Origin of the sequence: Nocardia sp. NPDC051030, assembly GCF_040683015.1 — a bacterium.
In the GTDB taxonomy this organism is placed as follows: domain Bacteria; phylum Actinomycetota; class Actinomycetes; order Mycobacteriales; family Mycobacteriaceae; genus Nocardia.
This window is the reverse complement of the sequence record NZ_JBFBCD010000009.1, coordinates 400028-457577: the sequence shown is the minus strand read 5'-3', so window position 1 is coordinate 457577 and position 57550 is coordinate 400028. Positions and strand designations below refer to the sequence as shown.

Here is a 57550-nt window from a genome sequence, read left to right as displayed (position 1 = left end):
CATGCGATTCGTGGAAATCACCTTCATCGACCGCGCCGACAGCAAGGCCGCCAAGGCTGCCCTGGAACCGGTCGTGGAGACGCTGCGGGGCGGACTGTCGGTCGTCATCGCCCCGGAGGGCACGCGGTCGCTGACGCCGCGCCTGGGGCCATTCAAGAAGGGCGCCTTCCACATCGCCATCCAGGCGGGGGTGCCGATCATTCCGGTGGTCATCCGCAATGCGGGTGAAATCTCCTGGCGCAATTCGGCAATCGTGCGCAAAGGAGTCGTGGACGTGGCCGTCCTGCCGCCCATCGACGTCAGCGGCTGGGATCCGGCCCATATGGACGCGGACGTGGAGCGGGTGCGGGAGCTGTTCGCGGACACCCTGCTGCACTGGCCCGAACAGGAATGACCCCGCACCACCCGTGTGGCGCAGGGTCATCGCGAAATTCTAGACCTGCTTGCCGAACAACAGCTTCCACGGCATGAGCGCGGACTCGAGCTGCACCTTGATGCTCATCTTGGAGTCGCCCAGGGTGCGCTCCTCGAAACGGATCGGGACCTCGGCGATCGCGATGCCCTTCTTGACCGTCCGGTAGTTCATCTCGACCTGGAACGAGTAGCCATTGCTCTTGATCGAGGCAACGTCGATGGCGCGCAGCGTATCCGCCTTCCACGCCTTGAAACCCGCGGTGGCGTCCTTGACGCCCAGGCGCAGGATCAGGTTCACGTAGAAGTTGGCCCAGGCCGAGAGCGCCTTGCGGTACCACTTCCACTCCTCGGCGGTGGAACCGCCGGGGACATACCGGGATCCGAGCACGACGCCCGCGTCGGTGGTCTCCAGCTTCTCCAGCATGGCCGGAATGACCTCGGCCGGATGCGAGAGGTCCGCGTCCATCTGGATCACCACATCGGCGCCCTCGTCGAGCGCCTTGGTGATACCGGCGATGTAGGCGCGGCCCAGGCCGTCCTTCTCGGTGCGGTGCAGCACGCTCACCTGATTCGGCAGGTCCGCGGCCAGCTTGTCGGCCACCTCGCCCGTGCCGTCGGGGGAATTGTCGTCCACCACCAGCACATGCAGGTCGGCCACCGGTAGCGCGGTCAGTCGCTCCACCGCCACGGGCAGGTTCTCCCGCTCGTTGTAGGTCGGCACCACCACGGTCACCTTCAAGACACGCCCTCCCGGCTTATTTCCCCGATACGTCAATTCTGCTCACGAAACCGTACCTGGTCCGCCTGAGTACTCCGTGAGTGCATCGACCAGCAACGCGATCGGGTGACCCAAACCTCAGTCGTCGTCCTCGTCGGCTTGCTTGTTCCGCGCCCGCGCGATCTCCAAAGCCCGCTCAGCAGTGGCTTTATCGGGGTAAGGCCCCATCCGACTCCCCACCCAGCACTCTTTCCCCTGCTCCGCCTTGTGATGGTCCAGGCAGTAGTACCAGCCGTTTTCGTCAGCATCAGCCATGAATCCAGGATGGCATCAAGATCAGGAGGAAGGGGGTGAACACGCAAAGAAGGCCGCACCCTCAGGGTGCGGCCTTCTCCATTACGTGGCCAGAGCCGGGATTGAACCGGCGACCTTCCGCTTTTCAGGCGGACGCTCGTACCAACTGAGCTACCTGGCCGAAAGGCACCCGATTCGAATGCCAAGCTTTGTTACTGCGACCCTGACGGGACTCGAACCCGCGACCTCCGCCGTGACAGGGCGGCGCGCTAACCAACTGCGCCACAGGGCCTTGCTCTGCTCCTACAACAGTGTTTCCACCGTTGTACCCCCTACGGGATTCGAACCCGCGCTACCGCCTTGAAAGGGCGGCGTCCTAGGCCGCTAGACGAAGGGGGCCCGCCGGATTTCTCCGGACCGTTATGCTCAACGGCTTCCGTTGGGAGCGGAGATAGCTTATGACAGCATCCGCGTGATTCCCAAATCTGCTGGTCAGACCGTCAAATTGAGATCTTCCAGCTTTGCGGACACCCGCCAGCCGACCCGACGGAACTCCTCGGTCCACTCCGGTGTCGCGGTGGCATCCACGATCACTTCGAGCGCCTCGGTGAACCGGGACCGCAGATCCGACGGACCGCCCAGCACATCGGCGATATATCGCTGACCTGCCAGTGAGGCTGCCAAGGTCCGGGTGAAGCGATCCGGATCGGCATCCGAGCGGAGCTGTTTGTGCTCGGCGGCGCGTACCGCCAATGAGCGGATGGCGCGCCCGAGTATGCGCCCACCGCCGGCCTGAATGTCGCGGTAGAACTCCGGTTCGATGATGAGCCGGAACTCTGCCTGGATGATTATGTCGTTCTCCAAGCGCAGCGCGATCTCGTCGATCATGCCGTGCAGAACATCCAGCGGACCGAGATCGCTTCGGGCAAGCCATCTTTCGGTCGATGCGCGGTAACGGTCGACTGCCGCCTCCAGCACCGCGCGTGCCAGATCCTCCTTGGAGTCGAAGTGGAAGTACATGGCGCCCTTGGTGGCGCGCGAACCTTCCAATATGCGGTTGAGCGATGCAGCGGCATAGCCGCTCTTCCCGAACTCAACGGCGGCGGACCTTATGATCGCCGCGCGTGTCCGGCGGGCCCGCTCTTGCTGCCGTGCCATGCTCGAAACGCCTCCGAAGCTAGCTACCGCCGCGAACTGCCCCCTGATTAGGGAACAATCCCCGACGCAAAGTTACGTGTCTTTCAAATACTTTTGAACGGGCTTTTGCCCGAATTACCAAACTTTTGGTACGAAAAAGCGCGAAAAACTTGAAACACACCAACTGGTATAGTTTTTCCCGCCCGGGTGCACCGCAGGGGTGCGCATCCGGGCGTTCACGTCGTCTCGATCGCCTCCCGCAGCCTCACTGTGTTGGAGCCGCGATCGGCCAGACCGGTCGCGACACGTTCGGGCACATCAACGATAGGCCGAATCCCGTGTCGCCGGGGCAATCCCGGTTCTAAGGGAATTCACCAGTCGGTCACCGTACCCGGAAAGCGCACCCCGCGTGAGGTGTACCGGAAAGTCAGTTAGCCAGCACGCCTCCTATCCAAAGCCGCAATTTCCCAGTTACCGAATGGGCGATTGGTCCGAATGGACGAATTCGCCCGTATCCCACGGATGTTCGGCACCTTGATAGCACCCGTGCGAAAGCCACCCCCTGGCATGGCATCGCCACCGGGCCGACGCCGCAACCCCCGCGCCGACTCCACCCGGCCCCCACCCCCTACACCAAATTGCTTGCCACACATAAGCATTGAAATATTTTCGCATCCCGTGGCCACGAAACAAATTGAGTGGCAACGCGATTGCCGGACACGCAGGCAGCGGCGGCGCAGCGCGCGCTCACCCGATCCCGCGGCGCGACGAAGCGCCGCACCACCCCCACCCGATTCGCACCCGATATCGATACGCGCCACAGACCCTCGGGTCTGCTCTCTACTACTGCACGGCGTCACAGCCCCCACCGACCGGTCCGCACCCTCACAGGGTCATGGTGCACCGGAAGCGTCGCCGCACCGCCAACCGACCGGCCGATCGGCACGACCCGTCAGCCATACGGCACGACGCGTCTGTCCGGAACCCCCGCGCGGGATCGGACCGAGCCGATCCGCCACACCCACTCGGCGACGCCACGCCCGCGCGCGGCGACGACCCGGCGGCAGGCCCTTGCCCATCGGCCTGCCAACCGGGATGACCTGCGCAAATACCCGGCAGCGGAACACAATCGGATACTCATTTAACAGTTGCGGGACTTGCACCGTAAACTCACATCCCGCGCCCCTATAGCTCAGTTGGTAGAGCTACGGACTTTTAATCCGCAGGTCCCAGGTTCGAGCCCTGGTGGGGGCACTCTCGTGCGAGGGGCCCGGATACTACATCCGGGCCCCTCGCCACATCTGCGAATCTGTGGCAATCTGTCCGGTTTTGCCCTAGCGTGAGCTGAGCAGAGCTATTCCCGGGACCCATCACCTCAGGCGGAGTTCATGACTTCCTTCGATGACCTGCTCTCCCACGTACCGGTCGCCCAGATTGCCGAGAAGCTCGGCGTCGACCAGGCGACAGCGACCACCGCGATCGGGGCGGCCATTCCGGTCCTCCTCGGCGGACTCCAGGCAAAAGCCAGCAACCCTGATGCGGCGAGCGAGCTGGAAGGGGAAATCGCCAAGCAACCCGACGATCTCCTCGAAGGCGGCGTCAATATCGATCAAGTCGACGTCTCCAATGGCAATCAGATCGTCGATCAGACCTTCGGCGCCGAGAAGAACACGGTCATGAGCGCGCTCGGCAATGTCGGCGGCAATGCCATCAGTTCCGACCTGATGGGCAAGCTACTGCCCATGCTGGCCCCCATCGTTCTGGCCTACCTTGGTAAGAAGGCCATGGGCGGCGGAGGCGGCGGCGCGGCCGCCGAATCGACCGGCGGCGGTGGCGGCATCGGGGATATCCTCGGCGGTCTGCTGGGCGGCGCCACCGGCGGTAAGGGCGGCGGCGGCCTGGGCGACATCCTGGGCAATGCCCTGGGCAAGAACGCCGGCAGTGTGCTGGGCAATGTCCTGGGCGGCATGCTCGGCGGCAAGAAGTGAGATTTCACCGGATTCCGGTGTACGGCTAACACATTGCGGCCCATGGCGATAGACACGACGCCGTGGGCCGCAGGTCATATGACATCTCTCACGGGTCTCGCAATGGCGCTCGCATGAGTTTCACATCACCATACGGTCACGTAAGGTATGGGCCGCGGCGGCAGGCCAGCGAGGGATGACAGCTAGAACGCGATACGAAGGGCACTTATATGGCAAGGGATCTGACTCAACTCGAACTACTGTCGGAGTTGGAGCCGGTTGCCGAGGAGAACGTCAATCGCCACCTCTCCCTGGCCAAGGAATGGCATCCGCACGACTACGTCCCGTGGGACGAAGGCCGTAACTTCGCCGCCATGGGCGGCGTCGACTACGACGATTCGCAGTCCAAGCTGAACGAGGTCGCCAAGGCGGCCATGATCACCAACCTGCTCACCGAGGACAATCTGCCGTCCTACCACCGTGAGATCGCCGAGAACTTCTCCATGGACGGCGCCTGGGGTACCTGGGTCGGCCGCTGGACCGCCGAGGAGAACCGCCACGGCATCGTCATGCGGGACTACCTGGTGGTCACCCGCGGCGTCGACCCGGTCGCCCTCGAGCAGGCCCGCATGATCCACATGACCAACGGATTCGCCTCTCCCACAGAGGCGGACGCCGGCTTCCTGCACTCGGTCTCCTATGTGACCTTCCAGGAACTGGCCACCCGCGTCTCGCACCGCAATACCGGCCGCGTGTGCGACGACCCCATCGCCGACCGCATGCTCCAGCGCATCGCCGCCGACGAGAACCTGCACATGATCTTCTACCGGAACATGTGCGGCGCGGCCCTGGACCTGGCTCCCGACCAGGCCCTCGATGCCATCACGCTGATCCTGGAGAACTTCCAGATGCCCGGCGCGGGCATGCCGAACTTCCGGCGCAATGGCGTACTGATGGCCAAGCACGGCATCTACGACCTCCGCCAGCACCTGGAAGAGGTCATCAACCCGGTGCTCAAGAAGTGGAAGATCTTCGAGCGCACCGACTTCACCGCCCGCGGCGAGGAAACCCGCGAGCGCCTGGGCAACTTCCTCGAGAAGCTGTCCAAGGACGTGGTGAAGTTCGAGGAGCAGCGCGACCGCATGCTGGCGCGCGAAGCCGCCAAGCGCGAAAAGCAACTCGCCAGCGCCTGACGGCCGAAAACCTCGCAAGGCCCCCGTGACGAAAAGTCGCGGGGGCCTTGCTCATTCTCGGGGTAGTTCAGTCCCGGGGCCGCTCACTCCCGGGGGCGGAGCGCCAGGTAGCAGCACGCGACGGTGAGCAGCAGCTCCCCCACCGCGCAGGCCACGGCCTGCGCGAATGCCGCCATGCTGACCGAGGTGGTGATGTCGAACCAGGCGTCCAGCAGCGCGACCGCCCCGGTCGCGGCCGCGGCGACCCGGACGCGCTCGTCGCCGCGTTGGGCCAGCAGCGCCGTCACGAGACAACCCGCGGCCAGCAGGACATCCAGTCCGACCCAGGCCCTGTTCCAGTTCTGGACCTGCGTTTCGTCGGGCAGTGTGCGGCTCAGCAGCACCATCCAGGGGATCAACCCCACGGCGGCCACCGCGAGGCTCCTCGAAACCCATTCGATCGCTGTCCATTTCGTTCGCATGCTGCCACGGTACGACTGCAAACAGATCTCTGCAAACATAATTCTGCAAAGATTTATTTGCTACCCTGGGCGCATGCCGAAACGTGTTGTCGAACCCGCGAGCAGTGCCGAACGCACCGCGCTGTACCGCACGCTGGCCCACCCGCTGCGCGGGCGGATCCTCCAGCACCTCGGCGCGCACGGCGACGCCAATTCGACGACGCTGGCCGAGCTGCTCGGCGAGAGCACCGGCACCACCAGCTACCACCTGCGCAAACTCGCCGAATCCAAGCTCATCGAGGAGATCCCGGAGAAGTCCGGAGGCCGCGAAAGATGGTGGCGGGCACTGCCGTTCAGCCACACCATGCCGGACCCGGCGACCATGCCACCGGAGGAGCTCGACGCCGCCACCCGGCTCGCGCACCTCAAGATCAGCGCGGATATCGACCGCTATATCCGCGCCAACAAGGAGTGGACCGGCCCGGACGGCTGGGCGCAGGTACAGCGACACGGCACGTACATGACCCACGAAGAGCTGCACGCCTTCATGGATGAGTACATGGCGCTGCTCACCAAGTACGGCCACCCCCTGCGCGCCGACGCCCCCGCCGATGCCCGGCCCGTGGCCATTCGCCTCTTCACCGTCCCCGACGAGGAGTGAGCCGGGCTCCGCCGGCTTGCTGTGATCGAGTGCACAACGGCCGGTAGGTGGCCCCGGCCACAGGGTTGCGGATGAGACACTGGGTCGGTGACATCGTCGCTCGAAGCCCCCAAGACCGCGCTGCGGATCGGCCCCTACCCGGTCGATCCCCCGGTCGTGCTCGCTCCGATGGCAGGCATCACCAATGTCGCCTTCCGGACGCTGTGCCGGGAGTTCGGCAGCGAAACGTCCATCTACGTGTGCGAGATGATCACCGCCCGCGCGGTGGTGGAGCGCAATGAGAAGACGCTGCACATGATGTCGTTCGGGCCGGACGAGAGCCCGCGGTCGATGCAGCTGTATGCCGTCGATCCGAAGACCGTCGGCGAGGCCGTGCGGATCATCGTGGGCGAGGGCTGGGCCGATCACATCGACCTGAATCTGGGGTGCCCGGTTCCCAAGGTCACCAAGCTCGGTGGCGGTGCGGCCCTGCCCTATAAGCGGGAGCTGTTCCGGGACATCGTCAAGGCCATGGTGTCGGCCGCCGAACCGGCCGGGGTGCCGATCACGGTGAAGTTCCGCATCGGCATCGACGACGATCACGTCACCTACCTGAACACCGGCCGGATCGCCGAGGCCGAGGGCGCGGCGGCCATCGCGCTGCATGCCCGCACCGCCGCCCAGCGGTACTCCGGCGAGGCCGACTGGACGCACATCGCCCGGTTGAAGGAAGCCGTCACCACGATTCCGGTGCTCGGCAACGGCGATATCTTCAGCGCCGCCGACGGCGTCCGCATGATGGCCGAAACCGGCTGCGACGGCGTCGTCGTCGGTCGCGGATGCCTCGGCCGCCCTTGGCTTTTCGGGGAACTACAGGCCGCCCTGCGCGGCCAGCCGCTGCCCGCCGCGCCGAATCTCGGCAAGGTCGGCGAGATCCTCTACCGGCACGCCTCGCTCCTCGCCGATCACGACGGCGAGGACAAGGGCATGCGCGATCTGCGCAAGCACATGGCCTGGTACCTGATGGGCTTCCCGGTCGGCGCGGAACTGCGCCGCGCCTTCGCCACCGTCGGCAGCCTGAACGAATTGCAGGACCTGATCGGCAAACTCGACCCCACCGCGCCCTTCCCCAAGGACGCCGAGGGCCCGCGCGGCCGACAGGGTTCCCCCGGCAAGGTCGCCCTCCCGCACGGCTGGCTCGACGATCCCGACGACCCCACGCCGCCGTGCGGGGCCGACGTCATGCACAGCGGCGGCTGATCCTCCGAAACGGCATTCGCACCGTCCCGACGCAGCTCCCGAATCAAGAGCCGCTGCCCTGGCACACTTCCCGGAGACGCTTTCCCGAAGATGTCCGTCCGAGGGGCCGCAGCGGCGCATCCCGCCGCGGCCGACCGGTCCGGACCTCGGCGGATACAGGTTCGAGTGGTCCATCGTGGCGAAATCGTTATCATGGCGGTCGGAATCGAAAAGCAAAGTGAGGTTCGTTGGTGGGTGACGATCGGTACGGGCGTACGCCTCGGCCCGGAGGTCGCGCCCCGTGGGAGCGCTACCCCGCGGACGATGACGCCCAACCTCGCACCGGCCGCCGGAACCGGCACGCCGACACCACCACCGGCTCCGTGCCGCTCTCGGTGCAGGATCTCGTCGAGAAGGTCGACAGCGAGCGCAATTCGCGCCGCCGCCGTCGCGCCGAACCCGAGCCGCCCGCCGACAGCACCGGCACGCGCCGTCCCGCGCCCCCGGAACCCGCCGCCCCCAACGGTTCTCACCGCACTCCCGACGCCGGATCCACCGGCGCGCGCCGCGCGGTACCGCCGGACCCCCTGAACACCACCGGATCCCGGCATGCGGTGACCCCGGATCCCACCGTCACCGGTGCGCGCCGCGCGGTAAACCCCGACTCGCCCAACGCGACTGACGCCCGGCCCGCCACCGGTTCCCGGCGCGCGGTGCCCGCCAAGCCGAGCAACCCCGCGGCCGATCCGGTCACCGAGGAGCTACCCGCGGTCACCGATCCCCCGCGCGCCGATATCAAGACGCTGCGCGCCCAGGCCGCCGCCGCGCCCGTCGCGGCCTCGCCCGCCGACTATCCGACCACCGCGCTTCCGTCCAATGTCGGCGCGAAACCGCTGTCCCGCCTCGCGACCGCTCGCAAGCGCCGCAATCGCAAGCTGCGGGCCGCCGGGCGCGCCTCCCTCGCCATCTTCGCCGTGATCGCCATGCTGGTCACCGGCGGCGGCTGGAGTTACCTGCGCGCCAAGGACAATGCGTTCAATCAGGTCACCGCGCTCGAACCGGACTCCCCCGATGTCGTCGACGCGGGCGCGCAATACGGTGACGAGAACTTCCTGATCGTCGGCACCGACACCCGCGCGGGCGCGAACTCGCAACTGGGTGCGGGCAGTACCGCGGATGCCGAAGGCTCCCGCGCCGACACGGTCATGCTGGTCAATATCCCCGCCGACCGGCAGCGCGTGGTGGCCGTGTCCTTCCCCCGCGACCTCGACGTCACCCGCCCGGTCTGCGAGGGCTGGGACAATGACAAGGGCGCCTACACCGGCGAGAACTTCCCCTCCGCCATCGGCGACAAGCTCAATGCCGTCTACGCCCTCGGCGGGCCGAAGTGCCTGACCAAGGTGATCCAGAAAATGTCCGGCCTCAAGATCAATCACTTTGTCGGCATCGACTTCTCCGGCTTCGAATCCATGGTCGACACCATCGGCGGCGTCGAGGTCTGCACCACCAAGCCACTCGTCGACGAGGTGCTCGGCACCGTGCTCACCACACCCGGCAAGCAGGTCGTGAACGGCAGCACCGCACTCGATTACGTGCGCGCCCGGCACGTCTACGGCGAGGAACGCAGCGACTACGACCGGATCAACCGGCAGCAGCGCTTCCTGTCCTCCCTGCTGCGCACCGCACTGTCCGGCAAGGTGCTCTTCGATATGGGCAAGCTCAATGGCTTCATCGACGCGTTCGCACAGCACTCCTTCATGGACAATGTGTCCACCAAGGACCTGCTCACGCTGGGCCGGTCCATGCAGAAGATGCAGGCCGGGTCGATCACCTTCCTGACCGTGCCGACCGCGGGAACCACGTCCTACGGCAATGAGATTCCGCGCGAATCCGATATCAAGGCCATCTTCCGCGCCGTCATCGACGATCAGCCGCTGCCCGGCGAAAAGCCCAGCGCGCCCGTCACCAGCGAAGCGCCGCCGGTCGCCGCCAAGCCGAAACAGCTCGCCGTCGACCCGAGCACGGTGTCGCTGCAGGTCTCCAATGGCTCCGGCACCCCGGGCCTGGCCAATACCACCGCCACCAAGCTGTCCAATCAAGGCTTCCAGATCTACAGCACCGGCAACTACGCCGACGGCACCTCACCCAAGACCATCGTCCGCTACTCCAGCGGGCATGAGGCCGCCGCCGCCACCGTCGCGAGCGCCATCCCCGGCGCCACCCTGGAATCGACGACCGGTCTCGGCAGCATTGTCGAGGTCGTGCTCGGTTCCGATTACACCGGAACCGTCCGCACACCCACCGCCTTCGGCCAGACCCTGCCCGACACGCCCACCGACAGTGGCGGTCTCACTGCGGCTCCGGTCACACTGCCGTCCGATCTGGAACACGTGAACGCCGCCGACGACACCTGTAAGTAGGCGGGTCGCGGCACCGGCGCGGAACTGCGGTGACGGCACCGAAACAGACCAGCACCGATGATTCACCCACCGTTGGTGACTTGGTCAGCGGCTACTACTAATGTCTTGACTCATGCGTGTCATCTACAACGAACAAATGGCCGAACTCGCCGACCTGCTCGGCGGTATGGCCGGGCTCGCCGGATCTGCGATGGAGCGGGCGACCCAGTCGCTGCTCACCGCCGACCTCGAGCTCGCGGAGCAGGTGATCTCCGAATATGACCGCATCGCCGAGATGATCACGCTGGCCGAGGAGAAGGCCTTCGCCCTCCTCGCACTCCAGGCTCCGGTCGCCGGCGACCTGCGCCAGGTGGTCAGCGCCATCCAGATCGTCGCCGACGTGAACCGCATGGGCGTGCTCGCCCTGCACGTCGCCAAGATGACCCGCCGGCGCTTCCCCAGCCACGCCGTGCCCGAGGCCGTCAACAGCTACTTCGCCGAAATGGGCCGCATCGCGGTCAAGATGGGCGCGAAGGCGAAAGAGGTCCTCGAGACCCGCGATCCGGATCGCGCCGCCAAGCTCAATGACGACGACGAGGCGATGGACGACCTGCGCAAGCACCTGTTCACGCTGATCATGGACCGCGACTGGGAGTTCGGCGTCGCGTCGGCCGTGGACGTGGCGCTGCTGGGCCGCTACTACGAGCGCTTCGCCGACCACGCCGTCGAGATCGGCCGCCGCGTGGTCTTCCTCGTCACGGGCGTGCTGCCTCCGGACCCGGACTCCGAAAAGGAAAGCATCTAACTTCGAGAACAGTTCGACGCCCGCACACGACACGGTGCGGGCGTCGAAACGTATTCGGAGCTCCTACAGGAGGATTCAGCCTTCTTGTGCTGAATCGGCTGTGGTGGGCTCTTTTTCGCGCCAGCCCAGCAGGATGGACTGATCCTGCTCGCGCCGCCATGGCAGGAGCACGGCCACCAGGATGGCCGACACCAGCAGCGCGCCCACCGCCACGTGCGATGCCGCCGATGCGCCCTGCATGGCCGCCACCTTCATGGCATTGACCAGGTCCAGCTTCGCTTGCGCCAGAATCGGATTCACCGGCGCTTTGACGATCTCCAGGACGCTGATCGGCGTATTGCTCGCCAGCTCCTTCTGTTGCGGATTCATGATCTGGTTCGGAATCCCGGCGATCCGGTCCGCGATCTCCCGGGTGTACACCGAGGTCATGATCGAGCCCAGCAGCGCGACGCCCAGCGCACCGCCCACCTCACGGGTGGTGTCATTGACGGCCGATCCCGCGCCCGCCTCCTCCAAAGACACCGAGCCCATGATGGATTCGGTGGCCGGACCCTGCACCACCGCGAAGCCGATGCCCAGCAGGATCATGGACACCACGACCGGGCCGACATACTCGGTCTCGGGAGTGACGGTGCCCGCGATGTACATGCCCACCGCGAGGATGAGCATGCCGCTCACGATCACCGCGGTCGAACCGACCTTCTGCGCCAGCATGATCGCCACCGGCGCACCGATGCCCACCGCCGCCGCGAAAGGCAGTGAGTGGATACCGAATTCGAGCGGGGTGAGCTCCTTCACGCCCTGGAAGTACTGAGTGATCAGGAACAGGAAGCCGAAGGCACAGAAGTAGGACACGGTGATCGCCATGGACGGGACCGCGAAGCGCCGGATCCGGAACAACCTCATATTCAGTACCGGTGCGTCGACCCGCAGCTCCCACGCCACGAACACGGCCAGTGCGAGCACCGAAAGCCCGTATCCCGCAAGGCTCTGCGTCGACAGCCAGCCGTGCTTGGGGGCCTCGATGATCGACCACACCAGCGCGGTCACACCCACCAGCGACAGGATGATGCCGACGCGGTCCAGCCGATGTACATGCGCCGCACGCGATTCCGGCGTGGTCGCCAGCACCGCCACAATGGCCACCAGCGCGACCGGCACATTGATCCAGAACACCGAGTGCCAGGAGAAGTGCTCGAGCAGCCAGCCACCCACCACCGGCCCGATGGCAATGGCGATACCGGCCATGGCCGTCCACAGTGCGATGGCGGCGGCCCGCTCCCGCGCCTGGGTGAAGATATTGGTGATCAGCGCCAGCGTCGCCGGGAAGACGACCGCCGCGAATACACCCATCCCGGCCCGTGCCGCGATGACCTGCCCGAGCCCCGAGGACAGCGCGCCCGCCGCCGACATGACCGCCACACCGGCCAGGCCGATGATCATGAACTTGCGCCGCCCGTACCGGTCGCCGAGATGACCCGTGGCGAGCAGCAGCCCGGAGAACGCCAGCGTGAACGCGTCCACGATCCACTGCAAGCCGCTCATATCGGCCTGCAGCTGCACCGCCATGGACGGCAGCGCCACGTTCACCAGCGTGTTGTCCAGCACGACAAGCAGTTCCGCCAGACAGATGGCGACCAGCGCCGCCACCCGTCCCCGTGCGGATAATCCCGCCACGCCGAGCCCGGATCCCCGGCTCGCCATTGAGACCGTCATCCCGCCACCTCCCAAACTAAACCGATCGGTTTACCTACGGGAATAGGCTAGCTGTGACCGACAGTTGCACACAATTACCCGCGGTGACTATCAGAGGCGACGCACTGCCCGCCCTTCGACGTGCTGCCCGTCACTCTCACGCCCTCAGCCGCAGGGATGCCGACGAGACGAGACGCCTGAAGACGCCTGAAAATGCCAGTGGCCTCTGTTCATGGAACAGAGGCCACTGATTTCCCGGCGGAGCTTTCTAGCCGAAGCGACCGGAGATGTAGTCCTCGGTGGCCTTCTGGGAAGGGTTGGAGAAGATCTTCTCGGTCTCGTCGATCTCGACGAGCTTGCCCGGCTTGCCCTGGGCCTCGAGGTTGAAGAACGCCGTCTGATCACTCACACGCGCGGCCTGCTGCATATTGTGCGTGACGATGACGATGGTGAACTCCTTCTTCAGCTCGGAGATCAGATCCTCGATCGCGAGCGTGGAGATGGGGTCCAGTGCGGAACACGGCTCGTCCATGAGCAGCACGTCCGGCGAGACCGCGATGGCGCGGGCAATGCACAGGCGCTGCTGCTGACCACCGGACAGGCCGCCACCCGGCTTGTCCAGACGGTCCTTGACCTCGTTCCAGAGGTTCGCGCCGCGCAGCGAGCGCTCGGCGGTCTCCTCGAGTTCCTTCTTGTTGCGCACGCCCTGCAAGCGCAGACCGGCCACCACATTGTCGCGAATGGACATGGTGGGGAACGGGTTCGGCCGCTGGAACACCATACCGATGGTGCGGCGCACGCCGACCGGGTCGATGTTCGCGCCGTAGATGTCCTCGCCGTCGAGCAGCACCGCGCCCTCGACGCGGGCCTCCGGGGTGACCTCGTGCATGCGGTTGAGCGAGCGCAGCACCGTGGACTTACCGCAGCCGGACGGACCGATGAAGGCCGTCACGCTACGCGGCAGCACGGTCAGCGACACATCGGCGACCGCGTGGAACTTCGCGTAGTAGATATTCAGGTCTTTGATGTCGATCCGCTTGGCCATCAGTCTTTTCCGTTCCTATCGGTTCCGCGTCAGCAGCTTGTTGACCGCGGCGGCGGCGAGATACAGCAGCGCGATGATCAGAATCAACGTCAGCGCGGCACCCCACACCCGCGCCCGGCCGGCCGGTTCCGGGTTGGCCAGTTCCTGGTAGATCATCAGCGGGAGCGAGGCCATATTGCCGTTGGAGATGTCGAAGTTGATCGACTTCGAGTAGCCGACCAGCACCAGCACCGGAGCGGTCTCACCCATGACGCGGGCCAGCGACAGCAGAATGCCGGAGATCATGCCGGGGGCCGCGGTCGGAACCACGATCCGCACAATGGTTTTCCACTTCGGGATGCCGAGTGCGTAAGAGGCCTCACGCAATTCGTCCGGCACCAGCTTCAGCATCTCCTCGGTGGAACGCACCACCACGGGGAGCATGAGCAGCACCAGCGCCAGCGACACCGCGAAAGCGCTCTGCGGGAAGCCGAAAGTCGAGATCCAGAGCGCGAAAATGAACAGCGCGGCCACGATCGAGGGCACACCGGCCAGGATGTCCACCATGAAGGTGGTGGTCTTGGCCAGCCAGCCGCGCCCGTATTCGACCAGGTAGACGGCGGCCATGATGCCCAGCGGCACCGCGATGATCGCGGCAATGCCGGCCTGCACGATGGTGCCGTAGATGGCGTGGTAGACACCGCCCGCCATCTGGTCGGGCAGCACGCCCTTCTGCGACTTGGTCCACCAGTCCAGCGACGCGACCGCGCGCCAGCCCCGGTCGACCACGGTGTAGAGCACCCACAGCAGCGGCACCAGCGCGATGCCGAAACAGGTCCACACCACGCCGGTAGCGAGATTGTTCTTGAAGCGGCGAGCCGGGCTGACGTGCCGGAAGGTCGGGGCCTTGATCGGCTTGTCGAGTGTGGTGGTCATCCGTTCACCTTCCCGCCCGCGATGAGCCGGGCCAATCCGTTGACGACGAAGGTCAGCGCGAACAAGACGAAACCAGCGGCGATGTACGCACCGGTCGGCAGCTTCGAACTGAATTCCGAAGCCGAAGCGGCGATTCGGGAGGCGAAGGTGTAGCCGCCGTCGAACAGCGACCAGCCGCCCGGCTTGGGTGAGGTGTGCAGCAACATGAGCACCGCGATGGTCTCACCGAGCGCGCGACCCAGGCCCAGCATGGAGCCCGCGATCACACCGGAGCGGCCGTAGGGCAGCACCGTCATGCGCACGACCTCCCACTTGGTGGCACCCAGCGCCTGCGCGGCCTCGATGTGCGCCCGCGGCGTCAGGCCGAAGACCTCACGGCTCACCGACGTGATGATCGGCAGAATCATCACCGCCAGCACCACACCGGCCGTGAAGATGGTGCCGCCACCGGCGATGCTGATGTTTCCGTCGGAGAACAGGAACAGCCAGCCGAGGTGCGAATTCAGGAAGGTCTGCACCGGTTCGGTTTTCGGAGCCAGAACCAGGACGCCCCACAGACCGAACACAACCGAGGGCACCGCCGCCAGCAGGTCCACGACCATGGAAAACGGTTTCGCCAAAGCCTTCGGCGAATAGTGCGTCAGGAACAGCGCGATACCGACACCGATCGGCACCGCGATCACCAGCGCGAACACCGAACTCAGCACCGTGACCATGAACAGGTCCTTGATGCCGAAGCGCAGGTTGTCCGCGTTCGAGGTGCTGAACTCGGTGCTGGTGAAGAAGTTCGCCTTGTTCGCCAGCACCGACGGCACGGCCCGAACCAACAGGAACAGGGCGATCAACGCGATGGCGGCGACGATGAGTCCGCCGGCGGTGGTGGCCGCCGAACGGAACACGAACTCCGCACCGTATTTCGAAGGGGCTTTGCGGTCGGCCGGCTTGGCACTGGGTTCGGTCGGCATGAGCGCAGTATCCCCCGACGGCAGGTCACGGTTCCCCCGCGGGCCGGTCGCAGTCGGCAGGCCCGCGGAGGAAATTTCGTCGTGCACGGTCATGGTGTTGTTTCGATCAGGCGATCAGGAAATGGCGTTGATCGCGGTGGCGAGCTTGGTCTTGAACGCGTCCGGGATCGGGACGTAGCCCGCATCGGCCAGACCGGTCTGACCATTGCCGACCGCCGAGGTCAGGAACGCCTTGACCGCCTTGGCGGTGTCCGCGTCGCTGTACTTCGAGCAGACGATCTCGTAGGTCGGCAGGATGATCGGGTACGCGCCGCCCACGGTCGGCTTGTAGAACGACGAGGTGTCCAGCACCAGGTCGTTGCCTTCGCCGGAGATCTTCACGCTCTCGATGGCCTTGGCCGCGGTGGCCGAGGTCAGCTCGACCGGCTTCGGGTCGTTCGAGGTGGAGGCGGTGAGAATGCGCGCCACCGACAGGTTCTGCGACTTGGCGAAGGACCACTCGTTGTAGGTGATCGAGTACTTGGTGTTCTTGATGGCGGCCGAGGTGCCCTCGTTGCCCTTGGCACCCTCACCGACGCCGCCGGTGAACGCCTTGCCCGCGCCCTTGGTCCACGCGCCCTCGGAGGCGGCGGTCAGGTACTTCTGGAAGTTGTCGGTGGTGCCCGACTCGTCCGAGCGGTAGATCACCGCGATCTTCTCGGCCGGCAGCTTGTCGGCCTTGCCCGAGTTCAGCGCCTTGATGTGCTGGTCATCCCAGCTGGTGATCTCACCATCGAAGATCTTCGCCATGGTCGGGCCGTCCAGCACCAGATCGGTGAGGTCGCCCAGGTTGTAGGTCACGGCGATCGGGCCGAACACGGTCGGCAGGTTCCAGGCCGGGCTGCCACAACGGGCGGCGGCCTTGGCGATCTCGTCCTTCTTGGCGTCCAGCGGCGAGTCGGAACCCGCGAAATCGGTCTGGCCGCCGAGGAACTCGTTCACGCCGGCGCCGGAGCCCGAGGAGGTGTAGTCCAGCTTGGCGCTGGTGCAGTTGCCTTCGTAGGCCGCGATGAAGCGGTCCATGGCGTTCTTCTGAGCGGACGAGCCACTGGCCTTGAGCGCGCTCTTACCGCCGCAGGCGACGTCGATCTTCGCGACGTTGCCCGTCTGGGCGGAGTTGTCGTCGCTGCCACAGGCGGTCAGCGTCATGGCGCCGGCCGCGGCCAGGACACCGATCAGGGCGCTGCTGCGCTTGAGATTCACTTGATTCCTCCGCGAATCACGGTCTGCACGCCCGACCCCTCAACGGTCGGACGGGCGTATGTGGCGGCCGTTCGCTGCGAACTAGCGCACCGGGCAGCGTGTGCCGCCCACAAGCAACGTAGGGGCGCACGGTTGACAGTTGGACCTGGGCAGGTGAACGGCGGATGAACAACCCACCCCGATTGCGACGCCAGCGGTGTGATGTTAGCCGCAGTGTTGCAGAATGCCGATCACGACACGACGGAGTAAGCCACGTCCACGTGCGAGCGGGTGAATCCGAGCCGGGTGTAGGTGTGCACGGCGGCCGTATTGTCGCCCTCGGTATAGAGCAGAACCTGCCCCAGCCCGCGCTCATGCAGATAGTGCAGACCGGCCAGCGTCAGCAGGCGGCCGAGACCGCGGCCCTGCGCGGCGGGATCGATGCCGACCACGTAAACCTCACCGAGCGGCGGGTTTTCGTCGTGATGCACCTTTGTCCAGTGGAAACCGAGGATTCGGGCCGGGTCGGCCGGGTCGACGGCGATGAACAGACCCTTCGGGTCGAACCAGGATTCCTGGCGGCGCGCGTCGATATCGCGCTCGGTCCAGCCGCCCTGTTCCGGATGCCAGGAGAAGGCGGCACCGTTCACGCGGAGCAGTTCGGCGTCATCGGAAGGCCCTGCGTACGTACGCAATTCGAGGCCCTCGGGCACCGCCAGTTCCGGTAGCTCAGAATTAGCGAGATCGCGGCGCATTTGCCACAATTCGCGCGAAACGGACAGCTTCAAACGCGCCGCCACCGCCTGCGCGGGCGGCAGATCACCATGCGCCCAGACCCGCGCCCCGGGACCACCGGCGGCCAGTGCGGCATCCACCAGACCCGTCCCGATGCCCTGTCCACGATGCTCCGGAGCGACGGCGACCTCGGCCATGGCCGGGTGCTCACTGTGTGCGGGAACGAGATTCGCGTATCCGACGACCTCGCCGGATCCCGCGACGGACGCCACCAGATGCCGGGCCGGGGATCGCGTGCCCAGCGAAAGTACCGCCTGCTCCGAGACGGGTGCGACCCGATCCGAGGCGGTCGCCCGCTCCAGCAGCTCCCGGACGGCCCGCGCGGTCTCCGCCGCGAGCTCGTCTTCCCAGTTCGCGGTGGTCGCCCGATCAGTCATTTACGCAGCGCCTATCTAGCTAGAGAGTGCCGTTCGCCGAGGTCAATTCGGAATCGTCGGTGCCGTCGGAGTCCGGAAAGCTGACCGCCGGTTCACCCTTCGCGCCCTGGGCGCGGGCCGGGCGGACCGCCTTGTAACCGACATTGCGCACGGTGCCGATCAGCGATTCGTATTCGGTGCCGAGCTTGGCGCGCAGTCGTCGCACGTGCACGTCGACGGTGCGGGTGCCGCCGAAGAAGTCATAGCCCCACACCTCTTGCAGCAGCTGCGCGCGGGTGAAGACCCGGCCGGCGTGCTGGGCGAGGTACTTCAGCAGCTCGAATTCCTTGTAGGTCAGGTCGAGCGGGCGGCCGCGCAGGCGCGCCGTATAGGTGCCCTCGTCGATGACGAGTTCACCCAGGGTGATCTTGCCGGTGTTCTCAGGGCTGGCGGCACCGCCATTGCGGGCCACCAATAGTCGAAGCCGGGCGTCCAGTTCGGCGGGGCCGGTGCCGGGCAACAGAATGTCGTCCAGCCCCCAGTCCGCGTTCACCGCGACGAGTCCGCCCTCGGTCAGCACCGCCACCACGGGCACCGAGGAACCGGTGCTGCCCAGCAAACGACACAGGCCGCGCGCGGCGGCCAGATCGATCCGGGCATCGACCAGCGCAACATCAGCGGATCCGGCCTCGAGCAACGACGCCACCTCGGTCGGCGCGGGCCGCACGTGATGCGGCAGCAACGCGAGCGACGGCAGAACCGCCTCGGGGTTAGGGTCGGAGGTCAGCAGGAGCAGCTCCATGGGGGCCCTCCATCCCATCTGGCATGTGCGTGGCAACTGCTCTGTACGCCACGACCGCATGCTGGTCATCACAGGTAATCGGTGCCTACATTAGCGTGTCCGCTCCGACAGCCTGGCATTCCGGGTTGCCGTCGCAACCCTGGTTACCGCGAAGATCACACTCGATGGCGACCTCCGACATCGCGGACAGCGCCATCGGACACGGTGGGCCGTCCCTACTAGGGTGCACGTATGGCTTTCCGTCGGGTGATCATTGGGCTGCTGTGCCTGGCCGGGCTGGCCGTCGTGCTCGATTTCGGCGCGGCGGCCTATTCGGAGTACCGGGTCTCGCGCATGCTGCGCGACGGCTCCAACCTCAGCGCGGATCCCGAAGTCACCTTCCACGGCTTCCCGTTCGTCGCGCAGGCCTTGAACGATGACTACAAGAAGATCGAGATCCGGGCCCGGGCCATGCGCCCCGACATCCCCGGCGAGATCATGGTCGAGGCCACCCTGAAGGACGTGCACCTGCCGCTGCGCGATCTCATCGACGGCCATGTCCGCACCGTCCCGGTGGACGAGGTGGAGGCCCGCATGCGGATCGAGCCCACCGAGCTGGGCCGCTTGTTCACGATCCCGGACCTGCAGGTGTTCGGCCCGCCCGCCGACAAGTCCGACGGCTCCGGCGGTTCCGGCGGCACCGGCATGACCACGGCGGGGGCGATCATCCTGACCGGCACCATCCCGCTCGAACCCGACACCCCGCTCACCGTCACCCCCAATGGGAAGAGCGGCGAAACCGTGAGCGTCCTGGCGGATCTGCGACTCGACGGCGATCAGGTGCGCATCACCGCCACCGATATCTACCGTGGCAATGAGGCCTCCCCCGCCGCCGTGGTGCCCGAGGCGGATCGCGCCGCCGTACTGGCCCGCTTCACCCGCACCATCGATACCAAGGACCTGCCCTTCGGCATTCGCCCCACCAAGGTGGAGGCCAGCGGCGGGCAGATCGTGGTCGAGGGCAAGGGCAGGAATGTCACCATCGATCTGGATCGGTTACAGCAGCCATGATCGAGATCGCGGTGCTCGTGGTGGCGCTCCTCGCGGCAATCGGCGCGGGAATCCTGGTGCGCCGCAATGAGGGCCGCGTCCGCACGATCACCCCGAGGCCGGACGTCCCGAAAACGCCCGGGGCCGAGGATGATTCGACGGGTACCGCCGCGGTGTCATCCCGCACCGCCCTGCTGACCGCCGCCGGTGTGGTCGCGGGCCGTCCCGCGGTCCTGCATTTCTCCGCCGACTGGTGCGGCCCGTGCGCCGCGGTGCGCCGGGTGGTGTCCGCGGTCGTCGCCGATCTGTCCGGCACCCCCGCGCCGCCCCTCGATATCGAGGTGGATATAGACGCGAATCCGGACCTGGCGCGCGAGCTGAACGTGCTCTCGCTGCCCACAACCTTTGTCTTCGATGCGGCCCAACGAGATTTATTCCGCATAGCCGGAGTCCCGAAGGCGGCGGATCTGCGCACGTCACTGGCACCATTAACCGTCTCGACGGCCGCAGAGTGACCAGCATTACGGACCCCGGGTCCAATTTCCCCCGGAAACCGGGTAAACTCCCCTTCGTGGAATCCAACCGCGAGCTGATGCTCACCCGACGCCGCACAGTAGACCTGTGCCGCCTCGGCGGTTGTTGCTGCCTGTGCCGCTAGCCGGTCGGCCTTTCGAATTCTTCTGACGCCGACCGGGTTTGACCCGCCGTACGAGAGATCATGTCGATCCTCCGGCGATCTGGCCATATAGACCTTCAGCGCAGGAGCACACTCATGTCGAATCAGAATCCCCTGAAACCGCCTGTGGGACAGGTGGATGTCCGCGGCCCGCGTTTCGCCGCCTGGATCACTACCGCTGTCCTGGCGCTCGTCCTGATCGTTTCCGTCTTCTCCGTCCCCGCCGCCGCCGTGCTGCTGGCCGTGCAAGCGGTGGTGTTCGCGCTCGGCGCCGCCAATGGCCCGCGCCGCAGCCCCTACGGACGGATCTACGCCACCCTGGTCGCGCCGCGCATCGGCCCCGCGCCCGAAGTGGAACCGATTGCGCCGCTGCGATTCGCGCAGCTGGTCGGCCTGATCTTCGCCGTGCTCGGCGTGATCGGGTTCGCGGCCGGCAGCACTCTCGCCGGTGCCATCTTCACCGGGTTCGCCTTGTTCGCGGCCTTCCTCAACGCGGCCTTCGGTATCTGCCTGGGCTGCAAGATCTATCCCCTCGCCGCGCGTTTTCTCCCGAAGGCCGCGACGAGCTCCCCGACCGCCTGACCCCTCAACCAACCGCCTGACTCCGGCAACACATCGAAAGGAACAACATGGCTCGCTCCGATGCCCTGGTCTCCGCTGACTGGGTCGAAGAGAACCTGAACACCCCGGGCGTCGTCCTCGTCGAGGTCGACGAAGACACCTCCGCCTACGACCTGGGGCACATCGAGGGCGCCGTGCGTCTCGACTGGAAGAAGGATCTGCAGGACCAGGTCCGGCGTGACTTCGTCAACCGCGAGCAGTTCTCCGATCTGCTGTCGGCCCGCGGTATCGGCAACGACGACACCGTCGTGCTGTACGGCGGCAACAACAACTGGTTCGCGGCCTACGCGTACTGGTACTTCAAGCTCTACGGCCACCAGGACGTGAAGCTGCTCGACGGTGGCCGCAAGAAGTGGGAGCTCGACGGCCGCCCGCTGGTCAAGGATGTCGTGTCGCGTCCGGCCACCGCCTACAAGGCCAGCGAGCAGGACCTGACCATCCGCGCGTTCCGTGACGAGGCCATCGCGGCCATCGGCACCAAGAACCTGGTCGACGTGCGCTCCCCCGACGAGTTCTCGGGCAAGATCCTGGCCCCGGCTCACCTGCCGCAGGAGCAGTCGCAGCGTCCGGGCCACATCCCGACCGCCATCAACGTGCCGTGGTCCAAGGCCGCGAACGAGGACGGCACCTTCAAGTCCGACGAAGAGCTGGCCACCCTCTACAAGGAGGCCGGTCTGGACGGCGAGAAGGAGACCATCGCCTACTGCCGCATCGGCGAGCGTTCCTCGCACACCTGGTTCGTGCTGCAGGAGCTGCTGGGCCACAAGAACGTCAAGAACTACGACGGGTCCTGGACCGAGTACGGGTCCCTCGTCGGTGCACCGATCGAGTTGGGAGCGTAATCAATATGTGTGCAGCACCTACCCAGGGTCAGGCCATCCCGGCCAATGTCGACGTCGAGAAGGAGACGGTCATCACCGGCCGCGTCCTGACCGCTGACGGCCAGACCGTCGGTGGCGCGTTCGTGCGCCTGCTCGACGGCAATGGCGACTTCACGGCCGAGGTCGTGGCCTCGGGCACCGGCGACTTCCGCTTCTTCGCGGCGCCGGGCTCGTGGACCATCCGCGCGCTGTCCGCCTCCGGCAACGGCACCGCCGAGGTCGCGCCCGAGGGCGCCGGCATCCACACTGTGGACGTCACCGTCGCCAAGTAAGGCGATACCTCGAAATACCTGAAACGGCCCCGGGATTCATTTCCCGGGGCCGTTTTCGTGCGCTTTCGCCCACACACCCCCGGACCCGCTTCGCTTCGCCGGGGCCGTGCGATTAGAATCCGAGACGTGGTGCTTACCTTCGAGATACTGCTGGTTCTCGTCTCCGTACTGATCGCCTGGTTCGGTCTGTACGTCCTCTACCGGCTGTTCACCGAGTCGTGACCGACCCGGCACAGGAGAACGTCGACAACGAAGTGGCCAATGGGTCGGCGTCGACGACGCCGACCAAACGCCATGACGACGGTTCACGGCGCAGTGGTGACCAGGCGGTCGCCGAGGCGGTCGAACGGGCCAAATCGAGCGGGGCGCTGAACATTCCGTCGCTCCCCGGACTTCCGCTGCCCGAGGACACCGCCAACCTGCGGCTGGGTCCCGACCTGAGTTCCTCCATGCTCGCGCTGCTGCCGCTGGTCGGCGTGTGGCGCGGTGAGGGCGAGGGCAACAATGTGGAGACCGGCGACTACCGCTTCGGCCAGCAGATCATCGTCGCCCACGACGGCGGCGACTATCTCACCTGGGAATCGCGTTCCTGGATCGTCGACACCGACGGCAATTACGGCGGACCTGATCTGCGCGAGAGCGGGTTCTGGCGGGTCGGCATCGACGGCGACGACGAGGTCCTCGAACTGCTGCTCACCCACTCGACCGGCATTGTCGAACTCTTCTACGGCCAGGCGCTGACCCAGTCCTCCTGGGAGCTCGCCACCGATGTGGTGATCCGCAGCCAGTCCGGCATCGTGGTCGGCGGTGCGAAGCGGCTCTACGGCATTGTCGAGGGCGGCGACCTCGGCTACGTCGAGGAGCGCATCGGACCGGACGGGGCTCTCGAACCGCGCCTGTCCGCCCGCCTGCAACGCCACGTGGGCTAGCCCGAAACATAGATCAGCCGGTTGTCTCTAGACAGACAACCGGCTGATTTTTTTGCCCCTGAAACGGGGAACGACCCCCTAGCTGTTACCGCGGATGCAACATTCGCGGTTCCCGATCGGACAAGACCGGGAGGCTAGGGGGCCGGGTGACTGCCTGGAATTCGCTAAGCGCTCGCGCTACGGGATTCCGTTGCAGCGGTGGCCCTTAGCGGACAGCCACCTCACGAGTCCTCGAATTACCAACCATTATTCGAACCACCTCCTTTCCGTGTACAGATGAAAGTAGTCGGCCGCGGCGAACCCGGCAACGCATTTTCTCCGACTGCGAAATCGCAGGTCAGTTGTGGTTTGCGGGAATAAGCCGGTCGATTGTGATGGTGCCGTCCGCGGCGACGCGGACGATGGTGTCCGCGCGATGCTCCGGCGGCAGCTGATGCGTGACCACCACGACCGTCCGATCCGCGTCGACCAGGCCATGCGATTCATCCAGCAGTCCACGCAGCAGCTCCGCGCCCGACTCGGCCTCCAGATGTTCGGTCGGCTCATCCAGCAACAGCACTCGTACCGGGGCGAGCAGCGCCCGAGCCAACAGGATGCGGCGACGCTGACCACCCGAAACGGCCGCCGCGCCACCGACCAGATCGGTGTGCACGCCCTCGGGCAGGGAGTCCAGCCACGCACCCGCTCCCACCGCACGCAGCGCCTGCTCGGCCTCCCGCGCGGTGATGTCACCGCGAGCCACCCGCAGGTTCTCGAGCACCGTGGTGCCGAACAGGTGGGCATCCTCGGCAAAGAAGGTGACGCCCGCGCGAGGAGTGTCGAACAGGCCTGCCCAATGCATCAGCAGGGTGGTCTTCCCGGCACCGCTCGGACCGACCACGGCGATCCGCCGCCCCGCCGGTAGCTCGGGCAGATCCATTGCCGGACCCTCGGATTCGGTGCGCTCGAGATCATCCAGCCGATGCAGGGCAGCCCGCCCCGTCGTGAGCGCCTGCGCCGCGGCGGGTAACACCCCGACCGCCTCGAACGCGGACAGCGGCACCAGCACCAGCACCGCGAGGGCCATGGGCGTGATCCCGCCACCCGCCACGGTCTGAAATCCGCCTATGTCCACCGCCGGACCGGTCCCGTACAACACGATCCCGATCAGCAGCGCGCCGAGCACACTCACCCCGATGGACAACGGCAATACCGCCGCAGACCAAGCGCTGCGCGCGGCAGCCCGATCCTCGGCCGCCACCGCACGCTTCCCGGCCAGCTCGGCCGCCCCGATCGCCCCGGAAAGCCTTCCGGCCACCCGCAATTCGGCCGCATGATCGAGCACCGTCAACGCCTCGGCCGTGAACTCCGTCCGATCGGCCCGCACAGCCAACTCGGCCTCCCGCGCCGCCCGAGCCGAAAGCCACGGCGCAATAATCCCCGAAACCGCCAGCGCCCCAGCCAATATCAGCGCGGCGTACACAGAAATAGCCGCCATCAGGCCGACCGCGGCCACCGACAGCACGAGCGCCACCGCGATCGGAACGAACGCCCGAACCACCACGGCGCCAAGATCATCGATATCCGAACCGACCCGGCTCAGCAGCTCTCCCCGCCGCAACTGCGTCGGATCCCCTTGCCGCGGTGGCTCTTCGGTGCCGAATGGCCGATCGGCCGCCACGCTTCCCGATCCGGTCCGCCGAGGCCGCCAGATATCGGCCGCCGCGAGCGTCCGGTAGGTGCTGGTCCGTGCCAAGCTCATCGACCGCAACGCCACATCGTGGGTGGCCAGCCGCTCGAGATACCTGCACAGCCCTCGCGCGATGCCCAACGCCCGTACCGTCACCACCGCGATCGACAGATCCAGCACCGGCGGCATCTCCCACGCCCGCGCAATCAGCCACGCAGCCAAGGCCGCCAGCCCCAGCCCACTCCCGAGCGCCGCCACTCCCCAAGCAACGGAAACCGCCATCCGCCACGGCGAAAGCTCCAGCAATTCGCGAATCCGCCGAAAGTCCTCCAGCACAGCCCTCATCGCACCCTCACCTCACCACTACCCGCAGCTCCGACCCCATCCGGAACCGCAACCGTGCTTTCTGTCGCAGCGCCCCGCCGCGCGGTGATCGCCGACGCGAGGTCCTCACCTCCGGAACTCTGGAACGCCGAGTCCGTGCTCCGGCGTGGATCGTGCACGGCGGTATTCGATTCCGCGTCCGCTGCACCCAGGTCATCGATCCGGGCATCGCGGGTGTCCGACCCGGATTCCACCGCGATGCTCGGAGATTCGCTCGGGACGGCGAAGGCTGACTCCGCCGCTGGAACGATGGGCCCGCGCACACCTGCGTGGGTGGCCGCTCCGACTGGGTTCGCATCGGAGGAGGGGGTGGCGGGGTGTGGAACGGCGTGGACTTCGACGATGTGGTCAGCCACGGCGAGGACGGCGGGGCGGTGGCCGACGATTACGACGGTGGCTCCGGCTCGGGCGCGGGCCACCAAGGCGGCGAGAACCGTTTGTTCGCAGGCCTCGTCGAGGTGGGCGGTGGGTTCGTCCAGCAGGAGGATGTGGCGGTCGGCGGCCAAGGTTCTAGTGAGAGCGAGGCGTTGGCGCTGGCCCAGGGAGAGGCCGGTGCCGCCCGTGCCGACGATCGTGTTCCAGCGGGCCGGGAGTTCGTCGAGTATGGCATCGAATCCGGTAGCGGTGCAGGCGTTCTCCAGCTCGGCGGCACTGGCGGGCGGGCCGAGTAGTTCCAGGTTTTCGCGGAGGGTGCCGGGGACCAGGACGGGGCGCTGCGGGAGCCAGGCCAAGCGGGACCACCACTGGTCGCGGTCGAGGGCGGCAACCGGGGTGCCGTCCACCGTCACCTCGCCCGAATCGGGGGTGAGCAGTCCCAGGATCGCCTGGAGGGCAGTGGATTTGCCGCTGCCGTTCGGACCGGCCAGGACGGTGACGGTGCCGGGGCGGAGGACGGCTGTCAGCCCACCGGGGGCCGCTCCGTCGCGGGCCGCGACGGACAGATCTCGAATGTCTATGCGGCCGAGGCAGTCTCGAATTTCGACGGTGGTCGACCGTCCGACGCTATCGGCGGCCGGATTCGGCTCGGCGGGGGTGGCGGGGTCGAGGACCGCGAAAGCCTTTTCGGCGGCGGCCATTCCGTCCTGGGCGGCGTGGAAGCGCTCACCCACCGCACGGAGGGGTAGATACACCTCGGGGGCGAGGATTAGCGCGACCAGACCCGCGTGCAGGCCCATTTCACCGAAGACCAAGCGCATGCCGATGGAGACGGCGACCAGGGCTACACAGAGGGTCGCGAGCATTTCCAGGACCATGGAGGAGAGAAAGGCCAAGCGGAGGGCCGACATGGTGCGGCGGTGCAGGGTGTCGCCGAGGTCGCGGACGCGAGTCGCCATGCTGCGGGGCGACTCCGGTTGTGCGGCAGCGTCACCCGACACCAGGGCAGCCTCATCCGATCCCGCCGCAGCGTCACCCGATCCCGCGGCAGCATGGTCGGGTCCTGTGGCGGCATTCGACAGCCGCGCGCGGCCGGACTCGCGGCCCAAGGCGCGCAGGGTGGGCATGCCCGCAAAGAGGTCCAGCAGCTGATCGGAGAGCTGGGTGGTGGCGGCGAGGGTGCCCTTGGCCCGGCCCTGGGTGAGTAGGCCGATGAGGATCATGAAGATCGGGATCAAGGGGAGGGTCACCGCGATGATCGCCCCGGAGACCCAGTCGTGGAGGGCGATTACGGCCAGCACGATGGGTGGGACGAGGGTGGAGAGCAGGAGGGCGGGGAGGTAGCCCGCGAGGTAGGAGCGGAGGCCGGTGAGGCCGGAGCTGACGACTACCGCTAATTCGGTTCGGCGGGTTTCCAGTTCGCGGGGCTGCAGGTGGGCTCCGGCGGTGAGGACGGCCGTCTCGAGTTCGGCCACTACCTGGGCTCCGGCGCGGTGGGCGAGGCGGGACTGCCACCAGGTGGCGGCGGCCCGGCAGGTGATGGCGGTGGCGAGGATCGCCAATTCGAGGGTCCAGGAGCCTATTTCGCGGAGGGACGGGTCGGTGATGACTCCGGCCAGGATGCGCGCCAGGGCGAGGGCCGCGATCACGATGCAGAGGGTGGTGATCAGTGAGAGTGTCACGCTCAGGGCGAGATACGTGCGCGCCGAGCGGGCGTACCGCCACAGCCGCGGATCGATCGGCCGTGCCATGTCGACCTCCTCGGGGTGCGCGCCCCCGGCACTGTGCCGGGGGCGCGGTCCCGTCCAACTAGATACTGCGAGCGGTTACGGCTTCGACTCCGCCAGGGGCAGGCCGATCGGGGCCGGGATCTGCTCCATGGTGAGCCGCTTGCGGAAGACCCAGTACGTCCAGCCCTGGTAGATCAGGACGATCGGGGTCATGACCACCGCCACCCAGCTCATGACGACCAGCGTGTAGTGCGTCGAGGACGCGCTCACGGTGCCGTCGCGGCCGTCGACGCTGAGGCTGTAGGCCGCGTCGATGGTGGAGGGCAGCACATTCGGGAACAGCGATCCGAACAGCAGTACCGTGGCCGCCGCGATGGTGAGCGCGGTGCCGGTGAAGGCCCAGCCGTCGCGCCCCTGGGTGGCGGCGAAGCCCGCGACCAGCAGGCCGACCACGGCCAGTGCCAGCGGAATCCAGGTCCAGTCGTGCCCGTAGGCGAGCTGGGTCCAGATGCCGAAGGCGGCGACCACGACGGCGGTGGGCACGAACAGGATTCGGATCAGGCGCTGGGCGTCGTCGCGCACCTCATTGCCGGTCTTGAGCGCGATGAACACCGCCCCGTGCAGCGCGAACAGCAGCGTCGTGGTGAGCGCCGCGAGCAGCGAGTACGGGTTGAGCAGATCGAACAGATTGCCTTCGATCATCTTGTGCTCGTTGAGCTTCACGCCGTGAATGATGTTGCCGAACGCGAGACCCCAGGCGATGGCCGGAATCCAGGACCCCAGCCCGATACCGACATCGGCCCAGAACCGCCACTTCGGATCGTCGATCTTGCTGCGGTATTCGATGGCCACCGCGCGCACGATCAATCCGACCAGAATCAGCAGCAAGGCCAGATAGAACCCGGAGAACAGGCTGGCGTACCACTCGGGGAACGCCGCGAACAGCGCGCCGCCGCCGGTGAGCAGCCACACCTCATTGCCGTCCCACACCGGTCCGATGGTGTTGAGCACCACCCGCTTCTTGACCTCGGAGCCCTTGCCGATGATCGGCATGAGCATGCCGACGCCGAAGTCGAAGCCCTCCAGCACGAAGTAGCCGGTGAAGAGCACGCCGATCAGTAGGAACCAAAATACTTGCAGACTCATGCCCGACTCCTAGTAGGCGAAGGAAAGCTTCTCGACGGCTTCGGAGTCCCCGGTCATCTTCGGGGTGTCATCGTCGCCGCCGCTCACTGCGCCGATGGCTGGGTGATCCGGGCCCGCGATCACGTAGCGCCGCATCAGGTAGAACCACACCACCGCGAGCATCCCGTAGAGCAGGGTGAAGACGATCAGCGAGGTCAGGACGGTGCCCGCCGAGACCCCGGAGACGCCCTGCTGGACTGTCATTCGAATGTTGTGGTCACCGGTCGGATTGGGTGCGACCACCCAGGGCTGGCGGCCCATCTCAGTGAACACCCAGCCCGCGCTATTGCCCACGAATGGCGTGACGATGGCGAGCAGCGACAGCCAGCCGAACCATTTCATATCGGGCACCCGGCCGCGCCGCGTCACCCAGAATCCGGCCAGCGCCAACAGGATCGAGCCGGCCATCAGGCCGATCATGGCGCGGAAGGACCAGTAGGTGACGAACAGGTTGGGCCGGTAGTCGCCGATGCCGTACTTCTCGTTGTAGGTCACCTGCAAGTCCTTGACACCCTGCAACGTGACGTCGTTGAACTTGCCTTCGGCCAGGTACGGCAGCACGAACGGCACCTCGATGAGGTGGTCCACACTGTCGCAGTTGTTGTGCGTGCCGACCGTGAGGACCGAGAAGTCCGGATCGGTTTCGGTGTGGCACAACGATTCCGCCGACGCCATCTTCATGGGCTGCTGTTTGAACATCAGCTTGCCCTGGATGTCACCGGTGAACACCATGGCGATACAGGCGACCACGATCACCCACAGCCCGAACCGGGCGGCGGGCCGCCAGGTGGTGCGGGCGTATTCGAGGGGCGCTTCGGTTCCGTCGGCCTTGGCCTGCCGCGCCTGTTTCACCATCCACCAACCGGCGATACCGGCGACGAAGGTGCCCGCGGTGAGGAAGGCTCCGGCCACCACGTGCGGGAAGGCCGCGAGAGTGGTGTTGTTGGTGAGCAATTCGAAGATGCTCGTGAGTTCGGCGCGCTTGGTCTCCGGATTGTATTTCGCGCCCACCGGATGCTGCATGAACGAGTTGGCCGCGACAATGAAGTACGCGGAGGCGTTCACGCCGATGGCGACTATCCAGATCGTCGCCAGGTGCACCTTTTTGGGCAGCCGGTCCCAGCCGAAGATCCAGAGTCCGAGGAAGGTGGACTCCAGGAAGAAGGCGACCAGGGCCTCCATGGCGAGCGGTGCGCCGAATACGTCACCGACGAATCGGGAGTACTCGCTCCAGCTCATGCCGAACTGGAATTCCTGCACGATGCCGGTGGCGACACCGAGGGCGAAGTTGATCAGGAACAGCTTCCCGAAGAACTTGGTGAGGCGGTACCAATGCTCCTTGCCCGTGACCACCCACGCGGTCTGCATACCCGCGACGAGCGGGGCGAGGCCGATGGTGAGCGGCACGAAGATGAAGTGATAAACGGTGGTGATTCCGAACTGCCAGCGTGCGACGTCTACGACGCTCATCCGACCTCCTGCCGATCTACGACATGACGTAGTACCAGACAGTACGCCTCGGAATCAGCGAATCAACATGCGCCACGCCACAGTGTCCAGAAATTAGCTGGACCGTTAAGTTCGCGCGAACGACTCACCAGTCCGCGATGCTCCCCTGCTGCGCGATCCCGCGATCCACCAGCTCGGTGATCTCGGCAGCGGTGTCCGGGGCCGACATTCGCAGCCCGTCCAAGGACTTCACCCGCGCCGCCAAGGTGACACTGGACAGCATCCAGATGCTGTCGGCGGTGATGAGATCGGCCGTGAACAGCGGCTCGTACAGGCACTCATAGCCCGCCTTCTCCGCCACGGTGTACAGCGCGCGCTGAGTCGTCCCAGGTAGCACCCCATTTCGTGCAGGCGGGGTGATCAACTGTTTACCCCGGGAGATGACCACCGTGGAACGCGGTCCCTCCAGCACCCGATGCTCGGTGCTGGTGAAGATGACGTCGTCGGCCCCCATCCGCTGGGCGAATCGCAGCGCGGCCATATTCGTTGCGTACGAAAGGGTTTTGGCCCCCAGCAACTGCCACGGCGCGGCCTGCGCCAGATCGATGGAGATACCGCGCGACAATGTGATGACCGAAACACCCTCGGTGCGAGCGGTTTTGACGCGATCGGGTACGGAAAGCACCAAAACGTAACCGGTGGTGGCCGGTTCGGCCTCGGACAGCTCCCCACCATTGATAGCCGTTGCTTTGCTGGAGGAACCGTGATGGCTGTCACGCCCGCGGGTGAGCACCATCCGCAGCAGCCCCTCGCGCTCACTCCCCCATTCCTTGGCCGCCGTCTGCACGGCAGACCGCCAGGCGTCCAGATTCGGCGCGGGCAATTCGAGCGCCTCCGCCGACCGGCGTAGTCGGCCCAGGTGCAGTTCCAGCGCGCACGCCGTCCCCTCCCGCACCAGCACCGTCTCGAACACGCCGTCGCCCCGCAGCGTCCCGATATCGTCCGCATACAACAACGGCGCATCCGGATCCCGGATCGCGCCGTCAAGAGTCACCAAAACCCGTTCCACCATGCGACCGAGCCTAGGACAGCAACCGTTTTCCCGAGCCCTAACCGAGCGGCAGAACCCGCCAACCCGCCTGTACAGCGGTGAGGGAGTTCCGGCGGCGGGATTACCGCGTGTCGAGCCGCACAGCCGCTCCCTCGGGGGTGTCCGAATACGCAGGCTAGGGTGGAACCGTGTCCTCCTCGGTTGCGCCCAGTCCGATCCTTCAGGTTCCAGGGGCTGTCGCGGGGCCGCCGGGATCTCCGGATGCCGCGGTGGCGTGGCATTACGGTGATCCGCTCGGCGAGCAGCGCGCGGCGGTGCAGCGGGTCGCGATCGTGGATCGGTCGCATCGATTCGTCCTCGCGATCACCGGTAAAGAGCGGCTGACCTGGCTGCACACCATCTCCAGTCAGAGCATCGCGACGCTGGGCGACGGGCAGTCGGCGGAGGATCTGGATCTGGATCTGAACGGCCGCGTGCTCAATCACTTCGTGCTGACCGATCTCGACGGCACGCTCTGGATCGATACCGAGGCCGAGCGCGGACCGGATCTGCTGAGCTTCCTGCAGAAGATGGTGTTCTGGGCCGATGCCAAGCCGGTCGAGGCCGCCGATCACGCGGTGCTGAGCCTGCTCGGCCCGGACGCGCGGAGCCTGCTCGAAACCCTCGGCGTCGCAGCCCTTCCCGACACCTATCAGGCCCTCGCCCTGCCCGGCGGCGGCTTCATCCGCCGCATGCCGTGGCCGACCGCGGACTCCTTCGACCTGCTCGTTCCCCGCGCCCAACTGGCCGACTGGTGGTCCCGGCTGCGCGCCGCGGGCGCGGAGGCGGCGGGCATGTGGACCTTCGAGGCGCTGCGGGTCGCGGCCCTGCGCCCGCGCATCGGCATCGACACCGATGACCGCACCATCCCGCACGAGGCGAACTGGATCGGCGGCATCGAGGAATTCGGTGCGGTGCACCTGAACAAGGGTTGCTACCGGGGTCAGGAGACGGTCTCCCGAGTCCACAATCTCGGTAAGCCCCCTCGACATCTGGTGCTGCTGCACCTGGACGGCTCCGCCGACTCCCGCCCGGAACCCGGTGAGCCGGTGACGGCGGGCGGCCGCGCGGTGGGCGTGCTGGGCACCGTGATCGACCACTACGAACTCGGCCCGATCGCCCTCGCCTTGATCAAACGCACTATCCCCGCCGACACCCAGCTGACGGCGGGCCCGTGCGCCGCCGCCATCGACGCGGATTCCGTTCCCGCCCATGACGAGCCGCAGGCCGGCCGGCTCGCCGTCGAGAAGCTCCGCGGCCGGTGAGCACCCATTCCGGCCGAGTCCTGGCCGTGTGTGTGGTGCATGCCGAGATCGAGGTGAAGACGCGGGTCGGCCGCACCGCCATCGACAAGCGTCCGGTCCCGCGGCGAGTTCCGGTGCGCGCCCTGGGTTTCGAGGGCGATCACGTCTGCGACCCCGAGAATCACGGTGGCATCCACCAGGCCGTCTACGCCTATGCGGAAGAGGACGCGAACCGCTGGGCCGGTGCACTGCACCGCGAACTCCCCGCGGGCTGGTTCGGCGAGAACCTGCGCATCGAGGGTCTTCCGGTGAGCGACGCCGTGATCGGCGAGCGCTGGGCCGTCGGCGACGCCCTCCTGGAGGTGTCCGCCCCGCGCGTCCCATGCGCCACCTTCCAGCAGTGGTCCGGCGAGGCGCAATGGGTCAAGCGCTTCACCCTGCAATCCGATACCGGCGCCTATCTACGGGTCTTGACCGAAGGCACGATCGGCGCGGGCGACGAGGTCCGCGTCGTGCATGTCCCCGCGCACGGCATCACCGTGCGAGACCAGTTCACCGGCACCGATATCGAGCGCCTGGACACACTGCTCGAAGCCGAGCCGACCATCTCCGACGATGTGCGCATGCAGGTCGAGCGGCACCGCCGCCGTCACGAGAACGCCGCTCGCGCGGCCGCGAACCTGAAGGGAGCCGATGCAGTGAGGGAGCGCAGCGAGCGAACCATAGGAACAGCGTCCCCGGCGTTCATGCCGGAGCCGAGCGCCAGCGAGGTGCGGGCATGAGCGTCGATCTGGTGGAAGTGGTCCGCTCCGGTTTCCGTGAGTGCGTGCATCGCGGTTCGGTGGTCGTGCTGCGTCCGGACGGTGAGCCGCTGGTCGAGTTGGGTGCCGTGCACGGCCCGATCTTCCCGCGCTCCACCAATAAGCCGATGCAGGCGCTCACCCTGCTGCGCAATGGTTTCGAGCCGATCGACGATGCCGAGCTGGCCATTTCCACGGCCTCGCATTTCGGCGAGCCGGATCACGTGGACCTCGTACAGCGGCTCCTGGATCGCTTCGGTTTCACCGAGGACGATCTGGAATGCCCCGCCGATCTACCCTTCGACGAGCAGGCTCGCGCGCAGGTGCTGGCGGGCGGCGATCGGGTGAAGTCCGCGCGCCGCATATTCATGAACTGCTCCGGCAAGCACGCGGCCATGCTCGCCACCTGCCAGATCAATGGCTGGCCCACCCGCGGGTACCTGGATTCCGCGCACCCGCTCCAGCAGGCGGTGCTGGCGACCATCGCGGACGTGACCGGTGAACCGGAGACCGACCTGGGCATAGACGGCTGTGGCCTGCCGATCGTGCCGGTATCGCTGGTGAATCTGGCCCGCGCCTACGCCACTCTGGCGACGGCCCCGGAAGGTAGTCCGGAACGTCGGGTCGCGGATGCGATTCGTGCCCATCCGCGAGTGATTTCCGGCACGGACGGGCCGGATTTGCGCGTGATGACCGCAACGCCGGGTCTGGTCTGCAAGATCGGCGCGGATGGCGTGCACGCGGGCGCGCTGCCGGACGGCTCGGCCTTCGCCTACAAGATCGATGACGGTGCGGATCGTGCCCGGGTTCCGCTGACGCTGGCGATTTTGCAGCGTATGGGCATCGAATGGTCCGACGCGCACGCGGAATTGGCCGCCCCGCCGGTACTCGGCGGCGGCGCGAGAGTGGGCATCGTGCGAGCGATTCCGGGCGTGCTGTAGCCCTGCTCGATGCCCGGATCACACCGCCGCGAGGTCCTCGCGGCGGCACTTCCGTGGTTTCTCCCCCACTCCTGGAAGCGCGACCGCCTGACACACGCTAAAGTGTCTGTCAGGAAGATTATTAATTCGAACGGGGCCGCCAAACCCACCCCAGGCCGCCCCGCAGTGACGCGAGGGGGTCAGCCATGGGCCGTGGCCGGGCTAAGGCAAAGCAGACCAAGGTCGCACGTGAGCTCAAGTACAGCTCTCCGTCGACCGACTTCACGAGCCTTCAGCGCGAGCTGGCGGGTAGTCCCGCCGAATCGCAGCGGAGTGGTGCTGTGCTGTCCGACGAGCCTGACGCGAGCAAGTCGCCGTCGAGCTGGGACGACGACGACAGCTACGACGACTGGCGACGCTGACTCGGATTGATTGACGCGCAAGGGGAGACCGAGCCTGGTCTCCCCTTTAGCACGTCGATGGACCCCGGATGCGACGACATCGAGGACTCGCTGAGAACACCAGCTCCCGCCCGATCTTGGACGGGACACTGGTGGTTTTTTCGTTGAACTCCCCCACCTCTCCGCAACTTTTTGCGCCCGGCTGAGTGCCGTCGCCAGAAGGCAACGCGTAGTGGCGGTTTGGCGTGCCACCGATTCTGGGGTACCCGCGGAGTTACCCGGATCTTGCGAAATCAGTTGTTACGAAATAAATCGGCCCCGATCACTCATGAGTGATCGGGGCCGATTTCGTGCCTGTGCTTCTAGAAGCGCGGGTGGTCTCCCATGAGGAGCACACGGGCCGCGTCGGCGTCCTTGGCCTTCTTCACCGTGCCGAGGGTCCAGCAGTCGATGTGGCGGGCAGTCAGGACGGCGAGGGCGCGGTCGGCGTCCTCGGGGGCGACGACGGCGACCATGCCGACGCCCATATTGAAGGTCTTCTCCATCTCGGCGCGCTCGACGCGGCCGCGCTGGGCGATGAGCTTGAAGATCGGGGCCGGGTTCCAGGTGCCGCGGTCCAGTTCGGCGACGAGGCCGGCCGGGAGCACGCGGGCCAGGTTATTGGCCAGGCCGCCGCCGGTGACGTGGCAGAAGGTGCGCACATCGGTTTCGGCGATCAGGGCCAGGCAGTCCTTGGCGTAGATCTTGGTGGGCTCGAGCAGTTCCTCGCCGAGGGTGCGGCCGAATTCCTCGACGTGTCCGGTGAGGGACATGCGGTCGATATCGAGCAGGACCTTGCGGGCCAGCGAGTAGCCGTTCGAGTGCAGGCCGGAGGCGCCCATGCCGATGACGACGTCGCCGGGGCGGACGCGGTCGGGGCCGAGCACGGCATCGGCTTCCACGACGCCGACGCCGGTGGCGGACAGGTCGTAGTCGTCCGCGCCCATGAGGCCCGGATGTTCGGCGGTCTCGCCACCGAGCAGCGCGCAGCCCGCGATGACACAGCCCTCGGCGATGCCGGAGACGATCTGCGCGACGCGCTCGGGGACGACCTTGCCGATGGCGATGTAGTCCTGCAGGAACAGCGGTTCGGCGCCGCACACGACCAGATCGTCGACGACCATGGCGACCAGGTCGAGGCCGACGGTGTCGTGCTTGTCCATGGCCTGCGCGACGGCGATCTTGGTGCCGACGCCGTCGGTGGAGGCGGCCAGCAACGGCTCCTTGTATCCGCCCTTCAGCGCGAACAGTCCGGCGAATCCGCCGAGTCCACCCTGCACCTCGGGCCGGCTGGCCTTCTTGGCCAGTGGCGCGAACAGTTCGACTGCGCGGTCGCCGGCTTCGATATCCACTCCGGCCGCCGCGTAGGAGGCACCGGCGCCGCTGGGTGTCTGTTCAGTCATGTTCGGGGAGAACTCCAAGCCGATTCGGTCGGATAGATGCCTGCTCACGCTACCTGAGTCCGATAACAGGCTTACATCCGTGTCGGTGCCCGTCGGGTGTCAAGCCGTGTGATCGGTGGCGAACAGCTCCACCGTCTCGGCACGGCGGCGGCGCTGCTCCACCGGATCCGGGACGGGCACGGCGGCGACCAGGCGACGGGTGTACTCCTGGCTGGGGCTGCGCAGGATTTCGTCATTGCCGCCCTGTTCGACGACCGCGCCATTGCGCAGCACCACGATCCGGTCCGCGAGCTGATCCACCACGGCCAGGTCGTGGCTGATGAACAGGCAGGCCCAGCCGCATTCGCGTTGCAGGTCGGCGAACAGCTCGAGCACCTTGGCCTGGACGGAGACGTCCAGGGCGCTGGTCGGTTCGTCGGCCACCAGCAGGTCCGGGTTGAGCACGAGGGCGCGCGCCAGGCTGACGCGTTGACGCTGCCCGCCGGAGAGCTCGTGCGGGTAGCGGCCTTCGGTGCCGGCGGCGAGCTGGACGTCGTCGAGCATGTGCCGCACGCGTTCCCGCATGGCCGCGCCCTTGACCTCACCGTGCACGATCAGCGGTTCGGCAATGCAGTCGCCGATGGTGAGGCGCGGGTTGAGCGAGGTGGCCGGATCCTGGAAGACGAAGCCGAAGCGTTTGCGGATGGGCCGCAGCTTGCGCTCGGAGAGTCCGGAGATATCGGTGCCGAGTACCCGCACGCTGCCCGAGGTGGGGCGTTGCAGGGCGGCCACGCAGCGGCCGATGGTGGACTTGCCGGAGCCGGATTCGCCGACCAGGCCGAGGGTTTCGCCGCGGCGCAGGGTGATGGTCACATCGTCCACGGCCCGGAAGGCGGCGCGCCCGAGCGGTCCGGGGAACTCCACGACCAGGTCGGTGACCTCGAGCACGATTTCGGCGTCGGCCGGGACGGGCTCGCGCACGGTGGTCTTCTCGAGCAGTGCGCCCGCCGTGCTGGAGGACGAATCGGCGACCGCCACATGCAGTTTCGGCACGGCCGCGAGCAGCGCCTTGGTGTACTCGTGCTGTGGATTGGAGAAAAGCTCGTCCACCGTGGCGGTTTCGACGATGCTGCCGTCGCGCATCACCACGACGCGGTCGGCGAGATCGGCGACCACGCCCATATTGTGGGTGATCAGCACGATGGCCGCGCCGGTGCGGTCGCGCAATTCGCGCAGCAGCTCCAGGATTTCGGCCTGCACGGTGACGTCCAGGGCCGTGGTGGGCTCATCGGCGATGATCACCTTGGGCTCGCACGCGATGGCGATGGCGATCACCACGCGCTGCTTCTGACCGCCGGAGAGCTGATGCGGGTAGTAGTCCACCCGGGCTTCCGGATCGGGCAGGCCGACGGCGTGCAGCAGCTCGATCGCCTTGGCGCGCGCGGCCTTCTTGCTCATATCGGAGTGCGCGCGCAGGGCCTCGCTGATCTGGAAGCCGACGGTGAACAGCGGATCCAAGGCCGCGCCGGGTTCCTGGAACACCATGGAGACCGCGCCGCCGCGAATGGCGGTGAGTTCCCTCTGGCTCATCTTGGTGATGGCCTTGGCGCCCAGGTTGACGCTGCCGCGCACGCTGGCGGTGGGCGGCAGCAGGCCCATGGCGGTGCGGGAGCTCACCGATTTGCCAGAGCCGGATTCGCCGACGACGGCCAGTACCTCGCCCGGAAAGACTTGGTAGGACACGTCTTTGACGGCGTGGACACTGCCCGCGTCGGTGGCGAAGGTGACGGTGAGGGAGTCGAAGGACAGTACCGGATCAGGCATCGCCTGCCTCCTTCGAGAGTTCGGGCATGCCGGGCGCGATTTCGGGTGCGACGACGCCGATTTCGGCCTCGGTGGCGGCGAGTTCGGGCTCGGTCGGCGCGGCGGCGGCGGCACGGCGGGTGCGCAGCAGCGGGTTGAGCACCTCATTGAGGCTCTCGCCCACCAGGGTCATGCCGAGCACCACGGTCACGATGGCCAGGCCGGGGAAGATGCCCGTCCACCAGATGCCATTGGACACGTCCGAGAGCGCCTTGTTGAGGTCGAAGCCCCATTCGGCGGCCTGGGTGGGTTCGATGCCGAAGCCGAGGAAGCCCAAGCCCGCGAGGGTCAGGATGGCTTCCGCGCCATTGAGCGTGATCAGCACCGGCAGTGACTGGGTGACATTGGCGAGGATGTGCCGGAACAGGATTCGCGTGGTGGACGCGCCGGTGACGCGCGCGGCGTCCACGTACGGTTCCTGCTTCACCGCGATGGTGGCATTGCGCACCACCCGGAAGTACTGCGGCACGAAGATCACCGTGATGGCGATGGCCGCCGACAGGATGCCGCCGAAGCTGCTGGACTGTCCGCCGGACACCACGATCGACACCACGATGGCCAGCAGCAGCGACGGGAACGCGTACATGGCATCCATGAACAGCACCAGGATGCGGTCCACCCAGCGCCCGAGGTAACCGGACACCAGGCCCAGCGGCACGCCGACGATGAGCGAGAGCACCAGTGAGACGGCGATGACCGACAGCGCGGTGCGCGCGCCGAAGATGACGCGGGAGAACACGTCCTCGCCGCGCACCGAGGTGCCGAACCAGTGCGCCCCCGAAGGTGCTTGCTGCCGTGCGAAATCCACGCCGTCGGACATGCTCTGCGCGAAGCCGTAGGGCGCGATGAGCGGTGCGAAGACCGCGACCAGGATGAAGCCCGCGACCAGCACCAGGCCGAACAGCAGGGTGGCGCGCTGCAATCCGTGGGTCATGCGCATGAGCGCCAGACCGGGGATCTTCAGCTTGAACCGGCCAGGCGGCACGGGGGCCGCGACGCCCGTTTCGATTGTGGTCATCAGAACCTCACCCTCGGGTCGATCATCGCGACGATGAGATCCACCAGGAAGCTCATGATCGCCACCACGATCGCGATGAACGCGACGATGCCCTGCACCGCCACGAAGTCTCGGGCTTGTAGATACGCGGCGAGCTGGTAGCCCAATCCCTTCCACTCGAAGGTGGTTTCGGTGAGCACCGCGCCGCCCAGCATCATGGCGATCTGCATGCCCATCACGGTGACGACCGGGATGAGCGCATTGCGGAAGGCATGGCGGCGGGTGACCACGCGGTCGGACAGGCCGCGGGCGCGGGCGGCGTCCACATAGCCGGAGCGCAGGGTCTGGATCAGGTTGATCCGCACCAGCCGCAGGAAGACGCCCGCGGTGAGCAGGCCGAGCGCGATGGCCGGCAGCACAGCGTGTTTCAGCACGTCGACGATGTACGAGGTGTCGCCGTAGAGGAACGCGTCGACGATCATGATGTTGGTCTTGGGCGAGACGTGTTGCAGGTCCAGCTCCACATTGGTGCTGGCCCGCCCGGCGACCGGCAGCCAGCCCAGCTTGACCGAGAAGATCAGCTTGAGCACCAGGCCGACGAAGAACACCGGGGCCGCGTAGACCAGGATGGCGAACAGTCGCAGACCCACGTCGGCGGCCGAATCACGTTTGGTGGCAGCGTATCTGCCGAGCGGGACGCCGACCGCGAAGGCCACGATCAGCGCCCAGAACACCAGTTCCAGGGTGGCCGCACCGTAGGTGGTGATGACATCGCTGATCTGACGATTGTCCTGGGACTTACCGAAATCGCCGTGCAGCAGGCCGGTCAGGTATTCCCAGTACTGGGTGAGGATGGGCCGGTTGAGACCGGCGGCCTCCTTGCGTTCCTCGATCTGGGCGGGGCTGAGCCGCCCGCCCATGGCGGCGCTGATCGGATCACCGATCACCCGCATGAGGAAGAAGACGATGGTGACCAGGATCCAGGTGGTCGGGATGATGAGCAGCGCTCGCACCCCGAGGTAACGCAGCAGCGCACTGTAGCGGGAATTGCTGCCGCGCAATCGCTTCCCCGCGGGACGGGCCGGAGTGGTTGCCGGCCCGCCCTTCTCGTCGATGGCGGTCACTTGCTCAGGACACCGAAGCGGAACTTGAAGCTGGGATCGAGCGTGTCGTCCACACCCTTGATGCCCTTACCGGCGACCGCGATATTGCGTCCGGCCAGCAGGGGCAGCATCGAAATGTGGTTGTTGGCCAGCTCGAACTGGACCTGCTTCAGGATGGCGGCGCGCTTGGCCGGATCGGCCTCGACCTTCTCGGCGGTCATCAGGGCGTTGATCTGCGGGTTGTCGAAGTGGTTCTGCAGCGTGTTGTCCGGGCCGAAGAACGGGGTGAGGTAGTTGTCGGCGTCCGGGAAGTCCGGGAACCAGCCGAACTGGTAGAGCGGGTAGCTGTCCTTGACGCGCTCGTCCTGGTACGAAACCCATTCGGTGGACTGCAGATTCACCTTGAACAGGCCGGTGGCCTCGAGCTGGTTCTTGATCGCCGCGTACTCCTCGGAGCTGGAGCCGCCGTAATGATCGGAGTTGTACTGCAGGTTCAGCGTGACGGGGGCGGCGACGCCGGCGTCGGCCAGGAACTTGGCGGCCGCGTCCTTGTTCGGCTTCGCGCCGTAGAGCTCCTTGTACGGCTCGGTCGCGCCCGTCGCGCCGGGCACCACGGAGGAGTAGGCCGGGCTGAAGGTGCCCTTGTAGACGCCGGTGGCCAGGGCCTCACGGTCGACGCTGCTGGCGATCGCCTTGCGCACGGCCAGCTTCTGCTCCGGGGTGTTGCCGGGCATGGTGTTCATGTTGAACACGATGTAGCGCAGCTCGCCGCCGGTGCCCTCGTGCACGGTCAGCTTGTCATTGCCGCGCAGCGATTCGATATCGGTGGGGCTCAGGCTGCGGTAGGCGACGTCGATATTGCCGTTCTGCACATCGAGTTTGAGGTTCTCGCTGCCCGCGTAGGTCTTGACCGAGATGTGGTCGTTCTTGGGCTTGCCGAACAGGCCGTTGTAGTCCGGGTTGGCGTTGTACTCGGCCAGCTTGTTCTTGTCGTAGCTGGTGATCGTGTACGGGCCCGAGAAGGAGCCGGTCTTCACGACCGCGTCGTCCTCGAGGGTCTTGTCGGCCGGGAAGGACTTCTCGTCGATGATGAGTCCGGCCTGGCTGGGCAGGACCGACGCGAAGGTCTGGTCGTTGGCTTCCTTCAGGGTGAAGTTGACCGTCTTCTCGTCCGGGGCTTCGGTCTTCTCCAGGTTGCCGAGCAGTGCGGCGGGGCCGTTCGGATCATTGATCTTCAGGACGCGGTCGAAGGAGAACTTCACGCTCTTGGCGGTGAGCGGATTACCGTTGGCGAACTTCAGGCCCGGCTTCATGGTGCAGGTGAAGACCTTGGGGGCGGTGAACTCACACTTCTCGGCGGCGTCCGGCTTGGGCACGGTCTCGCCCGGCGCGAAGTTCAGCAGAGCCTGGTAGATGGCGGTCTCGGCCTGGAGCGAACCATTGTCGTAGGCGAGGGCCGGGTCCAGCGAGAAGATCTTGTCGGTGGTGCCCATGACGATGCCGGTGCCATTGCCTCCCCCCGTGCGACCCGATCCACAGCCCGCCAGCGCGGCGACCGCGATACCTGCCATGCCGACCGCGGCGATCTGCTTCGCCCGGCTCGTCTTCGAACTCATTCTGCTCATCTCTCGAACGTCAGGCGCTGTTGTCCGGGTTACGGACATCACAGCGCCGAGCTTGATATGTCTGGGGGCACCCTAATGGTGGGTTGTTGCCGTTCTGTTGCCTGGGTCCTCGAATACAGAACCGCAGGCTGTACCCGATATCCCGAGCTGGTCATTTGCTCAACAAGTCCCAATATATGGGAGTAGCCGCCAATATGCGGGCCCCGCTCCCCCTCATATGGAGCGGGGGCCGCCAGGCGTCACTTGCTCAGCACACCGAATCGGAACTTGGAGGACGGGTCGAGCGTCTTCTCCACGCCCTGCACGCTCTTGCCCGAGACCGCGATCTGATTACCGGTCAGCAGCGGGACGATGGGCATGAAATCGGCCATCAGATCGTGCTGCAGGGTGGCGAGCGCGGCGGCCCGCTTGGCCGGATCCGGCTCGGTCAGCTCGGCCTGCAATTCGGCGGTGATCTTGGGATCGGTGAAGTGATTGCGCAGGAAGTTGTCCGGCTGGAAGAACGGGGTCAGGTAGTCGTCGGCATCCGGGTAGTCCGGGAACCAGCCGAACTGGAAGAGCGGGTAGCCGTCGGTGGAACGCGCCCTCTGGTACGAAACCCATTCGGTGGATTGCAGATTCACCTTGAACAGGCCGGTGGCCTCCAGCTGGTTCTTGATGGCCGCGTACTCCTCGGAGCTGGTCTGGCCGTAATGATCGGTGTTGTACTGCAGATTCAGCTCCACCGGCGTGGCGACGCCCGCATCGGCCAGGAACTTCGCGGCCGCGTCCTTGTTCGGCTTGGCGCCGTAGATGTCCTTGAACGGCTCGCTCGCGCCCGGGAGACCCTGCGGCACCGGCGAATACAGCGGGCTCCAGGTGCCCTTCCAGACATCCTTGGCCAGCGCGTCACGGTCGATGGCGGTGGCGACGGCCTTGCGGACGGCCAGCTTCCCGGCCGGAGTGCCACCGGGCTGAGTGTTCAGGTTGAACACGATGTAGCGGGTGTCACCGCCCGGCGACTGGTGCACCGTCACCTTGTCATTGCCGCGCAGCGATTCGATATCGGTCGGGGCCAGCGTATGCCAGGCGACATCGATATTGCCCTGCTGCACATCGAGTTTGAGGTTGGCGGCCTCGCCGTAGTACTTGACCGTGACATTGTCGGTCTTGGGCTTGCCGAACAGGCCGTTGTAATCCGGGTAGGCCTTGTACTCGACCAGCTTGTTCTTGTCGTAGCTGCTGATGGTGTACGGGCCGGAGAACGGCTTCGCCTTCACCACGGCATCGTCGTCGAGGATGCTCTCGGCCGGGAAGACCTTCTCGTCCACGATGGCCGCCGCCTGGGTGGGCAGAATCGCCGGGAAGGTCTGGTCATTGGCGACCTTCAGCGTGAAGTTGACGGTCTTCTCGTCCGGTGCGTCGGTGTGATCGAGGTTGCCCAGCAAAGCCGCCGGGCCCTGCGGGTGATTGATCTTCAGCATCCGGTCGAAGGAGAACTTCGCGCTCTTGGCGGTCAGCGGATCGCCATTGGCGAACTTCAGGCCGGGCTTCATCGTGCAGCTGTAGACGGTGGGCGAGGTGAACTCGCACTTCTCGGCCGCATCGGGTTTCGGAGACGCCTCTCCCGCCGGGAAATTCAGGAGGAACTGGTAGACCTGTGTCTCCGCCAGCAGTGATCCATTGTCGTAGGCCATGGCGGGGTCGAGCGAGGTCACCTTGTCGGTGGTGCCGACCACCAGGCCGGTACCACCACCTCCTCCGGTCTTCCCCGACCCGCAACCGGCTATCGCCAGCACAACCAGGCCTGCAACTCCTACTGCCGCAACACTTTTCGCGCGCATACTGCCCTGCTCTCGAAACGCCGCGCGCGGGCCGGGTCGCGGCCCCGCCGCGCCGCGGTGGACATCTTTTGGCTGCGCACAGTATCGGCGTGTCGTTGCGGAAATGTTGCGTTTACGAACAAATTGATCATTATTTGGTCAAATGCGCGCACACGCCCTTGTCGTAAGTGCGCCAATACCTTTCGCCCGCATATCCCCCGCGACCTCGTGGCCTGCGGTCCTCACCAGTGGTTATAACCGGTTGTGCGGAATGCCATCCCACTTCGCGAGATGGGTCGGCATCTTTTCAGCAAACAAAATCGTCACTAGCGATCTGTACAGGACCCCTCGGTTGTGCATGCCAACGCGACCCGACGGTGCCTACCTCGACGGTGCTTACCCCGAACGCGACAGTGCCCCGCCCGCGGATCGCGGACGGGGCACTGTGGCAATGAGATTCCTACGGGCGGCTGAGCGCGCTCGCATTCGCATTGTCGGCGAGCAGCTCGGTTTCGGTCGAACCGGTGAGCATGCCCTCCAGGACGTTCTTGCCGATCGCCATCTCGCTCGGCAGCGCGATCGGGTAGGTGCCGTCGAAGCAGGCGCAGCACAGGCGCGACCGCGGCTGCTCGGTGGCGGCGACCATGCTGTCCAGGGAGATGTAGCCGAGGCTGTCCGCGCCGATCGAACGCCGCACGCCGTCGACCATCTCGTCCACGTTCTCGGTGCCGATGCCTTCGGGTCCCGCGCCATTGGCGATCAGCTCCGCCGGAGAGGCGAAGTCGATGCCGTAGAAGCAGGGCCACTTCACCGGCGGGGAGGCGATCCGGACGTGGATCTCCAGCGCGCCCGCCTCCCGCAGCATGCGGATCAACGCGCGCTGGGTATTGCCGCGCACGATGGAATCGTCGACCACGATGAGCCGCTTACCGCGAATGACCTCGCGCAGCGGATTCAGCTTCAACCGGATGCCGAGCTGGCGAATGGTCTGGCTGGGCTGAATGAAGGTGCGGCCCACATAGGCGTTCTTCATCAGGCCCTGGCCGTACGGCACGCCCGAACCCTGCGCGTACCCGACCGCGGCCGGGGTGCCGGATTCCGGAACCGGAATGACCAGATCGGCCTCGACCGGATGCTCGGCCGCCAGGCGGCGGCCGATCTCGACGCGGGTGGCGTGCACCGAACGACCGGAGATGGTGGAATCCGGGCGGGCCAGGTACACGTATTCGAAGACGCAGCCCTTGGGCTCGGGATTGGCGAAGCGCAGCGAGCGCACACCGTCGGCGTCGATCGCCAGCAGTTCGCCCGGCTCGATCTCGCGCACGAAGGCCGCGCCGACGATATCGAGTGCCGCGGTTTCGCTGGCGACCACCCAGCCACGATCCAGGCGACCCAGGCAGAGCGGGCGCACGCCGTGCGGATCCCGCGCCGCGTACAGCGTGTGCTCATCCATGAAGGTCAGGCAGAACGCGCCGCGCAGCGTCGGCAGCAGTTCCAGGGCGGCCTGCTCGATGCTCTTGTCGGCGGCCGCGTGCGCGAGCAGCGCGGTGATCACATCCGAGTCCGAGGTGGCGGCCATGGAACCGGCCAGACGGCCGGAGACCAGGCCGAGTTCGCGTGCGCGCGCGCCCAATTCGGCGGTGTTCACGAGATTTCCGTTGTGGCCCAGCGCAAGTCCGGTGCCGACGGCGGTGGTGCGGAAGATCGGCTGCGCGTTCTCCCAGGTGACGGAACCCGTAGTGGAGTACCGGCAGTGGCCGACGGCCACGTGACCGGGCATGGCGGCCAGGGTCTGTTCGTCGAAGACCTGGCTGACCAGGCCCAGATCCTTGAATACCAGCACCTGCTTCCCGTCGGCGACGGCGATACCGGCCGCCTCCTGACCGCGGTGCTGTAGTGCGTAGAGGCCGTAGTACGTGAGCTTGGCCACATCTTCGCCCGGGGCCCAGACACCGAAGACGCCGCACTCTTCGCGCGGTTCGTTCTCGGCCTGGTCGGGGGTGTCGGTGGTGGGGGGCTGATTCACCGTTTGCTCCCTGATAGACGGGCGGGGGGCATTGCCCATACTACGGCCAATCCATGGACAACCCACCGCCGGGATAACCCGGGTCGCAGGGCGTTTGCTGTTAGCGTGCGAACGTGACGAGCACCGAGACCGCGGCAGCCCCTCCACGTCGGCATCTGACCCCGTTCAAGTGGGTGTTCCCGATAGTCGTGGTCACGCTGCTGGCCTCGCTGCTGGGTGTGATGTATCTCGACTATGTCGTCGATCCGGAGAAGAATCTGCACAACTTCCCGATCGCGCTGGTCAATCAGGATGTCGGCGACGATCTCGGCACGCCCGGACAGACCAAGCACGTCAACTTCGGTGATCAGGTCGCCGCGGGCCTGCAAAAGGCCGTGCCCTCGGACAAGATCGATCTGCGCGTGCTCGGCATCAATGAGTCGCAGATACAGATGCAGACCGGACAGGTCTACGGCACCATCATCATTCCCAGTGACTTCTCCAAGCGGCTCGGCATCCTCGGTGTCGGCAGCGTGGTCCCCGGCGATATCACCAAGCCGGTCCTGACCCTGCAGACCAATCCGCGCACCGGCGCCTTCGCCACCGCGATCACACAGAAGTTCGGTGAGCAAGCTCTCACCCAGGTGAATGCCCAAGTCGGACAGCAGCTCACCGAACAGGTCAAGGCGCAGCTGACGCCGCCGCCGGGCGCACCCGCGACCGAGCTGACCGCCGCCACCAAACTCGTGCTCGCAGAACCGCTGAATGTGAGCGTCGAGCAGTTCCGGCCGCTGCCGGGCGGTTCGGGCGAGGGTCTCACCGCGTTCTTCTACAGCCTGCTGCTCTTGCTGATCGGCATGGTCGGCGCGATGATCATCCACCAGCTGATCGACTCCGCGCTCGGCTTCCTGCCCACCGAATGGGGTCCCTGGTATCTGCATTTCCCGCGCGCACCGATCTCCCGGGTGAGCACCCTGCTGATCAAATGGTCGGCCATCACGGTCATGGCCATCGCCGTCTCCGGGGCGTTCATGGGCATCGGCGCGGCCCTCGGCATGCCGATCGATCGCCCGCTGCTGCTCTTCCTCTACGGCGTATTGGTCATTGTCGCAGTCGGTTTCACCTGCACCTCGGTGCTCGCCGCGGTGGGTACCGCCGGTCTGATCATCAACCTGATCATCTTCGTCATCCTCGGCCTGCCCTCCTCCGGCGGCACGGTCCCGATCGAAGCCACCCCCAAATACTTCGGCTGGCTGGCCAAATTCGAGCCCATGCACCAGGTCTTCCTGGGCACCCGTTCCATCCTCTACTTCAATGGCAATGCCCAAGCCGGTCTCACTCGAGGCGTCTGGATGGCCGTGATGGGCCTGGCCATCGGCACCGTCTTCGGTCTCGCCATCACTCGCTTCTACGACCGCAAGGGCTTGGAACGCAAACCGGTCAACACCCAGAAGGCGGCCACCGCCTAGTTCACGCCTGCGCCACGGGTAGCCACCGCGCCACTTCCGCCGCACGGCTACCCGAGGCGGTGACCCGCGCCGACTCCACCGCCTCCTCGAACGTCAACAACCCGGTAGCCAGCAAAAGCCAAGTCCGAGCATCGGTTTCCACCACATTCGGCGGCGTCCCCCGAGTATGCCGAGGCCCCTCGATGCACTGCACCGCCACAAACGGCGGCACCCGAACCTCGACCGACGCCCCCGGCGCATCCGCCGCCAACGCCCGCGCAGTCCCCCGCACGGCAGCCGCCAACTCGGCCCGCGCCGGAGCCCCAACGCTCTCGTCCCGCAGCCACTCCCCCACAGCCGCCACCGCGGCCCGCAATTCCCCCGGATCCATCGCTCCTCGCGCCACGCCAGCGAGGCTACCTCCGCCCACCGACACCCCGGAGCCACGCCGGGGAATGACGGTGCGGTGAAGCGGAGTCCGTAGGCCGAGGAGGTTTCCGCCCGGGCAAGGTGCCGCCGACTGGTACTCGCCACCGGGCTGACGGTGGAGCCGGTCAGGTCGGATCGGGCGATACCTGGCCGGACAATATGAGGCGGGCCAGGATCGGGGCGATCGCGCCTCCGGCGTTCATCGCCAGGTGCAGGAGGGCCGGGGCGGTGGCGCTGCCGGTGTGGCGGCGGAGGCGGGTGAACAGGAGGCCGCCGAGGGTTGTGACGGCGATGGTGGCGGGGACGGGATCGCCTACGCTGCGGGCGGGTTGGATGTGGGTCAAGCCGAAAGTCAGTGCGGCGAGCCATTCCCCGGGGCGGCCGAAGGCTTCTTCCAGGACAGGGTCGAGGGTGGCTCGGTAGACGAGTTCCTCGCTGAAGACGGTGCCCACGGGGATGTGTACTCCCGCCCACTCGGCCGCGTGCACGTCCGGGCCACGGTCCGCGAGTTCGGCGAAATGGCGGCGGGTGGAGGGAATGGCCAGGGCCGCAGCGTAACCGGAGAGGACCACGGCGGCCGCGGCGCTGCCGTAGGCAAGACCTCGCGGGGAGAACCAGTTCGGGCGGCCTCGGAAAGTCACCGCATATGCGGTCGCGAATGCGGCATTGGCGGCGGATCGGCCGCGGATGTTCAGATGAAAGGCGGGGAGGAGGGTGTTGGTCCACAGCAGTGGGAGAGAAAGGGCGGCAAGGGCTTTCAGGCGTGTGGTGGTGGGGCGCACGCTATTTGACCGTTCGCTCGTAGTCCTCGGCCAGTTCGACCTGGAGGCGGATGCGTTCGCGGAGTTCGGGGGTCCAGTCGGGGGGTTCGGCTATGGCGGCCCAGCCGTCCAGGACGAGGGAGCCGTAGCGGTGGCCGTGGCCGTCGCTGACGCCCTGGGCATTGGTGAGGTCGGCGGCGACCTGCCAGAAGGTGACGAAGGGCCACCAGCGCATTTGGGGGGTGACGTCGGGTCCGCGGGGTTCGGAGAGCCAATCCGGTTGGGAGAAAATGAGATCCGACGACCACCAGACGATGGGGTCGGAGGCGTGCTGGAGGTAGGCGATGCGGGGGCGACGCCAATCGGGGGAAGGTCTGTCGAGGTCGGGGGCGTCCCCGCCGAATCGGACCACCAGGCCGTCGGCATAGACGGGATCGATCTCGCGGGTGCCCGGATCGCGGCGGGAGACGAACTGCTCCCACAGCCGATTCGAATTGGGTGGTCCCACCCAGAGCGCGCCATCCACCTTGGAACGCAGATCGGCCAGACCGTCGAAGGCCGACTCGGAGCCTTGCGAGCCCAGGCTTTCCCCGTAGACAAGGAGTTTCGGGCGGGCGTTCTGCGGCTGCTGCTGCCAGCGTTGATAGATGGCGTCGAACATCTTCTTCCCGGCGACGGCGACCTTCTGTCGGTCAGCCAGAAAGGACAGCACGCTGGGCAGATACGAGTATTGCGAGGCCACGATGGCGGTGTCGCCGCCATACATGTACTCGAGCGCGGCGGTGCTGAGCGAATTCACCCAGCCGGTGCCGGTGGTGGTGACGATGACCAGCACCTTGCGGTCGAAGGCCCCGGTGCGCTCGAGTTCGGCGACGGCGAGCTCCTCCTCGGTGGCATTCGGGGCCGCCGATTGCAGGCCCACATACACCCGGATCGGTTCGCGCGCAGGCTTTCCGGTGACGGCGCTGATCAGCATGGGGTCGGGTCCGTGCGAGACGAACCAGCGCCCTTCGAAGCCGAGGGTCTCCCATTTGGCGAGCGAATCGGGGCTGCCGGAGCGTTCGGGTTTGGTCGGCTGCACCGCGTAATCGCTCATCTGGTCATTGCGCACGCTGAACGCCGAGTTGGCGACCGCGAAGAAGGCGCGGGTAGCGACGCCATTGAACAGCGTGATGACCAGGATGGTGAGCAGCAGCACGCCCACGGCGGGTGCGAAGGCGGGCGGCACCCGCACCCACCGGCTGAGCTGACGGGCGATGAACCGCACCAGTTCCCGCACCGTCCGGTAGGTCGCCACCACCAGCGCGCCGACCGCGAAACTCAGTCCGCCGGTGCGCAGGTACGCGGCGCGGGTGGTGCCCTCCATATTCATGAGGCCGAAGATCTCGCGCTGCCAGTCCGCGGACAGCACCAGCATGTAGGCGGCGACCATGGCGCATCCGACGACCACGAAGATCTTGACGAGGTAGCGCACCCATCCGGGCGGCGTCCCGATTCTGATCCGGGGCCGAATCCACTTGCGGAACAACCACTGCAGGACGCATCCGACGCCGTAGCCGAGGGCGGCGTTCACGCCGGAGATCAATCCTTGGAACAGCCAGTCGCGCGGCACCAGCGACGGCGTCACCGACCAGGCGAAGAACACGGTCGCCACCACGAGGCCGGTGTGATTGAGGTCGATGATGTCCTCGACGCGCCGGGCGGCCACCGCGATTCGCCGTCCCCAGCCACGCCGGAACAACGCGGAGCCGCGCGTGCGCAGCCGCGTCAGGACGTCGGCGGGGTCAAGCACCCGTCAAGTATGGACGTACGAGATCGGAATCCGGGGACGTGACGCTGTGAGAGGCACCTCGGGGACGGCGTGTCGAAGTGGTCCCCGGCCGGTGGGCGCGGTATTTACGTACGGCACTCGAGTAGTTGTACCCGGTCGAGCACCACCGGAGCGCGACAGACTCCATGCCATGAACACTCCCAGCGCAGAGTCCAAGAGCACCACGGCTTTTCTGGCTCAGGCCGCGATCGCGTTCGGAATCAGCTTCTCCGCCACCATCATCGGCATCCTGTATCTGCCGCTCGACGTCTGGCAGCGCGGATTCCTGTCGATGACCACGCTTTTCCTGGTGAGCAGCTGCTTCACCCTCGCGAAAGTGGTTCGCGACCAGCATGAGGCCTCGAAGGTGCACTCCCGCATCGACGAGGCCCGCCTGGAAAAGCTGATCGCGGAGCACGATCCGTTCAAGGTCGCCTCCTGACACAGGACACCCCGCCGGATCCGGTACGAGGGGTACGGATCCGGCGGGGTGTCGCTGTGGTTCGAACTCAGTGCTCGAAGGCTCCGAACAGCGCGGGCAGGGTGCCCTCGAAGGCGGTGCGCAGTTCGGTCAGCGGAATGCTGAACTGCCCCTGCACCTCCAGCTCGCTCGAGCCCTGATCGACGACACCGATGCGCACCCACGGCAGTTCGCGCGCCGAGCACATCTTGGTGAAGCGGGTCTCCTCCGAGCGCGGCACGGCGACCAGCACGCGTCCGGCGGATTCGGAGAACAGGGTGACGAACGGGTCTTCGCCCTCGGGAAGCAGGACGCGGCAACCGGTTTCGCCCGCGAGGGTGGCCTCGACGACGGCCTGGATCAGGCCGCCCTCGGACAGGTCGTGCGCGGCGGAGATCATGCCGTCGCGGGATCCGGCGGTCAGCACCTCCGAAAGCAGCTGCTCGCGAGCGAAATCGACCTTGGGCGGGACGCCGCCGAGGTGATCGTGCTCGACCTGCGCCCAGATGGAGCCGTCCAGCTCATCGCGGGTGTCGCCGAGCAGGATCAGGCTCTCGCCCGGCTCCAGGCCGAGGCCGGTCGGGATGCGGCGGTGCACATCGTCGATGACGCCGAGCACGGCGACCACGGGGGTCGGCAGGATGGCGGTCTGGCCGGTCTGGTTGTAGAAGGACACATTGCCGCCGGTGACCGGAATGCCCAGGGCCGCACAGCCGTCCGCCAGACCGCGCACGGCCTGCTGGAACTGCCACATGACGCCCGGATCCTCGGGGGAACCGAAGTTGAGGCAGTTGGAGACGGCCTTCGGGGTGGAACCCGTGGTGGCCACATTGCGGAAGGCCTCGGCCAGGGCCAGTTGCGCACCGGTGTACGGGTCCAGCTTGGTGTAGCGGCCCGACGCGTCGGTGGCGAGCGCGATGCCGCGACCGGACTCCTCGTCGATGCGAATGACACCGGCGTCGGCGTTCTCCGCGAGCACGGTATTGCCGCGCACGTAGCGGTCGTACTGCTCGGTGATCCACTTGCGCGAGCACAGCTGCGGGCTGGCGATCATCTTCAGCAGGGTGGCGCGCAGTTCCTCGCCGGTCTTCGGGCGGTTCAGCGCCTTGCTGGAATCGGCGATGAGCGCGTCCTGGTCGGCGGGGCGCTCGATCGGGCGCTCGTAGACCGGGCCCTGATGGGCGACGGTGCGCGGCGGCACATCCACGACGGTCTCGCCGTGCCAGGTGATGATGAGGCGGTCGCCCTCGGTGACCTCACCGATGACGGTGGCGAGGGTGTCCCACTTCTTGCAGACGGCCATGAAGGCGTCCACATTCTCGGGGGTGACGACCGCGCACATGCGCTCCTGCGATTCGCTCGACAGGATCTCGGCGGGGGTCATGTTCGCGGCGCGCAGCGGGACCTGATCCAGGTCGATGTGCATGCCGCCGTCGCCGGCCGCGGCCAATTCCGAAGTGGCGCAGGACAGGCCCGCGCCGCCGAGGTCCTGGATGCCGACGACCAGGCCCGCCTTGTACAGGTCGAGACAGCACTCGATGAGCACCTTCTCGGTGAACGGGTCGCCGACCTGAACGGCCGGGAGCTTCTTACGGCCGGAACCGGATTCGTCGCCGGAGAAGGTGTCCGAGGCGAGCACGGACACGCCGCCGATGCCGTCGAGGCCGGTGCGCGCGCCGAACAGAATGATCTTGTTGCCCGCGCCGGAGGCGAAGGCCAGGTGCAGGTCCTCCACCCGCATGACGCCCGCGCACAGCGCGTTCACCAGCGGATTGCCTTGGTACGAAGCATCGAACACGGTCTCGCCGCCGACATTCGGCAGGCCGAGCGAGTTGCCGTAACCGCCGACGCCGCGCACCACGCCGTCGACCACGCGCCGGGTGTCCGGGTGGTCGGCCGCACCGAAGCGCAGCTGGTCCATGACCGCGATCGGGCGCGCGCCCATCGCCATGATGTCGCGCACGATGCCGCCGACACCGGTGGCCGCGCCCTGGTACGGCTCCACATAGGAGGGGTGGTTATGCGATTCGACCTTGAAGGTGACCGCCCAGCCGTCGCCGATGTCCACCACGCCCGCGTTCTCACCGATACCGGCGAGCATGGACTTCTTCATCTCGTCGGTGGTGGTCTCACCGAAGTAGCGCAGGTGCACCTTGGAGGACTTGTAGGAGCAGTGCTCGGACCACATCACCGAGTACATGGCCAGCTCGGCATCCGTCGGCCGGCGGCCGAGAATCTCCTTGATGCGGGCGTACTCGTCGTCCTTGAGGCCGAGTTCCTTATAGGGCTGCGGGAGGTCCGATGTGGCCGCGGCGTTGCTGACGGTATCGACGTGGCTGGTCACGGGAATACCAGAGTCCTTTCGGCCGGGCAGGTCAGAACCGAGAACCGGCATGCTGGATATCGGCGAGATACTGGCCAGAGTCTAATTGCCGCCCGATCACCGCCTTCGACCACCTACGACTGTGTGCGAGAGCACTGCCGCGCGAGTCCGACCGGCGGCGGCACCCGCGCCGTGCATTGCCGGTCCGGGGAGGCACAACAGCTACTCTGTCCCGGTGAACGATCGATCCGGGGTCGCGGATCCGACCGAGAAACCCGTGTCCACACCGGGCGGACTGACACGACGGCAGTGGCAGTTGCTGGGGATCGCGGTGGCATTGTTCGCCGCCTCCGCGGCGCTCGGCACCTTCGCCCACTTCTGGCACGGCTACATCGACTTGCAGGTCTACCGCAATGGTGCGCGAGCCTGGTTGGACGGCAAGGACATCTACGGCCCGATGCCGCAGGTGTTCGGGATCGGACTGCCGTTCACGTATCCGCCGCTGGCCGCGCTGTTCTTCGCGCCGCTGGCGCTGATGCCGCTCGTGGTCGCGGAGTGGGCGGTGCTCGCGACATCCATGGTCGCGCTGGGCGCGACGCTGTGGGTGGTCCTGGATCGGGTTCGCCCGGCCATGCCCCGAGTGACACAGATCAGCCTCGCGATCATCGGCGTCGCGCTCCTGCAGCTGCTGGAACCGATCCGGCAGACCTACGGTTTCGGGCAGATCAATGTGGTGCTGATGGCCGCCATCGCGCTGGATTGCCTGGTGCGCAAGCCGTTCTGGCCGCGCGGCATGCTGATCGGCATCGCGGTGGCGGTGAAGCTGACGCCCGCCGGTTACCTGCTCTTCTTCCTCCTGCAGCAGGACTGGAAGGCCGTGGGCGCGCAGGTGCGGGCGGCGTGCACGCCGTTCTCGGCGCGCGGCGCGCTGGCCGCGATCGTGCTGCCCGCCAAGGCGATTCCGCGTCCCGCGCTCACGCTGGTGCTGTCCACGGCCGGTGCGATCGCGGTGGGCTGGCTGATCTTCCCGAAGGATTCGCCGCAGTACTGGTTCCACACCCTGTCCGATACCGGGCGCATCGGCCCGCCCTGGTTCGCGGGCAATGAATCCCTGAAGGGCTTCGCCTTCCGCCTCGGCGTCTCCGATTCGGTGGCCACGCTGATCTGGGTGGTGCTGTCCGTCCTCGCCGTCGCGCTGGCCGCCATCTGGATGAAGCGCCTGCTCGACGCGGGCGCGCGGGCCGCCGCCCTGATGGTGAATGCCGGTGCGGTGCTGCTGATTTCCCCCGTGTCCTGGTCGCACCACTGGGTCTGGATCGCGCCCGCCCTCATCGTGGCCGCCGACGCCATCGCCCGCGGCCGCCGCAGCCCGCTGTTCCTCGGCGCGACCGCCCTGGCCGTGCTCATGTTCGCGGTCGGCCCGCAATGGCTGCTCCCCCACGACCATGACCGCGAACTCACCTGGTCCTGGTGGCAGCAGATCCTCGGCAGCAGCTACGTCCTGTTCACCTTCGCGATCTTCATCGTCGCAGTCGTGACCTATCGCCCGGCCGCAAAGACGCCCGAGTCTGCCCTCACATAAGGGTCATCAAGATCAGGGAGCTCTGGTGGCGGGATTCGAGGCCCGTTTCTACCGTGAGAGCTCCTTGATCTTGGTGTGTGCGGGTGCGCTAGCGCGGGGCTTCGGGGGTTAAGAAGGCGGCCAAGGCGGCGGCGTAGGCGGGAACGTCTGCCGCGCCCATCATTTCGCGGGCCGAGTGCATGGCGAGTTGGGCTGCGCCTACGTCGACGGTGGGCATGCCGGTGCGGGCGGCGGTCATCGGGCCGATGGTGGAGCCGCAGGGGAGGTCGGCGCGGTGGACGTAGCGCTGCAAGGGGACATCGGCTTGGGCGCAGGCCAGGGCGAACGCGCCCGCGCCGGTGGCATCGGTGGCGTAGCGGAGGTTCTGATTGACCTTGAGGACCGGGCCGCCGTTCACCTCGATGCGGTGCAGGGGTTCGTGGCGGTCCGGATAGTTCGGGTGGGTGGCATGGGCCATATCGCCGGAGGCGCAGACGCTTCCGGCGAGGGCGGCGAGGTATTCGGCGCGGCCGCCGCCGCGGGTGAGGACGATGCGTTCGAGGACGGTGGAGAGCAGTTCGGACTGTGCGCCACGATCGGATTGGCTGCCGACCTCCTCGTGGTCGAACATGGCGAATACCGGAACCGCCACGCCGGGTTCGGCTATGGCGGCCAGGAAGGCGCGCAGACCGGAGTAGCAGGTGCCCTGATTGTCGAGGCGGGGCGCGCTGACCAGATCCAGGTCGCGACCGATCAGCTTGGACGGCACCAGGTCGTGGGTCATGAGTTCCCAGCCGAGCACGGCCTCGGCCTCGATGCCGGAGCGTTCGGCGATGAAGGCCATGAACGAGCGCGCTTCGCCGCCGATCCCCCACACCGCGTTCACATGCCGCTGCGGGTCGAGGGTGACCCCGCGCCGGTCCTCGGACAGGTGGATGGCCAGCTGCGGCACCCGCAGGATCGGTTCGTCGATACGAATCAGGCGCTCCCGCACCACGTTTCCGTCGCGCACCGAGAGCCGCCCGGATATGCCGAGGTCGCGGTCGAGCCAGGAGTTGAGCCAGGCCCCGCCGTAGGGTTCGAGGCCGACCATCTGCCAGCCCGCCACCGCCGTGTCGGGATGCTGTTTCACGCGCAGATTGGGGCTGTCTGTGTGCGCGCCGACGACGCGGAAGGGGGTGGCCTGCCCGGTGCGGAATCCGGTGGGCGCACCGGGGCCGCCATCGGCCCAGGCTACGAGGGAGCCGCCGCGCACCACGTAATAGCGGCCCGCACTGCTCGACGGCCACGGCGCGGATTCCGAGAGCCGGGTGAAGCCGTGGTCGTCGAGTTCCGCCGCCACGGTGCGGCACACGTGGAACGGCGACGGGGAAGCATCGATGAATTCACACAGTCCGGCGGCGGTCGCGGTGGTCTCGGCAACTGGCATGAACGCAATCCTAAGCATTCACGGTTCAGTTACTGCTGAACAGGCTGGGAGGTTACGCGATTTCGCTGACGGGGGTGACCCGGTCCGGCACCGGCACCTCGGCGACCCGCTCCAGCAGGCGCAGCAGATCCAGGTATTCGTCGCCGCCGAGGCGGCGGCGGAGTTCGGCCTCGGCGCGCATCTCCTCGACACGCACCTCCTCCACGAGGTCCGCCCCGCGCCGACTCAATCCGATCAGGATGCGGCGGCGGTCATCGGCGGCGGCGACGCGGAAGATGAGTCCGCGTTCGGCCAGGTGGTCGGCGTGCCGGGTGGCGGAGGAGGGCGGTAGCTGGGCGCGCGTGGCCAGCTCGCTCATGGTTATGCCAGTTTCCGGCGATAGGTTGGTGAGCATGCACCATTGGTCGGCGGTCAGCCGTCTGGCGCACAATGCGGCGTCGAGGTGACGAAGCCAACTCCGCTCCGCGGCCCGCAGCGCTCCATGCAGGGTGGAAATGCCACCTAGAATTGTCGCCATATTTCCCGCCCGTCAAATCCGCTTGAACGAGGGGAAGAGTAACCGATGACCCCGTTCGGCGTGAATCCCGAAAATACTATCGAGATCCTCAACATAGTGCCCCAGCAGGGACCCGGCGGTATCTTCGCGCCATCCTGTGAGGCCGCAATTTCCCTCGCCGTCGAAGAAATCAACACGGGGACAGGAATTCTCGGACGAGAATTGCGGGTCACCCACATCGACGGCGGCCGCGAACCGGCGGAAGTGGCACAAGAAGTGTCTGCCCTGCTGGCCACGGGAATGGTGCACGCCCTCACCGGCTGGCACACCTCCGCCGTACGGCGGGCGGTGGCGCGGGTGACCGCGGGCCGGGTGCCGTATCTGTTCGCCACCGATCATGAGGGCCTGGATGAGCGCATGCCCGGGCTGTTCATGATCGGATCCGATCCCACCCGGCAGATCCTGCCCGCGCTGCGCTGGCTGCGGCGCGAACTGGGGGCGCGACGCTGGGCCATCATCGGCAATGACTATGTGTGGCCGCGGCGCACGGCCGAGGTGGTGCGCGGCGAATTGGCCGACCGCGCGGGCTCACTGGAACGGTCGGTGCCGCTCGAACAGTTCGTGCCGATGGGCACCAAGGATTTCGACGAGTTCCTCGCCGACCCGCTGCTGGATCAGGTGGACGGGGTGATCGTGCTGCTGGTGGGTGCGGATGTCTCGCGCTTCAATCGGCAGTTCGCCCGGCTCGGACGCGATGACAAGCAGCTGCGGGTGAGTCCGGCGGTGGATGACAATGTGCTGCTCACCGGTGGCCGCGCCGCGAATCGGAATCTGTATGTGCCGTCGAGCTTCTTCATCAACGGCGCCGAGGGACGGGATCGGCGGGCGCGCTATGAGCGGCTGCACGGCGGGTTCGCGCCCGCGCTCACCAACTTCAGCAATACCGAGTACGAGGCCGTGCATGCCCTGCGCGCAATGGCGAAGGCCGCGGGCTCACTGAGCGTTGCCAGTGTGCACGCGGCCGTCGCGGAGGGCGCGATTCTCGAAACACCTTCCGGCGAGATAGGTTTCGCCGGTAATCAGGTGGTGCGCCCGGGCTATATCGCCCGGGCCGACGGGGTCGAGTTCGAGATACTCGACCGCATCTGCTGAAACGCTGGTTACCGAAAGATCAGGCGGAGACGAGCGCGTCCAGCACGGACAGGAACATGCCCAGGCCGTCGTCGCTCGGACCGGTGAGCGGTTCGGTGGAGTGCTCCGGATGCGGCATCAGGCCGACAATGCGGCCGTCCGCGGAGGAGATGCCCGCGATATTGCGCTGC

Annotated in this window: 50 protein-coding genes, 4 tRNA genes and 1 pseudogene (2 of these 55 cut by a window edge); 22 read left to right on the top strand and 33 right to left on the bottom strand. The window is 66.6% G+C overall.

The annotated features are described in order from the left end of the window. Positions 1-394, top strand: the 3' end of a protein-coding gene (locus AB0N05_RS30120) for an HAD-IB family hydrolase (protein WP_364699994.1). The gene continues 1118 nt to the left of window position 1, outside the view; the window shows 394 of its 1512 coding nt (coding positions 1119-1512); the start codon falls outside the window, past its left edge; its stop codon occupies positions 392-394. Positions 395-433: 39 nt separating this feature from the next. Here AB0N05_RS30120 and AB0N05_RS30115 read toward each other — a convergent pair whose 3' ends face one another. From AB0N05_RS30115 to AB0N05_RS30090, 6 genes are all read right to left on the bottom strand, one after another. Continuing rightward, positions 434-1135: a polyprenol monophosphomannose synthase gene (locus AB0N05_RS30115; RefSeq protein WP_364700131.1), complete on the bottom strand. Its 702-nt coding sequence runs from the start codon at positions 1133-1135 to the stop codon at positions 434-436. Positions 1136-1270: 135 nt separating this feature from the next. After that, on the bottom strand, positions 1271-1447 hold the full coding sequence (locus AB0N05_RS30110) for a hypothetical protein (protein WP_364699992.1): 177 nt from the start codon (positions 1445-1447) through the stop codon (positions 1271-1273). Between the two features lie 86 nt (positions 1448-1533). Beyond that, positions 1534-1607 (bottom strand) — tRNA-Phe (locus AB0N05_RS30105). Between the two features lie 37 nt (positions 1608-1644). Then, positions 1645-1718 (bottom strand) — tRNA-Asp (locus AB0N05_RS30100). 34 nt (positions 1719-1752) lie between these two features. Further along, positions 1753-1825 (bottom strand) — tRNA-Glu (locus tag AB0N05_RS30095). A gap of 93 nt (positions 1826-1918) precedes the next feature. Further along, on the bottom strand, positions 1919-2584 hold the full coding sequence (locus AB0N05_RS30090; protein WP_364699990.1) for a TetR/AcrR family transcriptional regulator: 666 nt from the start codon (positions 2582-2584) through the stop codon (positions 1919-1921). A 1160-nt stretch (positions 2585-3744) separates the two neighbouring features. On the opposite strand from AB0N05_RS30090, the gene AB0N05_RS30085 reads away from it, so the two are divergent. The 3 genes from AB0N05_RS30085 to AB0N05_RS30075 all read left to right on the top strand — a co-directional run bounded on the left by AB0N05_RS30085 (position 3745) and on the right by AB0N05_RS30075 (position 5723). After that, positions 3745-3817, top strand: a tRNA-Lys gene (locus AB0N05_RS30085). Positions 3818-3951: 134 nt separating this feature from the next. Beyond that, complete coding sequence (locus AB0N05_RS30080) at positions 3952-4551, top strand: DUF937 domain-containing protein (RefSeq protein WP_364699988.1); 600 nt, start codon at positions 3952-3954, stop codon at positions 4549-4551. Between the two features lie 209 nt (positions 4552-4760). Next, entirely contained in the window at positions 4761-5723 is a 963-nt protein-coding gene (locus AB0N05_RS30075; protein WP_364699986.1) for an acyl-ACP desaturase, read from the top strand. Positions 5724-5806: 83 nt separating this feature from the next. Here the strand turns inward: AB0N05_RS30075 and AB0N05_RS30070 are convergent, their stop codons facing one another. Next, complete coding sequence (locus AB0N05_RS30070; protein ID WP_364699984.1) at positions 5807-6184, bottom strand: hypothetical protein; 378 nt, start codon at positions 6182-6184, stop codon at positions 5807-5809. Positions 6185-6257: 73 nt separating this feature from the next. Here AB0N05_RS30070 and AB0N05_RS30065 point away from each other — a divergent pair, with 73 nt between their 5' ends. From AB0N05_RS30065 to phoU, 4 genes are all read left to right on the top strand, one after another. Then, on the top strand, positions 6258-6824 hold the full coding sequence (locus AB0N05_RS30065; protein WP_364699982.1) for a helix-turn-helix domain-containing protein: 567 nt from the start codon (positions 6258-6260) through the stop codon (positions 6822-6824). A gap of 87 nt (positions 6825-6911) precedes the next feature. Beyond that, positions 6912-8063 (top strand): tRNA dihydrouridine synthase DusB, encoded by a 1152-nt coding sequence (gene dusB / locus AB0N05_RS30060; RefSeq protein ID WP_364699980.1) that lies wholly within the window; start codon positions 6912-6914, stop codon positions 8061-8063. Between the two features lie 230 nt (positions 8064-8293). Next, positions 8294-10462 (top strand): LCP family protein, encoded by a 2169-nt coding sequence (locus tag AB0N05_RS30055; RefSeq protein WP_364699978.1) that lies wholly within the window; start codon positions 8294-8296, stop codon positions 10460-10462. A gap of 112 nt (positions 10463-10574) precedes the next feature. After that, complete coding sequence (phoU, locus tag AB0N05_RS30050; RefSeq protein ID WP_364699976.1) at positions 10575-11246, top strand: phosphate signaling complex protein PhoU; 672 nt, start codon at positions 10575-10577, stop codon at positions 11244-11246. A gap of 75 nt (positions 11247-11321) precedes the next feature. Here phoU and AB0N05_RS30045 read toward each other — a convergent pair whose 3' ends face one another. From AB0N05_RS30045 to AB0N05_RS30015, 7 genes are all read right to left on the bottom strand, one after another. Beyond that, positions 11322-12962, bottom strand: a complete 1641-nt coding sequence (locus AB0N05_RS30045; RefSeq protein WP_364699974.1) for an MFS transporter — start codon at positions 12960-12962, stop codon at positions 11322-11324. 247 nt (positions 12963-13209) lie between these two features. Further along, positions 13210-13986: a phosphate ABC transporter ATP-binding protein PstB gene (pstB, locus tag AB0N05_RS30040; protein WP_364699972.1), complete on the bottom strand. Its 777-nt coding sequence runs from the start codon at positions 13984-13986 to the stop codon at positions 13210-13212. Positions 13987-14001: 15 nt separating this feature from the next. Then, entirely contained in the window at positions 14002-14901 is a 900-nt protein-coding gene (gene pstA, locus AB0N05_RS30035; RefSeq protein WP_364699970.1) for a phosphate ABC transporter permease PstA, read from the bottom strand. Then, complete coding sequence (gene pstC, locus AB0N05_RS30030; protein ID WP_364699968.1) at positions 14898-15866, bottom strand: phosphate ABC transporter permease subunit PstC; 969 nt, start codon at positions 15864-15866, stop codon at positions 14898-14900. Before pstC ends, pstA begins: the two co-directional genes overlap by 4 nt. A 114-nt stretch (positions 15867-15980) precedes the next feature. Continuing rightward, positions 15981-17108, bottom strand: coding sequence for a phosphate ABC transporter substrate-binding protein PstS (gene pstS, locus AB0N05_RS30025; protein ID WP_364699966.1), 1128 nt, complete (start codon positions 17106-17108; stop codon positions 15981-15983). Positions 17109-17338: 230 nt separating this feature from the next. After that, positions 17339-18259: a mycothiol synthase gene (mshD, locus tag AB0N05_RS30020; RefSeq protein ID WP_364699964.1), complete on the bottom strand. Its 921-nt coding sequence runs from the start codon at positions 18257-18259 to the stop codon at positions 17339-17341. A gap of 19 nt (positions 18260-18278) precedes the next feature. Continuing rightward, positions 18279-19040, bottom strand: a complete 762-nt coding sequence (locus AB0N05_RS30015) for a response regulator transcription factor (protein WP_364699962.1) — start codon at positions 19038-19040, stop codon at positions 18279-18281. 231 nt (positions 19041-19271) lie between these two features. Between AB0N05_RS30015 and AB0N05_RS30010 the strand changes: the two genes are divergently transcribed. The 6 genes from AB0N05_RS30010 to AB0N05_RS29985 all read left to right on the top strand — a co-directional run bounded on the left by AB0N05_RS30010 (position 19272) and on the right by AB0N05_RS29985 (position 23448). Next, a complete protein-coding gene (locus AB0N05_RS30010; RefSeq protein ID WP_364699960.1) occupies positions 19272-20090 on the top strand; it encodes an LmeA family phospholipid-binding protein in 819 nt (272 codons plus the stop codon). After that, positions 20087-20584 (top strand): thioredoxin family protein, encoded by a 498-nt coding sequence (locus tag AB0N05_RS30005; protein WP_364699958.1) that lies wholly within the window; start codon positions 20087-20089, stop codon positions 20582-20584. The genes AB0N05_RS30010 and AB0N05_RS30005 overlap by 4 nt, the downstream gene beginning before the upstream one ends. Positions 20585-20841: 257 nt before the next feature. Further along, a complete protein-coding gene (locus AB0N05_RS30000) occupies positions 20842-21327 on the top strand; it encodes a DUF4395 domain-containing protein (RefSeq protein WP_364699956.1) in 486 nt (161 codons plus the stop codon). Positions 21328-21374: 47 nt separating this feature from the next. After that, a complete protein-coding gene (locus AB0N05_RS29995; protein ID WP_364699954.1) occupies positions 21375-22208 on the top strand; it encodes a sulfurtransferase in 834 nt (277 codons plus the stop codon). Between the two features lie 5 nt (positions 22209-22213). Then, complete coding sequence (locus AB0N05_RS29990; protein ID WP_364699952.1) at positions 22214-22519, top strand: DUF1416 domain-containing protein; 306 nt, start codon at positions 22214-22216, stop codon at positions 22517-22519. 254 nt (positions 22520-22773) lie between these two features. Next, entirely contained in the window at positions 22774-23448 is a 675-nt protein-coding gene (locus AB0N05_RS29985; protein ID WP_364700129.1) for an FABP family protein, read from the top strand. 337 nt (positions 23449-23785) lie between these two features. On the opposite strand, the gene AB0N05_RS29980 is transcribed toward AB0N05_RS29985, so the two are convergent. The 5 genes and pseudogenes from AB0N05_RS29980 to AB0N05_RS29960 all read right to left on the bottom strand — a co-directional run bounded on the left by AB0N05_RS29980 (position 23786) and on the right by AB0N05_RS29960 (position 31312). Beyond that, the gene (locus AB0N05_RS29980; RefSeq protein WP_364699950.1) at positions 23786-25462 is read right to left on the bottom strand and encodes an ATP-binding cassette domain-containing protein; all 1677 of its coding nucleotides are present in this window, start codon (positions 25460-25462) and stop codon (positions 23786-23788) included. A gap of 365 nt (positions 25463-25827) precedes the next feature. Further along, positions 25828-27627 (bottom strand): annotated as a pseudogene (locus AB0N05_RS29975) (ATP-binding cassette domain-containing protein); the annotation flags it as partial. Between the two features lie 75 nt (positions 27628-27702). Next, positions 27703-28752, bottom strand: coding sequence for a cytochrome d ubiquinol oxidase subunit II (gene cydB, locus AB0N05_RS29970; protein ID WP_364699948.1), 1050 nt, complete (start codon positions 28750-28752; stop codon positions 27703-27705). 9 nt (positions 28753-28761) lie between these two features. Then, a complete protein-coding gene (locus tag AB0N05_RS29965) occupies positions 28762-30261 on the bottom strand; it encodes a cytochrome ubiquinol oxidase subunit I (protein ID WP_364699946.1) in 1500 nt (499 codons plus the stop codon). A gap of 124 nt (positions 30262-30385) precedes the next feature. Further along, the gene (locus tag AB0N05_RS29960) at positions 30386-31312 is read right to left on the bottom strand and encodes an aminodeoxychorismate lyase (RefSeq protein ID WP_364699944.1); all 927 of its coding nucleotides are present in this window, start codon (positions 31310-31312) and stop codon (positions 30386-30388) included. A 167-nt stretch (positions 31313-31479) separates the two neighbouring features. Here AB0N05_RS29960 and AB0N05_RS29955 point away from each other — a divergent pair, with 167 nt between their 5' ends. From AB0N05_RS29955 to AB0N05_RS29940, 4 genes are all read left to right on the top strand, one after another. After that, positions 31480-32595, top strand: coding sequence for a folate-binding protein YgfZ (locus AB0N05_RS29955; protein WP_364699942.1), 1116 nt, complete (start codon positions 31480-31482; stop codon positions 32593-32595). Further along, positions 32592-33356 carry an MOSC domain-containing protein gene (locus AB0N05_RS29950; protein ID WP_364699940.1) on the top strand — a complete coding sequence of 255 codons (765 nt, stop codon included), beginning with the start codon at positions 32592-32594 and terminating at the stop codon, positions 33354-33356. The genes AB0N05_RS29955 and AB0N05_RS29950 overlap by 4 nt, the downstream gene beginning before the upstream one ends. Next, positions 33353-34315 (top strand): asparaginase, encoded by a 963-nt coding sequence (locus AB0N05_RS29945; protein ID WP_364699938.1) that lies wholly within the window; start codon positions 33353-33355, stop codon positions 34313-34315. Before AB0N05_RS29950 ends, AB0N05_RS29945 begins: the two co-directional genes overlap by 4 nt. Before the next feature lie 185 nt (positions 34316-34500). Next, positions 34501-34716 carry a DUF3073 domain-containing protein gene (locus AB0N05_RS29940; RefSeq protein ID WP_364699936.1) on the top strand — a complete coding sequence of 72 codons (216 nt, stop codon included), beginning with the start codon at positions 34501-34503 and terminating at the stop codon, positions 34714-34716. A 341-nt stretch (positions 34717-35057) separates the two neighbouring features. Here AB0N05_RS29940 and purM read toward each other — a convergent pair whose 3' ends face one another. The 7 genes from purM to purF form a co-directional block, all read right to left on the bottom strand. Continuing rightward, the gene (gene purM / locus AB0N05_RS29935; protein ID WP_364699934.1) at positions 35058-36137 is read right to left on the bottom strand and encodes a phosphoribosylformylglycinamidine cyclo-ligase; all 1080 of its coding nucleotides are present in this window, start codon (positions 36135-36137) and stop codon (positions 35058-35060) included. A gap of 99 nt (positions 36138-36236) precedes the next feature. Then, complete coding sequence (locus tag AB0N05_RS29930; RefSeq protein ID WP_364699931.1) at positions 36237-37940, bottom strand: ABC transporter ATP-binding protein; 1704 nt, start codon at positions 37938-37940, stop codon at positions 36237-36239. Continuing rightward, positions 37933-38997 carry an ABC transporter permease gene (locus AB0N05_RS29925; RefSeq protein WP_364699929.1) on the bottom strand — a complete coding sequence of 355 codons (1065 nt, stop codon included), beginning with the start codon at positions 38995-38997 and terminating at the stop codon, positions 37933-37935. Before AB0N05_RS29925 ends, AB0N05_RS29930 begins: the two co-directional genes overlap by 8 nt. Then, on the bottom strand, positions 38997-40037 hold the full coding sequence (locus AB0N05_RS29920; RefSeq protein ID WP_364700127.1) for an ABC transporter permease: 1041 nt from the start codon (positions 40035-40037) through the stop codon (positions 38997-38999). Before AB0N05_RS29920 ends, AB0N05_RS29925 begins: the two co-directional genes overlap by 1 nt. A gap of 59 nt (positions 40038-40096) precedes the next feature. Beyond that, positions 40097-41650 carry an ABC transporter substrate-binding protein gene (locus tag AB0N05_RS29915; protein ID WP_364700125.1) on the bottom strand — a complete coding sequence of 518 codons (1554 nt, stop codon included), beginning with the start codon at positions 41648-41650 and terminating at the stop codon, positions 40097-40099. 293 nt (positions 41651-41943) lie between these two features. Further along, on the bottom strand, positions 41944-43527 hold the full coding sequence (locus AB0N05_RS29910; protein ID WP_364699927.1) for an ABC transporter substrate-binding protein: 1584 nt from the start codon (positions 43525-43527) through the stop codon (positions 41944-41946). Between the two features lie 439 nt (positions 43528-43966). Further along, positions 43967-45571, bottom strand: a complete 1605-nt coding sequence (gene purF / locus AB0N05_RS29905) for an amidophosphoribosyltransferase (RefSeq protein ID WP_364699925.1) — start codon at positions 45569-45571, stop codon at positions 43967-43969. Positions 45572-45645: 74 nt separating this feature from the next. Here purF and AB0N05_RS29900 point away from each other — a divergent pair, with 74 nt between their 5' ends. Continuing rightward, positions 45646-46980 carry a DUF3533 domain-containing protein gene (locus AB0N05_RS29900; RefSeq protein ID WP_364699923.1) on the top strand — a complete coding sequence of 445 codons (1335 nt, stop codon included), beginning with the start codon at positions 45646-45648 and terminating at the stop codon, positions 46978-46980. 1 nt (position 46981) lies between these two features. On the opposite strand, the gene AB0N05_RS29895 is transcribed toward AB0N05_RS29900, so the two are convergent. From AB0N05_RS29895 to AB0N05_RS29885, 3 genes are all read right to left on the bottom strand, one after another. Continuing rightward, positions 46982-47350 carry a sterol carrier family protein gene (locus AB0N05_RS29895; RefSeq protein WP_364700123.1) on the bottom strand — a complete coding sequence of 123 codons (369 nt, stop codon included), beginning with the start codon at positions 47348-47350 and terminating at the stop codon, positions 46982-46984. Positions 47351-47513: 163 nt separating this feature from the next. Continuing rightward, entirely contained in the window at positions 47514-48170 is a 657-nt protein-coding gene (locus tag AB0N05_RS29890) for a CPBP family intramembrane glutamic endopeptidase (RefSeq protein ID WP_364699921.1), read from the bottom strand. Position 48171: 1 nt separating this feature from the next. Next, positions 48172-49941, bottom strand: a complete 1770-nt coding sequence (locus AB0N05_RS29885; protein WP_364699919.1) for an alpha/beta-hydrolase family protein — start codon at positions 49939-49941, stop codon at positions 48172-48174. Between the two features lie 169 nt (positions 49942-50110). On the opposite strand from AB0N05_RS29885, the gene AB0N05_RS29880 reads away from it, so the two are divergent. Then, positions 50111-50401 (top strand): YiaA/YiaB family inner membrane protein, encoded by a 291-nt coding sequence (locus AB0N05_RS29880; protein ID WP_364699917.1) that lies wholly within the window; start codon positions 50111-50113, stop codon positions 50399-50401. A gap of 67 nt (positions 50402-50468) precedes the next feature. Here AB0N05_RS29880 and purL read toward each other — a convergent pair whose 3' ends face one another. Continuing rightward, positions 50469-52763 carry a phosphoribosylformylglycinamidine synthase subunit PurL gene (purL, locus tag AB0N05_RS29875; RefSeq protein WP_364699915.1) on the bottom strand — a complete coding sequence of 765 codons (2295 nt, stop codon included), beginning with the start codon at positions 52761-52763 and terminating at the stop codon, positions 50469-50471. A gap of 214 nt (positions 52764-52977) precedes the next feature. On the opposite strand from purL, the gene AB0N05_RS29870 reads away from it, so the two are divergent. Further along, positions 52978-54324 carry a glycosyltransferase 87 family protein gene (locus AB0N05_RS29870; protein ID WP_364699913.1) on the top strand — a complete coding sequence of 449 codons (1347 nt, stop codon included), beginning with the start codon at positions 52978-52980 and terminating at the stop codon, positions 54322-54324. Between the two features lie 88 nt (positions 54325-54412). On the opposite strand, the gene AB0N05_RS29865 is transcribed toward AB0N05_RS29870, so the two are convergent. After that, positions 54413-55732, bottom strand: a complete 1320-nt coding sequence (locus tag AB0N05_RS29865) for a M18 family aminopeptidase (protein WP_364699911.1) — start codon at positions 55730-55732, stop codon at positions 54413-54415. A 52-nt stretch (positions 55733-55784) separates the two neighbouring features. Continuing rightward, positions 55785-56249 carry a MarR family transcriptional regulator gene (locus tag AB0N05_RS29860; protein WP_364699909.1) on the bottom strand — a complete coding sequence of 155 codons (465 nt, stop codon included), beginning with the start codon at positions 56247-56249 and terminating at the stop codon, positions 55785-55787. A 45-nt stretch (positions 56250-56294) separates the two neighbouring features. Between AB0N05_RS29860 and AB0N05_RS29855 the strand changes: the two genes are divergently transcribed. Beyond that, the gene (locus tag AB0N05_RS29855; protein ID WP_364699907.1) at positions 56295-57380 is read left to right on the top strand and encodes a substrate-binding domain-containing protein; all 1086 of its coding nucleotides are present in this window, start codon (positions 56295-56297) and stop codon (positions 57378-57380) included. 19 nt (positions 57381-57399) lie between these two features. Here AB0N05_RS29855 and purQ read toward each other — a convergent pair whose 3' ends face one another. Beyond that, positions 57400-57550, bottom strand: partial view of a phosphoribosylformylglycinamidine synthase subunit PurQ gene (gene purQ, locus AB0N05_RS29850; protein WP_364699905.1) — the 3' portion only. 527 nt of this gene lie beyond the right edge of the window; 151 of the gene's 678 nt are visible here — the last part of the coding sequence; its start codon lies off the right edge, out of view; its stop codon occupies positions 57400-57402.

Coding starts and splice junctions, on each gene's coding strand:
- AB0N05_RS30110 (WP_364699992.1), bottom strand. CDS start 1,447: ATGGCTGATGCTGACGAAAACGGCTGGTACTACTGCCTGGACCATCAC.
- AB0N05_RS30090 (WP_364699990.1), bottom strand. CDS start 2,584: ATGGCACGGCAGCAAGAGCGGGCCCGCCGGACACGCGCGGCGATCATA.
- AB0N05_RS30080 (WP_364699988.1), top strand. CDS start 3,952: ATGACTTCCTTCGATGACCTGCTCTCCCACGTACCGGTCGCCCAGATT.
- AB0N05_RS30075 (WP_364699986.1), top strand. CDS start 4,761: ATGGCAAGGGATCTGACTCAACTCGAACTACTGTCGGAGTTGGAGCCG.
- AB0N05_RS30070 (WP_364699984.1), bottom strand. CDS start 6,184: ATGCGAACGAAATGGACAGCGATCGAATGGGTTTCGAGGAGCCTCGCG.
- AB0N05_RS30065 (WP_364699982.1), top strand. CDS start 6,258: ATGCCGAAACGTGTTGTCGAACCCGCGAGCAGTGCCGAACGCACCGCG.
- phoU (WP_364699976.1), top strand. CDS start 10,575: ATGCGTGTCATCTACAACGAACAAATGGCCGAACTCGCCGACCTGCTC.
- AB0N05_RS30045 (WP_364699974.1), bottom strand. CDS start 12,962: ATGACGGTCTCAATGGCGAGCCGGGGATCCGGGCTCGGCGTGGCGGGA.
- pstB (WP_364699972.1), bottom strand. CDS start 13,986: ATGGCCAAGCGGATCGACATCAAAGACCTGAATATCTACTACGCGAAG.
- pstA (WP_364699970.1), bottom strand. CDS start 14,901: ATGACCACCACACTCGACAAGCCGATCAAGGCCCCGACCTTCCGGCAC.
- pstC (WP_364699968.1), bottom strand. CDS start 15,866: ATGCCGACCGAACCCAGTGCCAAGCCGGCCGACCGCAAAGCCCCTTCG.
- mshD (WP_364699964.1), bottom strand. CDS start 18,259: ATGACTGATCGGGCGACCACCGCGAACTGGGAAGACGAGCTCGCGGCG.
- AB0N05_RS30015 (WP_364699962.1), bottom strand. CDS start 19,040: ATGGAGCTGCTCCTGCTGACCTCCGACCCTAACCCCGAGGCGGTTCTG.
- AB0N05_RS30010 (WP_364699960.1), top strand. CDS start 19,272: ATGGCTTTCCGTCGGGTGATCATTGGGCTGCTGTGCCTGGCCGGGCTG.
- AB0N05_RS30005 (WP_364699958.1), top strand. CDS start 20,087: ATGATCGAGATCGCGGTGCTCGTGGTGGCGCTCCTCGCGGCAATCGGC.
- AB0N05_RS30000 (WP_364699956.1), top strand. CDS start 20,842: ATGTCGAATCAGAATCCCCTGAAACCGCCTGTGGGACAGGTGGATGTC.
- AB0N05_RS29995 (WP_364699954.1), top strand. CDS start 21,375: ATGGCTCGCTCCGATGCCCTGGTCTCCGCTGACTGGGTCGAAGAGAAC.
- AB0N05_RS29990 (WP_364699952.1), top strand. CDS start 22,214: ATGTGTGCAGCACCTACCCAGGGTCAGGCCATCCCGGCCAATGTCGAC.
- AB0N05_RS29980 (WP_364699950.1), bottom strand. CDS start 25,462: ATGAGGGCTGTGCTGGAGGACTTTCGGCGGATTCGCGAATTGCTGGAG.
- cydB (WP_364699948.1), bottom strand. CDS start 28,752: ATGAGTCTGCAAGTATTTTGGTTCCTACTGATCGGCGTGCTCTTCACC.
- AB0N05_RS29965 (WP_364699946.1), bottom strand. CDS start 30,261: ATGAGCGTCGTAGACGTCGCACGCTGGCAGTTCGGAATCACCACCGTT.
- AB0N05_RS29960 (WP_364699944.1), bottom strand. CDS start 31,312: ATGGTGGAACGGGTTTTGGTGACTCTTGACGGCGCGATCCGGGATCCG.
- AB0N05_RS29945 (WP_364699938.1), top strand. CDS start 33,353: ATGAGCGTCGATCTGGTGGAAGTGGTCCGCTCCGGTTTCCGTGAGTGC.
- AB0N05_RS29940 (WP_364699936.1), top strand. CDS start 34,501: ATGGGCCGTGGCCGGGCTAAGGCAAAGCAGACCAAGGTCGCACGTGAG.
- purM (WP_364699934.1), bottom strand. CDS start 36,137: ATGACTGAACAGACACCCAGCGGCGCCGGTGCCTCCTACGCGGCGGCC.
- AB0N05_RS29930 (WP_364699931.1), bottom strand. CDS start 37,940: ATGCCTGATCCGGTACTGTCCTTCGACTCCCTCACCGTCACCTTCGCC.
- AB0N05_RS29925 (WP_364699929.1), bottom strand. CDS start 38,997: ATGACCACAATCGAAACGGGCGTCGCGGCCCCCGTGCCGCCTGGCCGG.
- AB0N05_RS29915 (WP_364700125.1), bottom strand. CDS start 41,650: ATGGCAGGTATCGCGGTCGCCGCGCTGGCGGGCTGTGGATCGGGTCGC.
- AB0N05_RS29910 (WP_364699927.1), bottom strand. CDS start 43,527: ATGCGCGCGAAAAGTGTTGCGGCAGTAGGAGTTGCAGGCCTGGTTGTG.
- purF (WP_364699925.1), bottom strand. CDS start 45,571: ATGGGCAATGCCCCCCGCCCGTCTATCAGGGAGCAAACGGTGAATCAG.
- AB0N05_RS29895 (WP_364700123.1), bottom strand. CDS start 47,350: ATGGATCCGGGGGAATTGCGGGCCGCGGTGGCGGCTGTGGGGGAGTGG.
- AB0N05_RS29880 (WP_364699917.1), top strand. CDS start 50,111: ATGAACACTCCCAGCGCAGAGTCCAAGAGCACCACGGCTTTTCTGGCT.
- AB0N05_RS29865 (WP_364699911.1), bottom strand. CDS start 55,732: ATGCCAGTTGCCGAGACCACCGCGACCGCCGCCGGACTGTGTGAATTC.
- AB0N05_RS29860 (WP_364699909.1), bottom strand. CDS start 56,249: ATGGCGACAATTCTAGGTGGCATTTCCACCCTGCATGGAGCGCTGCGG.
- AB0N05_RS29855 (WP_364699907.1), top strand. CDS start 56,295: ATGACCCCGTTCGGCGTGAATCCCGAAAATACTATCGAGATCCTCAAC.